This window comes from Sphingobium sp. (assembly GCF_003248505.1).
Classification (GTDB): domain Bacteria; phylum Pseudomonadota; class Alphaproteobacteria; order Sphingomonadales; family Sphingomonadaceae; genus Sphingobium.
This window is the reverse complement of sequence record NZ_QFOA01000014.1, coordinates 1-56866: the sequence shown is the minus strand read 5'-3', so window position 1 is coordinate 56866 and position 56866 is coordinate 1. Positions and strand designations below refer to the sequence as shown.

At 63.8% G+C, this 56866-nt stretch carries 54 protein-coding genes (1 of these 54 cut by a window edge); 8 read left to right on the top strand and 46 right to left on the bottom strand.

Translation table 11 applies throughout. The annotated features are described in order from the left end of the window. The 4 genes from DI606_RS07780 to DI606_RS07765 all read left to right on the top strand — a co-directional run. Nucleotides 1-380 carry the end of a prolyl oligopeptidase family serine peptidase gene (locus DI606_RS07780; RefSeq protein WP_293981207.1) on the top strand. Its footprint begins 1792 nt before the window's first position, so the window shows 380 of its 2172 coding nt (coding positions 1793-2172); its start codon lies off the left edge, out of view; the stop codon is at nt 378-380. Nucleotides 381-445: 65 nt separating this feature from the next. Beyond that, the gene (locus DI606_RS07775) at nt 446-1696 is read left to right on the top strand and encodes a TCR/Tet family MFS transporter (RefSeq protein ID WP_293981205.1); all 1251 of its coding nucleotides are present in this window, start codon (nt 446-448) and stop codon (nt 1694-1696) included. Nucleotides 1697-1737: 41 nt separating this feature from the next. Further along, entirely contained in the window at nt 1738-3297 is a 1560-nt protein-coding gene (gene guaA, locus DI606_RS07770; RefSeq protein WP_293981203.1) for a glutamine-hydrolyzing GMP synthase, read from the top strand. Nucleotides 3298-3615: 318 nt separating this feature from the next. Then, the gene (locus DI606_RS07765; RefSeq protein WP_160985201.1) at nt 3616-4872 is read left to right on the top strand and encodes a tyrosine-type recombinase/integrase; all 1257 of its coding nucleotides are present in this window, start codon (nt 3616-3618) and stop codon (nt 4870-4872) included. Here the strand turns inward: DI606_RS07765 and DI606_RS07760 are convergent. Together DI606_RS07760 and DI606_RS07755 are read right to left on the bottom strand one after the other, a co-directional pair. Beyond that, on the bottom strand, nt 4850-5134 hold the full coding sequence (locus DI606_RS07760) for an AlpA family transcriptional regulator (RefSeq protein ID WP_160985200.1): 285 nt from the start codon (nt 5132-5134) through the stop codon (nt 4850-4852). The genes DI606_RS07765 and DI606_RS07760 overlap by 23 nt on opposite strands. 156 nt (nt 5135-5290) lie before the next feature. Beyond that, nucleotides 5291-5920, bottom strand: coding sequence for a hypothetical protein (locus DI606_RS07755; RefSeq protein WP_160985199.1), 630 nt, complete (start codon nt 5918-5920; stop codon nt 5291-5293). A 116-nt stretch (nt 5921-6036) separates the two neighbouring features. Here DI606_RS07755 and DI606_RS07750 point away from each other — a divergent pair, with 116 nt between their 5' ends. The 3 genes from DI606_RS07750 to DI606_RS07740 are packed head-to-tail and all read left to right on the top strand — an operon-like array spanning nt 6037 to nt 9438. Then, entirely contained in the window at nt 6037-7605 is a 1569-nt protein-coding gene (locus DI606_RS07750; protein WP_272916654.1) for a recombinase family protein, read from the top strand. Beyond that, a complete protein-coding gene (locus tag DI606_RS07745; RefSeq protein ID WP_160985198.1) occupies nt 7605-8510 on the top strand; it encodes a plasmid partitioning protein RepB C-terminal domain-containing protein in 906 nt (301 codons plus the stop codon). The genes DI606_RS07750 and DI606_RS07745 overlap by 1 nt, the downstream gene beginning before the upstream one ends. Continuing rightward, nucleotides 8503-9438, top strand: a complete 936-nt coding sequence (locus DI606_RS07740) for a plasmid partitioning protein RepB C-terminal domain-containing protein (RefSeq protein ID WP_160985197.1) — start codon at nt 8503-8505, stop codon at nt 9436-9438. Before DI606_RS07745 ends, DI606_RS07740 begins: the two co-directional genes overlap by 8 nt. 237 nt (nt 9439-9675) lie before the next feature. Here DI606_RS07740 and drmC read toward each other — a convergent pair whose 3' ends face one another. From drmC to DI606_RS07690, 10 genes are all read right to left on the bottom strand, one after another. Further along, nucleotides 9676-10437, bottom strand: a complete 762-nt coding sequence (gene drmC, locus DI606_RS07735) for a DISARM system phospholipase D-like protein DrmC (RefSeq protein ID WP_160985196.1) — start codon at nt 10435-10437, stop codon at nt 9676-9678. Beyond that, complete coding sequence (gene drmB, locus DI606_RS07730; RefSeq protein WP_160985195.1) at nt 10437-12278, bottom strand: DUF1998 domain-containing protein; 1842 nt, start codon at nt 12276-12278, stop codon at nt 10437-10439. Before drmB ends, drmC begins: the two co-directional genes overlap by 1 nt. Continuing rightward, nucleotides 12275-16177 carry a DISARM system helicase DrmA gene (gene drmA, locus DI606_RS07725; RefSeq protein WP_293981180.1) on the bottom strand — a complete coding sequence of 1301 codons (3903 nt, stop codon included), beginning with the start codon at nt 16175-16177 and terminating at the stop codon, nt 12275-12277. The genes drmB and drmA overlap by 4 nt, the downstream gene beginning before the upstream one ends. Before the next feature lie 99 nt (nt 16178-16276). Next, entirely contained in the window at nt 16277-17272 is a 996-nt protein-coding gene (locus DI606_RS07720; protein WP_160985193.1) for an O-methyltransferase, read from the bottom strand. Between the two features lie 3 nt (nt 17273-17275). Beyond that, complete coding sequence (locus DI606_RS07715; protein ID WP_160985192.1) at nt 17276-18691, bottom strand: ATP-binding protein; 1416 nt, start codon at nt 18689-18691, stop codon at nt 17276-17278. Between the two features lie 9 nt (nt 18692-18700). Beyond that, nucleotides 18701-22111 (bottom strand): hypothetical protein, encoded by a 3411-nt coding sequence (locus tag DI606_RS07710; protein WP_293981172.1) that lies wholly within the window; start codon nt 22109-22111, stop codon nt 18701-18703. Nucleotides 22112-22797: 686 nt separating this feature from the next. Then, nucleotides 22798-25920, bottom strand: a complete 3123-nt coding sequence (gene drmD, locus DI606_RS07705) for a DISARM system SNF2-like helicase DrmD (protein WP_293981169.1) — start codon at nt 25918-25920, stop codon at nt 22798-22800. Then, nucleotides 25917-26342: a very short patch repair endonuclease gene (locus DI606_RS07700; protein WP_202408390.1), complete on the bottom strand. Its 426-nt coding sequence runs from the start codon at nt 26340-26342 to the stop codon at nt 25917-25919. The genes drmD and DI606_RS07700 overlap by 4 nt, the downstream gene beginning before the upstream one ends. Next, entirely contained in the window at nt 26314-27408 is a 1095-nt protein-coding gene (locus DI606_RS07695; RefSeq protein ID WP_293981161.1) for a DNA cytosine methyltransferase, read from the bottom strand. The genes DI606_RS07700 and DI606_RS07695 overlap by 29 nt, the downstream gene beginning before the upstream one ends. Continuing rightward, a complete protein-coding gene (locus DI606_RS07690) occupies nt 27405-27632 on the bottom strand; it encodes a helix-turn-helix domain-containing protein (RefSeq protein WP_160987317.1) in 228 nt (75 codons plus the stop codon). The genes DI606_RS07695 and DI606_RS07690 overlap by 4 nt, the downstream gene beginning before the upstream one ends. 691 nt (nt 27633-28323) lie before the next feature. On the opposite strand from DI606_RS07690, the gene DI606_RS07685 reads away from it, so the two are divergent. Next, a complete protein-coding gene (locus DI606_RS07685; RefSeq protein ID WP_160987316.1) occupies nt 28324-29217 on the top strand; it encodes a LysR family transcriptional regulator in 894 nt (297 codons plus the stop codon). Here DI606_RS07685 and DI606_RS07680 read toward each other — a convergent pair. The 34 genes from DI606_RS07680 to DI606_RS07520 form a co-directional block, all read right to left on the bottom strand. After that, nucleotides 29212-29451 carry a DUF2274 domain-containing protein gene (locus tag DI606_RS07680; RefSeq protein WP_160987315.1) on the bottom strand — a complete coding sequence of 80 codons (240 nt, stop codon included), beginning with the start codon at nt 29449-29451 and terminating at the stop codon, nt 29212-29214. The two genes, DI606_RS07685 and DI606_RS07680, sit on opposite strands and share 6 nt — an antisense overlap. A 1-nt stretch (nt 29452) precedes the next feature. After that, nucleotides 29453-30565, bottom strand: a complete 1113-nt coding sequence (locus DI606_RS07675; protein ID WP_202408394.1) for a TrbI/VirB10 family protein — start codon at nt 30563-30565, stop codon at nt 29453-29455. Between the two features lie 68 nt (nt 30566-30633). Further along, nucleotides 30634-31614: a P-type conjugative transfer protein TrbG gene (gene trbG / locus DI606_RS07670; protein WP_160987313.1), complete on the bottom strand. Its 981-nt coding sequence runs from the start codon at nt 31612-31614 to the stop codon at nt 30634-30636. After that, the gene (trbF, locus tag DI606_RS07665) at nt 31611-32300 is read right to left on the bottom strand and encodes a conjugal transfer protein TrbF (protein ID WP_160987312.1); all 690 of its coding nucleotides are present in this window, start codon (nt 32298-32300) and stop codon (nt 31611-31613) included. The genes trbG and trbF overlap by 4 nt, the downstream gene beginning before the upstream one ends. Further along, nucleotides 32297-33658, bottom strand: a complete 1362-nt coding sequence (trbL, locus tag DI606_RS07660; RefSeq protein ID WP_160987311.1) for a P-type conjugative transfer protein TrbL — start codon at nt 33656-33658, stop codon at nt 32297-32299. Before trbL ends, trbF begins: the two co-directional genes overlap by 4 nt. 3 nt (nt 33659-33661) lie before the next feature. Then, nucleotides 33662-33946, bottom strand: coding sequence for a putative entry exclusion protein TrbK-alt (gene trbK-alt / locus DI606_RS07655; protein WP_160987310.1), 285 nt, complete (start codon nt 33944-33946; stop codon nt 33662-33664). A gap of 10 nt (nt 33947-33956) precedes the next feature. Then, the gene (gene trbJ, locus DI606_RS07650) at nt 33957-34736 is read right to left on the bottom strand and encodes a P-type conjugative transfer protein TrbJ (RefSeq protein WP_160987323.1); all 780 of its coding nucleotides are present in this window, start codon (nt 34734-34736) and stop codon (nt 33957-33959) included. A gap of 5 nt (nt 34737-34741) precedes the next feature. Continuing rightward, nucleotides 34742-37192, bottom strand: coding sequence for a conjugal transfer protein TrbE (gene trbE / locus DI606_RS07645; RefSeq protein ID WP_293981154.1), 2451 nt, complete (start codon nt 37190-37192; stop codon nt 34742-34744). 14 nt (nt 37193-37206) lie between these two features. Then, nucleotides 37207-37488 (bottom strand): VirB3 family type IV secretion system protein, encoded by a 282-nt coding sequence (locus DI606_RS07640; protein WP_160987308.1) that lies wholly within the window; start codon nt 37486-37488, stop codon nt 37207-37209. Further along, nucleotides 37488-37820, bottom strand: a complete 333-nt coding sequence (locus tag DI606_RS07635) for a TrbC/VirB2 family protein (protein ID WP_047167732.1) — start codon at nt 37818-37820, stop codon at nt 37488-37490. The genes DI606_RS07640 and DI606_RS07635 overlap by 1 nt, the downstream gene beginning before the upstream one ends. After that, a complete protein-coding gene (trbB, locus tag DI606_RS07630) occupies nt 37817-38800 on the bottom strand; it encodes a P-type conjugative transfer ATPase TrbB (RefSeq protein ID WP_160987307.1) in 984 nt (327 codons plus the stop codon). Before trbB ends, DI606_RS07635 begins: the two co-directional genes overlap by 4 nt. 167 nt (nt 38801-38967) lie before the next feature. Further along, nucleotides 38968-39417: a CopG family transcriptional regulator gene (locus DI606_RS07625; RefSeq protein ID WP_160987306.1), complete on the bottom strand. Its 450-nt coding sequence runs from the start codon at nt 39415-39417 to the stop codon at nt 38968-38970. Between the two features lie 4 nt (nt 39418-39421). Beyond that, nucleotides 39422-41413 (bottom strand): conjugal transfer protein TraG, encoded by a 1992-nt coding sequence (locus tag DI606_RS07620; RefSeq protein WP_160987305.1) that lies wholly within the window; start codon nt 41411-41413, stop codon nt 39422-39424. A gap of 26 nt (nt 41414-41439) precedes the next feature. After that, complete coding sequence (locus DI606_RS07615) at nt 41440-43179, bottom strand: VirD2 family relaxase/mobilization nuclease (RefSeq protein WP_293981145.1); 1740 nt, start codon at nt 43177-43179, stop codon at nt 41440-41442. Nucleotides 43180-43422: 243 nt separating this feature from the next. Beyond that, nucleotides 43423-44202, bottom strand: coding sequence for a lytic transglycosylase domain-containing protein (locus tag DI606_RS07610; protein WP_160987304.1), 780 nt, complete (start codon nt 44200-44202; stop codon nt 43423-43425). A 3-nt stretch (nt 44203-44205) separates the two neighbouring features. Further along, nucleotides 44206-44553, bottom strand: coding sequence for a DUF736 domain-containing protein (locus DI606_RS07605; protein ID WP_160987322.1), 348 nt, complete (start codon nt 44551-44553; stop codon nt 44206-44208). 68 nt (nt 44554-44621) lie between these two features. Then, nucleotides 44622-45140 (bottom strand): S26 family signal peptidase, encoded by a 519-nt coding sequence (locus DI606_RS07600; protein WP_202408392.1) that lies wholly within the window; start codon nt 45138-45140, stop codon nt 44622-44624. A gap of 23 nt (nt 45141-45163) precedes the next feature. After that, nucleotides 45164-45661, bottom strand: a complete 498-nt coding sequence (locus DI606_RS07595) for a DUF2840 domain-containing protein (protein WP_272916694.1) — start codon at nt 45659-45661, stop codon at nt 45164-45166. 20 nt (nt 45662-45681) lie between these two features. Continuing rightward, nucleotides 45682-45933: a hypothetical protein gene (locus DI606_RS07590; RefSeq protein ID WP_047820995.1), complete on the bottom strand. Its 252-nt coding sequence runs from the start codon at nt 45931-45933 to the stop codon at nt 45682-45684. Next, nucleotides 45930-46583 (bottom strand): ParA family partition ATPase, encoded by a 654-nt coding sequence (parA, locus tag DI606_RS07585; RefSeq protein WP_047820994.1) that lies wholly within the window; start codon nt 46581-46583, stop codon nt 45930-45932. The genes DI606_RS07590 and parA overlap by 4 nt, the downstream gene beginning before the upstream one ends. Then, complete coding sequence (locus DI606_RS07580) at nt 46580-47740, bottom strand: replication initiator protein A (RefSeq protein WP_293981136.1); 1161 nt, start codon at nt 47738-47740, stop codon at nt 46580-46582. Before DI606_RS07580 ends, parA begins: the two co-directional genes overlap by 4 nt. Nucleotides 47741-47758: 18 nt before the next feature. Then, nucleotides 47759-48040, bottom strand: coding sequence for a helix-turn-helix domain-containing protein (locus tag DI606_RS07575; RefSeq protein ID WP_012110094.1), 282 nt, complete (start codon nt 48038-48040; stop codon nt 47759-47761). 136 nt (nt 48041-48176) lie between these two features. Next, nucleotides 48177-48704, bottom strand: coding sequence for a DUF2285 domain-containing protein (locus DI606_RS07570; RefSeq protein WP_293981132.1), 528 nt, complete (start codon nt 48702-48704; stop codon nt 48177-48179). Next, on the bottom strand, nt 48598-48939 hold the full coding sequence (locus DI606_RS20325) for a DUF6499 domain-containing protein (RefSeq protein ID WP_367119461.1): 342 nt from the start codon (nt 48937-48939) through the stop codon (nt 48598-48600). Before DI606_RS20325 ends, DI606_RS07570 begins: the two co-directional genes overlap by 107 nt. Nucleotides 48940-49068: 129 nt before the next feature. Next, the gene (locus DI606_RS07565; protein WP_047820991.1) at nt 49069-49329 is read right to left on the bottom strand and encodes a DUF2285 domain-containing protein; all 261 of its coding nucleotides are present in this window, start codon (nt 49327-49329) and stop codon (nt 49069-49071) included. Between the two features lie 95 nt (nt 49330-49424). Continuing rightward, nucleotides 49425-49691, bottom strand: coding sequence for a helix-turn-helix transcriptional regulator (locus DI606_RS07560; protein ID WP_045811379.1), 267 nt, complete (start codon nt 49689-49691; stop codon nt 49425-49427). Nucleotides 49692-49997: 306 nt separating this feature from the next. Next, complete coding sequence (locus tag DI606_RS07555) at nt 49998-50324, bottom strand: DUF736 domain-containing protein (RefSeq protein WP_041535876.1); 327 nt, start codon at nt 50322-50324, stop codon at nt 49998-50000. 573 nt (nt 50325-50897) lie between these two features. Further along, a complete protein-coding gene (locus tag DI606_RS07550) occupies nt 50898-51338 on the bottom strand; it encodes a hypothetical protein (RefSeq protein WP_160987301.1) in 441 nt (146 codons plus the stop codon). Between the two features lie 137 nt (nt 51339-51475). After that, complete coding sequence (locus DI606_RS07545; RefSeq protein ID WP_182926515.1) at nt 51476-51640, bottom strand: hypothetical protein; 165 nt, start codon at nt 51638-51640, stop codon at nt 51476-51478. A 281-nt stretch (nt 51641-51921) separates the two neighbouring features. Then, entirely contained in the window at nt 51922-52344 is a 423-nt protein-coding gene (locus DI606_RS07540; RefSeq protein ID WP_160987300.1) for a type II toxin-antitoxin system VapC family toxin, read from the bottom strand. Next, nucleotides 52341-52595, bottom strand: a complete 255-nt coding sequence (locus DI606_RS07535) for a plasmid stabilization protein (protein ID WP_012110103.1) — start codon at nt 52593-52595, stop codon at nt 52341-52343. Before DI606_RS07535 ends, DI606_RS07540 begins: the two co-directional genes overlap by 4 nt. Nucleotides 52596-52680: 85 nt before the next feature. Beyond that, entirely contained in the window at nt 52681-53607 is a 927-nt protein-coding gene (locus tag DI606_RS07530) for a DUF2493 domain-containing protein (RefSeq protein ID WP_047820987.1), read from the bottom strand. Between the two features lie 347 nt (nt 53608-53954). Then, nucleotides 53955-54989 (bottom strand): toprim domain-containing protein, encoded by a 1035-nt coding sequence (locus DI606_RS07525; RefSeq protein WP_047820985.1) that lies wholly within the window; start codon nt 54987-54989, stop codon nt 53955-53957. Next, nucleotides 54989-56866, bottom strand: a 1878-nt coding sequence (locus DI606_RS07520) for a strawberry notch C-terminal domain-containing protein (RefSeq protein WP_293981105.1), incomplete at its 5' end; no start/stop codon positions are given. The genes DI606_RS07525 and DI606_RS07520, both read right to left, overlap by 1 nt.

Here is a 56866-nt window from a genome sequence, read left to right as displayed (position 1 = left end):
TAATGGACATGCTGCGCTTCAACCGCTTCACCGCCGGTCGCTACTGGATCGACGATTATGGCTCGCCCGATGATGCCAGGGATTTCCCGCTGCTCTACAGCTATTCCCCCTATCATAACATATTGGGCGGCCGGGATTACCCCGCCATCCTCGTGTCGACGGCGGATACCGACGACCGCGTCGTCCCCGCGCACAGCTTCAAATATGCCGCAGCGCTCCAGGCGGTCGATCTTGGCGCGCGCCCGCACCTGTTGCGCGTCGATACGCGCACGGGCCATGGCACCGGCAAGCCTGTGGACAAGCTGATCGACGAATATGCCGACAGCTATGCCTTCGCAGCCCGATTCACCGGCCTCACGCTGAAAGCACGGCCCGACTGATGCGGTGAGCGCCAAATCATGTGACCGCCCTTCCCAACCGCGTCGCGTGCGGATAGCTCCGATCCATGTCCGTCATCTCGTCCTCGCGCCGCAAGGCGGCTATCGCCTTCATTCTGGTGACGGCGCTGCTCGACGTCATGTCGATGGGGATCGTTATCCCGGTGCTGCCGCGCCTCATCGAGACATTATCGGGATCGGATGCTGCGGCGGGTCTTTGGAACGGGTTGTTCGTGGCGCTTTGGGCGGGGATGCAGTTTGTCTGTTCGCCAGTCATCGGCTCCCTTTCCGATCGGTTCGGGCGTCGGCCCGTCATCCTGCTGTCCGTGGCGGGTCTCGCGCTCGACTATGTGTTGATGGCACTTGCGCCCAGCCTCTGGTGGTTGGCGCTGGGGCGGCTGCTGGCGGGCGTCACATCCTCCAGCTTCACGTCGGCCTTCGCCTATATGGCCGACATCACCCCGCCCGACCGGCGGGCACGCGGCTACGGCCTGATCGGCGCGGCCTTCAGCGCCGGCTTCGTCGCCGGGCCGCTGATCGGTGGCGTGCTGGGCGAAATGTCGCTGCGCGCGCCCTTCTGGGCGGCAGCGGCCTTATCGGCTCTTGCCTTCGTCTACGGCTTCGCCGTGCTGCCCGAATCGCTCGCCGCCGACAAGCGCATGGCATTCAGCTGGCGGCGCGCCAATCCCTTCGGCGCGCTGAAACTGCTGCGCTCCCACCCGGAGCTTTCCAGCCTCGCGGTTGTCAATTTCCTCCTATATTTCGCGCACCACCTCTTTTCGGCTGTCTTCGTTCTCTATGCCGGTGACCGCTATGGCTGGGGAGCGTGGCAGGTGGGGACGCTGCTCGCCCTCGTCGGCCTGCTCGACATGGGGGTGCAAGGCGTGATGGTCGGCCCCGTGGCCAAGCGGCTCGGCGACCGCACGACCATGGTTATCGGCCTGTCCTTCGGGGCTTTGGGCGTCGCGGCCATGGGTCTTGCGCCAACCGGCTGGCTGTTCGTCGCCGCGATGCTGCCCAACGCGCTCTGGGGCCTTGCCATGCCGACGATCCAGTCGCTGATGACGCTGCGCGTATCCGAAAGCGAACAGGGGCAGCTTCAGGGGGCGAACAACAGTGTCGGCTCCATCGCGGGAATTGTGTCTCCGCTGTTCTTCGGCGCGGTCTATTCGCTGTCGGTCGGCCCGGCTCCCCGGCTGCCCTTCATAGGCAGCGCGTTCCTGATGGCGGCGCTGGTGCTGGCCGGGGCGGCGCTGCTCGGCTGGGCAGCAGGACGCGGGCGGGACGCTGCGCTGGACAAGGGCGCGACGGGCTACTAACCGGGCGCAAATTCCTTCCCTCTCCAGCCAAAGGCGATCCGATGACGCTGCCCCTTCAGGATAACATCCTCATCGTGGATTTCGGCAGCCAGGTGACGCAGCTCATCGCTCGCCGCGTGCGCGAATCGGGAGTCTATTCCGAAATCGCTCCCTTCAATGCAGCAGCCGAAGCCTTCGAACGCCTCAAGCCCAAGGGCGTGATCCTTTCAGGCGGCCCGGCATCGGTCATGTGGGACGACAGCCCGCGCGCGCCGCAGGGCATTTTCGAAGCGGGCATTCCGATCCTTGGCATCTGCTACGGCCAGCAAACGATGATGCAGCAGCTGGGCGGCAAGGTCGAGGGTGGCGAGAGCGGCGAATTCGGCCGCGCCTTCATCGAAGTGAAGAAGCGCTGCGCCCTGTTCGACGGTTTGTGGACCGAGGGGGAAAGGCATCAGGTCTGGATGAGCCACGGCGACAAGGTCACGCAACTGGCGCCCGGCTTCGAAGTCGTCGCTGTCAGCGAAGGCGCGCCCTACGCCATCACCGCGAACGAGGAAAAGCGCTTCTACGCCACGCAATTCCATCCCGAAGTCGTCCACACGCCGGACGGCGCGAAATTGCTCGCCAATTTCGTGCGTCATGTCTGCGGCCTAGCGGGCGACTGGACGATGGCAGAGTTCCGGGCAACCAAGATCGCGGAAATCCGCGAACAGGTCGGCGAAGGGCGCGTCATCTGCGGTCTTTCCGGCGGCGTCGATTCGGCGGTCGCGGCCGTTTTGATTCATGAGGCCATCGGAGATCAGCTGACCTGCGTTTTCGTCGACCATGGCCTGATGCGGCTCGGCGAAGCGGAACAGGTCGTCAGCCTTTTCCGCGAGCATTATGGCATCAAGCTCGTCCATGTGAACGCGGAGGATCGTTTCCTGGGTGGCCTCGCGGGTCTCACCGACCCTGAAAAGAAGCGCAAGTTCATCGGCGGCGAATTCATCGCCGTGTTCGAAGAGGAAGCGGCAAAGATCGGCGGCGCGGATTTCTTGGCGCAGGGAACGCTCTATCCCGACGTCATCGAAAGCGTCAGCTTCACCGGCGGGCCTTCGGTCACGATCAAGTCGCACCATAATGTCGGCGGCCTGCCAGAACGCATGAACATGAAGCTGGTCGAACCGCTGCGCGAACTGTTCAAGGACGAAGTGCGCGTGCTGGGCAAGGAACTGGGCCTCCCCGACATCTTCGTGGGCCGCCACCCCTTCCCCGGTCCGGGTCTCGCCATCCGCATCCCAGGCGAAGTCACCAAGGAGCGCTGCGACATCCTGCGCAAGGCGGACGCCATCTATCTGGAAGAGATCCGTAACGCAGGGCTTTACGACGCGATCTGGCAGGCGTTCGCGGTGCTGCTGCCCGTGCGCACCGTCGGCGTCATGGGGGATCACCGCACCTACGACAGCGTTTGCGCCGTCCGCGCCGTCACCTCGACCGACGGCATGACCGCCGACATCTACCCCTTCGACGCCGCATTCCTAAGCCGTGTCGCTACCCGGATCATCAACGAGGTAAAGGGCATCAATCGCGTCGTCTACGACTACACGTCGAAGCCCCCAGGCACGATCGAGTGGGAATAATTTTTGCCCATCCGGGCGTATCCAAACTCACGCTGCAATACGACATAAGACAATGAAAATGCTGAAAAAATCTCTCTGAGACTTACGGCGTCTATCGCCGGGTTAGCCTCCCGTTTGACGGTATGGCTGGCGGTATGGCGCGTCTTGTCTCAACCGAAAAACGCATATACCGTCAGGGGCAAGAGAGCTTCTGACGGTATATTTTTTGGCATAAATACTTGTAAATTCTGAATAAAAGCTATGTCAGGCGGCCCAGTTTTGGCCTGACGGTATAATTGGGTGCTCTCCTGCATTTTTTGACCGATCTGGAGGGTGCAGATGCTGACCGACACCGCCATCAAGGCACTGAAACCAAAAGATAAATTATACAAGATTGTGGATCGTGACGGTATGTACGTCGTGGTCCAACCTTCGGGTTCAATCGTGTTCCGCTTGGACTACCGGCTCAACGGCCGTCGGGAGACCTTGACGTTGGGTCGTTATGGCCCGGCGGGTCTGTCTCTGGCCCGGGCGCGTGAGAAGCTGATTGATGCCAAGCGCGCGATTTCCGAGGGTCGCTCGCCGGCGCAGGAAAAGCAGCGCGAGAAGCGGAGGATCAAGGAAGCCAAGAGCTTCGGCCAGTTCGGTGAGCGCTGGCTTCAGGAAGCGAGGATGGCGGACAGTACACGCGCGATGCGGCGGTCGATCTTCGAGCGCGACATCCTCCCGGCGTTTCGCAATCGACTGCTAACCGAGATCCTGCCGGAGGATCTGCGCGGGTTGTGCGCGAAGGTAAAGGAACGCGGGGCGCCGGCAACAGCGGTCCACGTCAGAGACATTGTGAAGTTGGTTTTCGCCTTCGCCATCCTGCACGGGGAGAAGGTCGCCAACCCGGCCGACGAGGTTGGCCCATCGTCGATCGCGACCTTCGTGCCGAAGGACAGGTCGCTATCTCCCGCGGAGATCCGCATCATGCTCGGACAGCTTGAGCATGTCCCGACGCTGCCGACGATCCGTCTCGGGATAAAGCTGATTCTGCTCTCGATGGTGCGAAAGAGCGAATTGCAGGATGCAGTCTGGGACGAGGTCGATTTTGAGAACGCCGTCTGGTCGATTCCCAAGGAGCGAATGAAGCGCTCGAAAGCGCACAACGTCTATCTATCGCAGCAAATGCTCGACATCTTCATCGCTCTCAAGACCTGCGCCGGTAACTCGAAATACGTCCTGCCGTCGCGCTACGACGCTGACGCGCCGATGTCGCGGGCCACGTTCAATCGGGTCACGACGGCGGTGGTGGTGCGGGCCAAGAAGGAAGGAATGCCGCTGGAGTCCTTTACGGTTCACGATCTCCGGCGCACCGGCTCGACTCTGCTGAACGAACTGGGCTTCAACAGCGACTGGATCGAGAAGTGCTTGGCGCACGAGGATGGCCGATCCTCACGGGGCATCTACAACAAGGCGGAATATGAGCATCAGCGCCGGCACATGATCCAGGAATGGTCCAACATCGTGGACGCTTGGGTCGTGGGGGAGAAATACACGCCGACCCTTTATCCGCCGACAATGGACCTGCTTACGCCCGAGCCGGATGTTTGATGGGGCGGGTCTTGCGAAGCTGGACATCGGGCATGGGTGCGCGTTTCACGGTTTTCGCGCGCGAGGCGCGGCGGCGCTCCTCGAGCCAGGCTTCGACTTCGGCGAGGTCCCAGACCACGCAGCGAGACGTAAGATAGAAGCGCTGCGGAAATTCACCGCGCTGCTCCATGTCGTAGATGGTCGTGTCGGCCAACGGGACGATTTGCCGAAGCTCATGGCGCCGGATGGTCCGTGTCACGGCGGGAGGTTCGTGTGATTTCATCAGAGGACTCCGTCAGCCATTGGGTTCAACGGATAGAAGTCGATAGACGACGTTGAAAGAAAGCCCGGATTGAGGGGCGTAGAACGGTATCGCGCTCTGGCGTGCATATCGGATAAGGCGCGGCCCTCGCCGCGCCCAGCCAGACCTCCAATCGGTTCATTTGGCTGATCGTCGATACCGGCCCTTCCGGCGTGAGCCGACGTAGCATATGAGACCAGCCACCTTGAGCGCGGCGATGTCCCGACGCGCGGTTTTCAGACTAACCGCCCACATTGCCACAATATCCCGTGCGTCACTTCGACCTGCCGCGACTCGGTCGAGAAACCAGTGCTGCCGCTCGTTGAGTTCGGCCCGATCAGGGACATTTATAGGGTCGCGTTCAGGGACACGTTCAGGGACATTTTTCCGCGCGCCCGTTGCCGATCGTCCCCCTGCGGCTTCCCCGGCAGCATAGGCTTCGCGCGCTCTGACCAGGGAAATGCGATCCACTGGCCCGGTCAGCGGGATGGCTGCCGGCCCATCAATCAGGCCGAGAACGAAGGCCCTGATGACTGGGGACGAGACCACCAGCCGCAGGAAATAGACGCTGTCTGGCCCGTGCTGGCCTGAGAGCCAGTGCTTGACGGTTCGCTCGCTTGCGTCCGTCTGGCGCATGAGCTGCTTAATCGCGCGGCGACTGTCGCCATGCTCTTTGCGTAGCAGCTCAGCGATGGTCCGCGCATAGACTTCGCGTCCGCCAAGAACACCTGTCCATAGGGGTAATTTCCTGCCCGTTTTCGGCAACATCTTCCGTTTTCTCCGCAGCTAAACTGTTCCCGTGCGGAGTGACGGCAGAGGCCCGTCATGCGCTGCGGCGGTAGGTCGCCCGGGCCGCCGCAGGCAAGTTCGTGAGGCGTAATGTGATGAGCCGGAGAGACTACGATAATGATCGGTCAGAGCAGCCCGAACGTCCTCTTCGGGCTGCCGAATACGTCCGCATGTCGACAGATCATCAGAAGTATTCGACGGAAAACCAAGCCGACGCGATCAAGCACTATGCCGAGGCGCGCGGAATCGAGATCGTCTGTACCTACGCCGACGAAGGAAAGAGCGGGCTCAGCGTCGATGGTCGTGATGCGTTCAAGCGGCTGATCGCGGACATCGTGGAAGGCCGCGCCGACTTTGAGATGATCCTCGTCTACGACGTGAGCCGCTGGGGGCGCTTCCAGGACACCGACGAAAGCGCCTACTACGAATATATCTGCAAGCGCGCCGGCGTTCGTGTCCAATACTGCGCCGAACAGTTCGAGAATGACGGAAGCCCGATCGCGGCCATCATCAAGGGCGTGAAGAGCGCCATGGCCGGGGAATATAGCCGTGAGCTTTCCGTCAAGGTTTTCGCCGGCCAGGGGCGCCTGATCGAGAAAGGGTATCGTCAGGGAGGCCCGGCGGGTTTTGGACTACGGCGAACGCTCATCGATGAGCACGGCGCTATCAAGGGGTGTCTTGAACGCGGCGAGCAGAAGAGTCTCCAGACTGACCGCGTGATTCTGACACTCGGCCCGGCCGAGGAAGTCGATCTGGTTCGCGAAATCTACCGGGCGTTCGTCCATCAAGGGTATAGCGAGAGCGAGATCGCGGCCGATCTCAACAGGCGGGGTATTTCCACCGACCTTGGGCGACCCTGGACCAGGGGAACCGTCCACCAGATTCTCATCAACGAGAAATATGTCGGCGACAACGTATGGAACCGCCGCTCTTTCAAGCTGAAGAAGAAGCGCGTCCGGAACGATCCCGGTATGTGGATCAGGGCGCAGGATGCGTTTGCGGCCGTCATCGAACGCGAACTGTTCGAGGCGGCCAGGACCATCATCGGTGTGCGCTCCTTCCGGCTGAGCGACGAAGAGATGCTGCAATCTCTGAGGGCGCTTTATCAGCAAAAAGGTTTGCTCTCCGGCATCGTCATCGACGAATCCGATGGGATGCCGTCCAGCAGCGCCTACAGCTCCCGCTTTGGCAGCCTGCTTCGCGCCTACGGTCTCGTGGGCTTCACGCCGGATCGCGATTACCGCTACGTTGAAATCAACCGCGAACTGCGAAAGCTCCATCCCGGTATTCTTCGTGAGGTGCTCGATGGATTGCGGGCAACGGGCAGCGATGCCTGGCAGGATCTCGAGGCCGACCGGATAGTCGTCAACGGTGAGTTCAGCGTCTCGTTGGTGATCGCGCGGTGCATCGAGACGCCGACCGGGCTCCTTCGGTGGAACCTGCACTTCGATACCTCGCTCGCGCCCGACATCACGATTGTCGCGCGGATGGATAGAGCCAATCGCGCGCCGTTCGACTTCTATCTGTTCCCCCGCATTGACATGCTCTCCGAAAAGCTGCGGCTAGGAGAGGAGAATGCGCTCGCGCTCGATGCCTACCGCTTCGACGACCTTGAGCTTCTCTATGACATCGCCGCGCCTGTTCCTCTTGGGGAGGCCGCCTGATGCCTGCTGTTCGACCGAACAAGATCGAAATGATCCCTATCTCCCGGATCACGGTTCTGAACCCTCGCGCACGCAACAAGCGCCAGCATCGGGAGATCGTGAACAACATCGAAGCCATCGGCTTGAAGAGGCCGATCACGGTGAGCCGCCGCGATGGCGCAGGCGGGCCGAGATATGATCTCGTCTGTGGTGAGGGCCGGTTGGAAGCCTTCCAGATGCTTGGTCAGACCGAGATTCCGGCCGTGGTGATCGAGGCCAGCGAAAGCGAGTGCCTCGTCATGAGCCTGGTCGAGAATATCGCCCGGCGCACGCCGCGGCCCATCGATCTCATGAAGGAGATCGGCGCGCTACGATCTCGCGGTTACAACGACGCTGCCATCGCGGAGAAGATCGGTGTCGGGGCATCCTGGGTGAACATGATCGCGTCGCTACTCGAGCGTGGCGAGGAACGGCTGGTGTCCGCCGTAGAGACCGGGCTCATTCCGATCACCTTGGCAATGGAGATTTCCAAAGCCGAAACGGAAGAGGCGCAGAACCTGCTCCTCGACGCTTACGAGACCGGCAAGCTTCGGGGCAAGAAACTCGCCGCGGTTCGACGTCTGCTGGAAATGCGGATGCGCAGCCAGCGCAAGGGTGGATTGCCTGTCGGGCGGTTGGGCCGAAAAGGCACCGGCGTCCGTCGGATGACGGCCGCCGATCTCATGCAGGTCTATCAGCGGGAGGCGGAAAAGCAGCGTCTGCTGGTCAAGAAGTCGGACTTCACGCAAACCCGGCTGCTGTTCGTCGTCGAGGCGCTGAAGGATCTGCTCGGCAATGACGGTTTCATCAATCTGTTGAGGGCGGAGGGGCTGGCGACCATGCCACGCGCGCTCAAGGTCCGTGTGTCGGGAGACGATCATGACTGAAGAACCGAAGGATCGGGATGACGGCCGTATCCATTTGGGCTTCGATCGCGATTTTCTGACGATCCCCGTAGCGGCGATCGTTCCGCTGAAGACGTTGCCGCCCGGCGCCAGGGAGAGCCGATCCTATTCGCAGGTGCTGAGTTCGATCAAAGCGATCGGCCTGATCGAAGCGCCCGTCGTCATGGCAGACGAAAAGAATGCCGGAACCTGGTTTCTCCTCGATGGTCATCTGCGGCTTGAGGCGCTCAAGGAACTCGAGATCTCTGAGGTCGAGTGCCTGCTTGCAGCTGACGACGACACCTACACCTACAACAAGCGCGTCAATCGCATCCCGCCGATCCAGGAGCATCGGATGATCGTGCGGGCAATGGACCGGGGCGTGTCATCGACCGACATTGCCACCGCATTGAACCTTCAGGTTGAGTCCGTGCTGCGGCGTTTCCGGCTCCTGGAAGGGATCAGCCCCGAGGCGGCCGAGATGCTGAAGGATACGCCCTGTTCGATGAAGGTGTTCGACATCCTGCGCCAGATGACATCGGTCAGGCAGATCGAAGCCGCAGATCTGATGATCGGCCAGAACAATTTCACGGTCATGTTTGCGCGTGCGCTGCGTGCGGCGACGTCCGAGAACCAACTCGCCGCCACCCGCAAAGGAAAAGGGGGAGGCAAGCCAACGCCCTCGGGCCAGCAGATCGCCCGCATGGAACGCGAGTTGGCGGCGCTCCAGACCCAGGTGAAGTCGGTCGAGGAAACCTACGGCATCGACAATCTGCATCTGACCGTCGCCCGCGGCTATGTCGCCAAGCTGCTGGCGAACAACCGGGTGGTTCGCTGGCTGGCGACCCATCAACAGGACTATCTCAGCGAGTTTCAGAAGATCGCCGAGATCGACAGGCTCGGTCCGATCGCGGAAACGCCGGGCGCCTGAGTCAGATATGGGGACCCGGACCCGATAAGCGCGGGGACCATGGGAGAAGCCGCACCGTGGGGCGGATCAAGCATGGTGGTGGGAATGGCGGCGAACCCGCATGAAGCCCACCAGGCTGGCCGACATATAGCCAGCCGCATGAGGCCTGCTTGGCTCTCATGAACAAGACGGGCGGGCGTGTCGGCGGGCAGGCCGACACGCCCGCCATTTGTGGCAAGCAGTCACGCCTGCGGCGATTCAGGCTGGGTGGATGATCTTCGTTTCGATCAAGGCATGCAGGTGGTCCCGCAAGCGAGACGGGATATGGCCGCCAACGACGAGGACGCCCGCTTCCATATTCTTTTCAAGCGCATGGCCGGTCAGATTCGCGCTCGTCACGAAGGCCGTTACGTCGTCGGCAACGGCGACCTTCGCGTGAACCCGGCCGTTCGTGAAGGGATCCGGGCGATCTGTCCAAGCATACAATTTTGCTGCTGGAACGGCGCTTCTCATCGTCGCGACCGGATTGATGAGCAGGCTACCGCCCTGGGTCACGGCAGCCTCAACGAGAATCCTTACCTCCACCCCTCGAAGGGTCGCTGCGTTGACCGCAGCTATGACCGAGGGGATGTCATAGGCAACGAAGCTCACGATGAAGAGTTCTTTCGTGGCCTGCTGGATGACGTCCAGAAGTACCTGTTCTGTACGGCGCGGCGCAACGAATGGTGTCGTCGGCCCGGTCCAGACCAATTCGACGGCGCAGTCTCGTTGCGTGCGTTCCCGCGCATAGGCCGCGCCCATCAGCATCCCGGCGACGAGTTCCCCTGATGACTTCGTTGTCCGCCAAGCGTCGGTAAGGGAGGCCATAGCTGCCCGTGCCGCCGGCGTGCCGACGACTTGCTGAAGGTCTTGCTCTCGCCCCGGTGGCAGACCGTCGCGTAGCCGCGACGCTATCGCTTCGATTTTCGACGGCGGCAGCAAAGTCACGAGTTCGGTCACGGCATCCAGGAGCGCTTCCATCAGCTCCCCCGGAAGAACGCAGCGTTTGAATTCTCGAGTGTCGGAACCACCAACGCACGGTCCAAATGCCGATTGCCCCGTTCGCATGAGGTTTCCGACACGAAGGAGCAAGCATGGCAAGCCGCTCCATGCAGCGATTGATCTTTACTGGGGTCGTGTTCGGAGCACAGGGGGTCGGAGGCGCAGACATGCGCTCGATCCAACGCCTGACGAAGCAGCCTTCCGAGATTTTCGGGCTTGCCCAATTCGACCAGTCCCCCGAGCGTTCCATCGGAATCGGCGGCTGCCGTGTAGATCAGGAAGCCAGCCTGGTCCTTCGCGCCATCCACCTCCGCGTATATGCGTTCCCGGATGCTGGCGGCATTGTATCCACATTCGAGGGCCAACTCCCTGACCAGCATGTGCGCCAGGGTATGGAGCATGACGTAGCGCGCTCCGGGATAACCCTCTCGCGGATCGAGATTCCGCTTTTGGCGCCATCCGTGATGGCCGACACGCAAACGTGCATCGACCTCTTTGACTGCATCCTCATCGGCCCAGGCTTTCAGAGCTTCGGTGTCGAAGCGGATGAAGATGCCTTCGCCGTGAACCTGCGTCGCCGGGACCCAATCGGAAGCCGAACGCCCCAACGGAGCGCGAGGTGCCGCATCGTCACCCGATCCCTCATCTGGGGACTCGACGCGGGTGAAACCGAGCAATGCGTTTACCTCGCGCAGCCGCTCCAGCAGCAGGACGCGCGTGATCGCGGCTTCGAAGCCTTTCGGAATCCCGACCTTTTTGCTCATGAAGTGCGGGTAGTCGGTCGGCGGATCGTCGGCCGTCAGGACTTGCCATTCCGGCTCCTTGAGGTCGCTCGGGCCGATGTCCGCGCCTCCGTTCCGGTGGGCTTCGACGGCGGCCCAAATTTGTTCGCTGGTGAACTGCTCGATGCCGGGGAGCTGAGCCGTTTTCTTCAGCGTCTTGACTACGAAGCCAACTTCATCAGCCGAGGAAACATCCTCGAAGAAGGTCCAACCATCGCCGACGAGCTGCACCAAGGGGCTGCCCGTTTGAGGTATGGCGAGGACCGACAACGTGACCGGGAACCAGCCGTTGGTCGCGCCGAGCAGGATCGCCCGCGGATCTTCGGAGCAGTCGTCATCAAAACGGTCGATATGGGGATGCCGTCCACGACATGCAGGCAGGTTGTCTCTGCCGGCCTGACCGAAGGCTTGGGCCATGTTCTTCGAGGCGCCGCAAGCATCGCATTTGACCCAGAGATTCTCGGTTTGCAGCGATGCGCCGCTCTCGAAGAATCTCAGCGTCCCACGGCAATCGGATGGGCCGCCATGGACGAACCAATGCCACGAGAAATCATCGAGGTGCCCAGCACGGCAGGCCATCAGGAAGCGAGCCGGCACGGCGTCGGCGTCTCGGGCTTTCTGATCGTTGTTCGATCCGCGACATCCCTCATGGACGAAGCGCGTCAATTCCGGTCGGTAGCGGTTTTCTTTCAGCTTGAACAAGCCGGCGTCGAATGGCGACAACAGCCCACATTTCACGCAACGCAGCCATCGGGGAAACGGCTTCACCGGAACGCCGATCAGCGCCGCGGGTGAGAACGGATCGACGACATCGCGGTCGCCGAGCGGTGGCATACGCAGCGATTCCACTTGGGGACCGAGAACGCTTCGGACGTTCGCCAGCAGCCGGGCCTCCTGGATGGGCTGGCATCTGTCCCTTTCCCAACGGTCGATCCCCATGGTGACTACCGAGAGATTGGGCAGGTCGATCAGAGCGCCGGGGCCGTAAGTCCACAGAAGCTGGCTCGGACGGATTTCACCAACGGGCGTCTTGCTCATGCGTCGCCCCCATCGGCCGGAGCGACGCGGGCTCGCCAGGTCGGATCACTCGTCGAGCGCGAGTCTTCCATCACCAGCCTCACGCCGGGCTCTACCTCTCGCATCGACATCGGGACGGTCCAATCCGTCCAGGGCTTCACGCCCGGAGTTTCCAGAAGAGGGTATGCCGTCGGGCCGGCCCCATATTTCTGATAGACGAGTGTGCGACCTCCGAGGCTCGCCTCCTTCGCCCAATCGTCGGCGCGATGCTTCAGTTCCTGTTCGGTCAGCGCCTTCTTTGCTGAGTCTTCCGTGACCTCCCAGGTTCGTTCCGACACGACGCGGATCGTCGCCGTCATCTCTGGTCGGCTCGGACTGTTCATCGCACCCGCACCCATATTCGGTGCGAAAGGATCGTAGCTGTTCCGCATGATCGACAGCATCGCGCCCGTGAGGCCGCGATCCAGCGCCCGCGGGGAGAACGGCGTCACGGATTGAGCCTCGACATGCTGATAGAAGGTCGCGTGGTAGTGCTCGAACGTCTCGTAGTGGGAAAGGTCGCGCGGCCGCGCCCAGGTGAGCACAGTGGCGACCAGGCCAGGCGGCGAGCGGCCGACGCGGCTGGTCGCCTGGATATACTCCGCCGTTCCTTTCGGCTGGCCATTGACGACCATCACACCGAGACGGTTCACGTCCACACCGACCGACAGCATGTTGGTGGCCAGAACGACGTCGATCGGACGCGGATCGCCGGGAGCCCGGTTCTCGGCCCATTCGCCCGTCTTGGGATCAAGCGCCCCATTGAACGGTATTTCGAGTTGATCGAGATAGCGCGGGATGTCCTGGCTGGAGACGCGGGAGGTAAGTTCCCGAACGTCATCGACGCGACGTTGTGACAGCCCCGGACGATCGACCAAGCTCATGTTCACACGGAAGGAACGCGTCTGCACGTCGTCCTCGGCGAGACGCTTCATCCCGCCCAACTCGCGCAGCGAATTGAAATAGCCGACGAGCGTCATGTAGGGATCGGCGACCGGGCCGAAGCGATCGAAGAGGGCTTGTGCGGCGGTGAGGAAGGCCGTGTAGGTTCGGATCAGAACGGCGGGCCGGGAACTGCCGGGCGCGCAGATGCCCATGTAGCGGCGTCCGGGCTTCTCGCCGATGGGGCGCTGAACCGAAAAGAAATTGTCCTCCACGTCGAGGCCGGTGGGTGGAAAGACCGAGATCCGCCGCATGAATACGTTGCGCACTTGATCTTCGGCACGCCGAACGGTAGCGGTCGAAGCCACGACTTTCGGCCGGACCTTCGTGTCGCCGAGAGGCCAGGAACTCAGCTCGTCGACTGCGCTTTCATAGAGACCGACCATCGTGCCGAGCGGCCCGCTGATGAGGTGAAACTCGTCCTGGATGATGAGATCGGGAGGCCGGACAGCGGCGCGCATAGGCTTCACTCTCGCGGCGGGATGAGCACCCCGCGCGCGATGCCCAGTGCCGCAGTCGTGCCCCGGCCATAGCAAGCCGTGACGCTCGCATTCTTCATCGACCCGGCCGAAAAGGGTTCGCACCTCCGGCCGCCAGGCCATCATGGCGAATTTGTCGACGGTGGCGATCATCATGGTCGGCGGACGATGATAGATTTCCTCGTCGACCACTTTTACGGGCAGGCCGCGATGCGGGCGGCCGCTGGAGCCGGCCCGAGAAAATTCGCAGGCGCCGAGTTTGTCGCTGCAATGGATGAGGGTTCGGCCGGCTATCCGGTCGACCTCGATGTCGCGGCCCGCAGCGATTTCGGAACCGCACCAGGGGCAGCTCGTCAATTGCGCCGGCGAAGCGATACCAGACTTGTTGCGGTCGCCGTTGCGCAGCGCTTCAATCGCCTGGTGGGCGTCATCGGTTCGCCCCGGCGTCACCTGATTACCGACCCATAGCCCTAGAGAGAACGGTTCCTTGCCCCACAGCTTCTCGTCGGCGAGGCGGATCACCTCCATCGCGCACAAGAGAGCTGTAGCGCGCTGGAACTGTTGCAGGGTCAGCAGGCGCAGCGTGTATCGCATGATGACGGCCAGGCCGCGAGACGCATCAAGGCCGCCAAGATCAACTTTCAAGCGGCGCATCGCCATGGCGAAGGCGGCCACGCCCAGATAGGCTTCGGTCTTGCCGCCGCCGGTCGGGAACCAGAGGAGATCGGCGAAGGCTTCCGCAGGCTTCGTCCGGTCGGGGTGCGCCGGATCGGCGAGGGACGGCACCGACAGCAGGAGGAAGGCCAACTGGAACGGACGCCAGGACCGATTCTTCGGGATGTCGAGTTGCACGAGGTCGGCCGTCTCACCGCGCCTGCGTTTGAGAGCATAGAGGCTCCGCACACGCTGGAGCGCCATCGACTTGTTGGCGAAGCGGAACGCCGATAGCGCCGCAGGGTCGGAAAAGAGCGTGTCCATACCCTCGCGCAGGCGGCGCAGGGTCTCTTCGCAGCGGGCGATCACGTCCTTCCCTGGTTCGTCGAAGCCCGTGATCTCGGCTGTCAGCCGCGTCCTCTGTTCTCCGATCCACACTGCATAGTCATCGACCAGACACGACAAGGCCTCACGCAGTTGATGCGGCTCCATCTCTGCGAGGCGGCCCATGTCGAGCCATCCCTCATCAACCATCCGGCGCATGGCCGGGCGGTCGTCCGGGTCGAGGCCCGGCGTTTCTGTGACGCCGACCTCATAGCTTGGGATGATTTCCGTGCGCAGGTGCGAAGCCTTCGCGGCGTCGCCCGGCGTCGTATCGGCATGGACGGAGACACCGTGGCCCACGGCAAACTCCAGCCGGTTACGATAGATCAGGGCGAGGCGATCGCGTTCCGGGTCATCGACGATGATTTCGTTGGAGGGCCGCCGCCTGAAGATCGATGGATCTGCGGCGCTTTCCGGCGCGACCACCGAGATTTCCGGCTGGAACAGCCACGCGCGGTCCTTGTTATCGTCGGGCTCCAGTTGGCCGTTCACGAGGAACAGGGTGACGAGGCGCTCCCCTTGGGCGTTCGTGCGGATCGTCCCTTGGAGCCGGACTTCGGGCTGGTCACGGTCCGGCGTCGCCGGCCGCATCGGCCCATCTTTCAACGGCAGGGGAACCACACCGCCGCAGGGGATCCGTCGCCACACCCTGACCTTCGTTTCCTCTTCCCGGCCGGTCGCCCGGTTTCGACGGGTCTTGACGACGTCGTGCTCGTCGCCCGGGACGCGCTCATAGCGGCCCCACCGGACCTCAGCGTCCAGCGCTTCCACGCCCGGCGCGACGCAGAAGGTGAGTCCCATGCTCGACGGCACGAGCGACTGATTGTTCGTGGTGTCGATTTCGTCGAGGGCGTCGTCCTCCGGCTCCACGCGACCGGAGACGCTGGCGAACTCGGCGCCGGGTTCGTGGATGGGCGCCGCCCGTTCGTCCTCGACGTCGCGGATTTCGTCGGCACCGGCCGCCGGCTCGACGGCGACGGTATCGGTGTCGTTCGGCCGTCGAGGCGCGAGCTTGCCGACCAGATAGCGGTCACGGACGCTCATGTCCTTGATGAGTTCGTGCGGCCCGCCGGCCGGGCCGAGAAGGTCGTCGCGGACGGCTATTTCGAGAAGATCGCGCACATAGGCGACGTTCTGGATCAGCGGAACATCGGCGATCGAAATCCCGTCGCTACCGAAAATGCTTATCAGGTCTTCCGGCCGGAGGCGTGCGATCGGGCCGGTAGGCAACGTCAACGCCAGGCCGGACACCGTTCCCGACGTGCGGAACCTATGCACATAGTCGAAATAGATCGTCGTGCTGTCTAGGTCGCCGCGGATGCGCAAAACCCGCCCGGCCCGTGTCAACGTGCCATCGGCTTCGGCCGCGACGATCCAATGCCCTTCATCGACCGCCGAATAAGCCGAACGCTCGCCGCTCAATCGAGCTATGCACGGGCCGAGCCAAATCGGTTCCTTGGCAAGCCAACTCTGCACGTCTGGATCAGTAGTCAAGGTCATGCGTCGCCCCCAAATAAATCTCTACAGCTCGACGCGCGAGAAGTGCGGATAGATGCGATAGAATTTCCTGAAGACCGTGACGGGATCTTCGCCCATGTCGGATTTTGGTAGTTTGAAGGCCATCTTCGCCGCAACTTCGTCAGTCGACTCCATCGTCAATCGCTCCAGCGTCGAAAGGGCGGGCATATCAAGGCGGTGGGGGGCATCCGGCGTGCAATTGAATTCCCACCCCTTCACGAGGTCTGCAACAGCGGCATCATCAGCAGCGCAAACTACGAGCGCCGCCGTCACCATTGCCTGACCGTCTTTATAGTGCGTGGCCAGTGCCCACACGATATGCCGATCGAGGAAGTTGAGCGCCTCTTTTTCGACCGCCAATTTGAGAACGCGGAGCACGCTAAAGCCGAAGTGCTTCTGCGTCATACCCTCAGCGGACAAACCGCTCGGGAAGAGCTGCCCAACCCGCTCCTTGAAACGAGCAAGTCGCCATTCCTGTACGGTTGGCTTTTCTTTGCGATCGCCCGAGGCCGCACCGTCGATCTCGACAGAGACTTCATTGGCATCCGGCTTCCCGAGGGACTCCGGGTTCGCGTTGAGCGTCACCCGAAGTACGCTCCCGATGGGAACACTGCCGATCGTCCGCGCGAAGCGTTCGATCTGCGTGGTGATACCCTTCGGCTCGGTATAATCGAACCATATGATCGCCGGCGTCTCGAAATCGATTCCGTCCAAGTAATCTTCAAGTGTCTCATGGACGCATTCGATCGACGCGACTGGACGATTGAAGAGCTGACGCTTGTGGACTTCCTCCTCGGTCTCCACGCAGGTCATCCGCGCGAGGCCGAGCCGAGCATGGACCAGCCTGAAATCTTCGAGAAATGGGCCGCCAAGGCCGACATAATGGTATTTCTCCAGCGCCAATGCGGGAGCCAACCGCATCAGCAGCGAGAGGAATAATTCCCGGTCGACGGCCTTGTTGGGCCTCAGCCGGTAGGGAAGCGAAGATCCGGCGCTCATATCTCAGCCGTCCTGCTTCTTGGCCCTGGCGAGCGTCAGCTCGAAGCATTTCTCGCCGACAATCCCCGGCTTCTCGTCGTCGGTGTCGTACAGCATCTTCGAGACTAGCCGGATTTCCTCGATCGGTCGCGAGAACACGATCTTCCGCGACGAGGGGGTCTTGCCCGGAGGTTCGGGCAGAACCTTTGCCTTTTGCGGATTGAACTCGATCTGGCTGTCGCTCTTTTTTATGTCACTTCGCAGAGCAACGGCCGCAATGGTCTTACCCAACGACAAGGGTTTTGCATCTTCCCAGTAGTCCGACTGGTCAGCGCGCGGATGGTTCTTCCACTGGTTGGTGTAGGAAATCCAGACCCGCATACCCTCCTTCATCTTCACCAGAGACTCGAGCCAGACGTTCGACGACGTGTCGAGCGCGCGTTTGGTCGTCGTCACCGGCAACTTGTCCGCGCGCTTGGAGCGGAACTCGATGATGCCGGTGATGATTGCGAACTGCGGGTGGTAGAGGGGAATGCCGTCACCCCAGCCGGTGAGGCGGCTCTTGTCGCCGACGATTACCGCGCGATCGTTGCAAAGGACCGTCCAGCCAGCGGTCGCTGACGAGCGATCACGCTCGAAGCCGGAATCGTCCTCATCGTCGTTGCCGAGAGTGCGCCCAGTGTTCAAGCCGACCGTGATCGAGACCAGCACGTCGTCGATGGTCTTCTGAAAAACGAACGGCGCTGGACCATCGGCGCGATCCGAAACGAGCACTTCGACGAGTACCGGCTCAACGGGCTTGCCGTTGAGTTCGACCTTCAGGCCCCACTGAAGGAACATCGTAAAATGTTCAGCGATGGCCGTACGGACTTCGTTCTCGAATGCCTCGTTGGCGAAGTGCCGGGAGACGCCTTCGTATAATTCGTCGACGCGGATCACCGTGCCGGGCTCTGCGAGTTTCTCGTTCGCTTCCGTCGGCTCGTTGATCGGTAGTGGGTCCCATCCCTTGGCTTCAAGCCAGGCAGAGGTGATGGGCACCTCGAAGGTGTCGTTGCCATAGCGGGTGCGCACCAGCGCTTCGCGTCCCATCTTGAAGATGGCGCGCTTCATGCCGACGCCATACATGCCGATCGTCTCGGTGTCGGAGTCACGGTCGTCGTCGGGCTCGCGGCCCATCTTGAAGGCGTAGTTCTTGGCGACCTCGCGTGGGATGCCGCCGCAATTGTCTTCGATCGAGAAGTGATCGGCGGCGAGTTCGATCTTCACGAAATGCTGCGCGTAGTCGACGTTGTCGCCGTCCGCGAGCCGGAGCGCACCATCGAGACAGTTGTCGAGGAGGTCGAGGATTGCGTCGGCGAGATTGATGTCGCGCGTCAGCATCGACACGAAGAACCGTTTGGTCGGGCTGGCCTGCGCTTGATCGTTGGTGGGTTTCGTCATCGGCTGGCCTCAATATGTTACTGGTTCAGAGGGACGGGCGCGGGCCGATGTCTCATCTGTTCCGGCATCTTCAAAAAGCAATCCAGCGTCTGAAGATGATCGACGTCTGCCCCTCCCGGATTTTGGGCGTTCTTTACCAGCGCCGGAAACTGGCACCGTCGCTTCATAGAGCTGGCGATTCAGCTCAATGAGCTTGGCAAGCACGAGATCGCGCGTTTGCTCATCCAGACCGTGATGGCTGGAGCTTGCATCTCCATCATCGGTATCATCTTGAAAGCCATGAGCGAGGTCCAGATCACTCCAGCCGTAGGCATCCGCCACGCCGGCGTCGATGCGTTCGAGAAGATTGCGCATCGCGACGATTTCAACGTCTTGGGAAGCAGATGAATGAACGGCGTTCATCGCGTCCGTCATGCCAGCCGAGTTTCGACGGCTCCATGAAACGAGAGTGTCCTGAAAATCTCTGGCTGCGGCGATGGCATCTTCAGGCACATCCCCTTTTGGGAATGGGAACGTCCCAAGCGCTTCACTGACGGAGAGTGTCAGCGTATTGTTGTCCCCTCCGAGGCTGCGAACAGAATAATTGCGCAGCCAAATTTGGAACATGGAACTCAAGCATATCGGGTGGACGTTTTCGTTGGCCTTTTCCACGAGCACGACTTTGTTCGTGTATATCCACTCCGTTGGCGCCAGAACGCAGATCGGATACTTTGCGGCCTTCGCAAACGCTATGAACTGGGGGCGGGCACGAAGCTGACGCATTTGCGCAGCGCGATGGTTCCAGAACTGCCACCACCGATCGACGAGACCCTTGTAACTTTTAAGGTCTTTCGTGGTTCGTGTGGGCAATACGATTTCGATGAGAAACCGATAGGCGATCGGCCACTCGCTCTCGATCGTTTCCAGCGGCAGGTCGGCGATGTCGAGAGCCCAACGCTCAACGCGAGTGAGTGAAGTGCTCGTGATGTCGTTGCCGGTAATGTAGGGGCGCAGCAGAGAGCCGGTTTCAGAGCGAAGGCGATCGAACCAGGGATGTTCCTCGGCGAGGACGAACGCTAACCCCTTGCTATTATCGACCCCAGCAAAGGCGAACAGGGTGTCGGTGAGCGCCTTCGGTTCCCATCCTCCGCCGATCTCGGGTTGGAGTCGGGGACCGATTTTCTCACATGCAATGCCATCGCAGTTCCGAAGCCCGATCCATCCTCCCTTCCGAAAACACGCCATGGCGATCACGGTGGAGGCCGCCCCTGGCCACGGCATACCCTTGCGGGAGAAGTAGAAGTCTCCTTCGGCGGCTATACGTTCCAGCCCAACGGAAACAGCGCTGCCTTCGGCGATGTTGTTCGCCGCCAACAATCCATAGGTTCCACCATGTCTCAGAAGCGTGGCCGCCCGACGATGGAAGACGACCGAGAGGTCGATCTTTCCGGGCGCCACCTCCAAGATCATCTGCACGACACGCTGGTAGGCAGCTCCGTAGGTTCCCTTCCACAATCTATTGCCAAGGAACGGCGGATTCCCGACGAAAGCGTCGAAACCACCATCGGCGCGGAGGAAAACCTCGGGAAATTCCAGCGGCCAATGAAAAGGACGTCCACGCTGTTCGGCGACAAAGTCACTCATGAGGTCGGACTGGGCCTGCGCCGCAAGAGACCGGCAAGCGTCGGCCCCACCATCTGAAGCTCGGTCGGCCGCCGTGGAGAGGGCAGCGAGACGCTTTTCCAAGTCTCCGCCATTTCCGGTCGCGATTACGAGGCCGATGAAGGCGTCCGCGACTAGCTCCGACGTCGCAAGCGTTGCACTCGATTGAGCGTCGAGCGCTGCCATAGCCTCGACATCGCCGATGTCGCGGATGGGGATCGAACGAAGCTGGCTGCGAAGCGCGAGCGCCTTGTCGACGGCCGACCGGATCGTCCGGCCGAAAAGGCGAAGCTGCGCCTTGCCCTTTGGCTTCATTTCCAGCTCAATGAGTTGGCCGAGATCGTGGATGCCGAGCAGGCTATCGCCGCTGCGCAGGTTGTGATCCAGGAAGCCGAAAGGTCGCCCTTTGGCGAGCGTCGTCAGCCATAGCGACAGCTTGGCGAGTTCGACCGCGAGCGGGTTTTTGTCGACGCCGTATAGGCAGCGTTCGGCGATCAGGCGGCGCGCGAGGATGGCGCGCTCCTCGGTGTCGCGCGACAGCGGCTCGAAACCGGCCGTGTCATCCACAGGACGGATGCGGCCTTCGTCGTCGATCCGCCCGCCCGCCGCTTCCATGTTGGACCAGGCTTCGACAAGTCGGTCGGCGAGCCAGCGGCAAGCCTGCACGAGGAACGCGCCCGATCCCATCGCGGGATCGCAGACCTTGAGGTCGAGGAGTTCGTCGGCGCTCTTGAGCTTCCAATCCTCGCGCGCCGCGCCTTCGGCCGGACCGCGATAGACGATCGGCGTCAGCGTTTCTTCGACGATCTTCTCGGTCAGGCTCTTGGGTGTGTAGTGTGTCCCGCTCTCGCGCCGGTCGGCGCCGAGGACGACGACGAAAGCGCCGGCGTGATGGACCAGAGGGTATCCCCACGGGTCCGTCCGCAAGAGTTCGGCAAAGGGTAGGATGCGGTCGCGCAGGGCCACATCACCACGGCAGACGGTGAGTAACCGTGCCGCCACGCGCTCGTCCGGTTCCCGGCCGATGGCGTTGCGAATGGCGGGCTCGGAACGCTCGCTCCGCTCCTTCAGGAGATCGACGATCCTGGCGGCGCCGTCGAGGCGTGCGGACTCGATCTCACCGAGCGCGACGCGCGCATTCTTGGCCTTGGCCGATCCGTCGAGTTCGAGCGTCACGTCATCAATGCGCTGGACCGTGCGTTCGAGGAGTCCCTCATAGACGTGACCGATCTGTTCAACGTCGAGCGCGCGGTAGGACAGCGTGCGGCCCTCGAAGGTCTGGATCGCTTCCAGCAGGAGCAAGACCGTCCGGTCGTCGATCGGCAGGGGCTCGGCGGGATCGCTCCGCCAGTTCGTGCCCCTCTTGCGGCCTTCGAGGAAAGGATAGCGATCCGGGTCGAAGAGCGAGCCGCCCATCGCCGGCAGTCGCAGCAGCGGATGGTCGATACCGCCATAGACGCCACGGAACAGGGCGAGCAGCCGCGACCATGCCGAGCGGCGGCGTTCGAGTATCTCCTCGGTGTCGGCGCGCAACTGCATCCGCAGGCTGGAGAGCGCGTAGAAGGCGTCGTAGCGGGGATCGCCGAGAAGGAGCAGGCCGCGCTCTTCCGCCGCCAGCAGGAAGACGAGCCGCATCATGACCGTGAGGCCGGCCTCGTAGAGTTCCTTAGGATCGACGTCGTGCAGCAGGTCCCGGTTGCGGTCCTGGTCGGCGCGGTCGAGGGATTGGACCAGCACTTCCACCGCGCGACGGACCTGTTCGCCGAGCGCGTCGGTCACGTCATCCTGATGCTTCAGCGACCGCTCGAACAGCGCCGGCAGCCTTTCGGCTTCGGGGCCGAAGAAGCGACGAACCCCGAGCAGGCTGACGAAGGCGCGGAGCGTTTCGGGCTCTTGGCCCCAGAGGCGGGCGTACCAACTGGCGAAGCTCGCGACCGCGCCGGCTGGCGCATGAACGAGCATCCAGCGTTCGCCGTTGGTTACGAGACCGATCGGGCATCCGACGGCGCGAAGCAGCGACACCATGCGGTCGCCCGGAGTCGTCGCCAGCCCGTCATAATTCCGGGTGGAGTCGAGATCGGTGTCGGGATCGTAGAGCTGGACGAGCAACAGCGGGGCGTCGTCTTGGGTTGGATTGACGATCGCGAGGTCGGGCGCGATCGTGACGCCGTGCTCGGGCAGCGACACCTTCAGCCGCTCCGGCAAAGTCGCTGCCTGGCGCAAAACCTGATCGTCGACCTCCAGGGCGCTCTGGAGAACCTCGTCGATCCACGCCGAATGGATCGCCGTCAGGTCAGCATCGACCGCATCGACCGCATCGCGCCATTCGTCATAGGCGGCGCGCAGCCGCTGCGGGCGGCCGGAAATCAGGGCTTCCAATCCCTGGGGAAGCACGTCGCGCAGCACGGGCATCGCGAGGAACGGTCCCGACACCTCGATGAGGTTGAGCCAGTCGTGGTTGGTGCTCATCGAGGCTGCCCCTTCGTCAAGGACTCTGGCACGAGCAGGATGACCGCGACGGGAAAAGTGTGGTCCCGGACATTGGAATACCTGTTCTCGATGGCGCGCACCTCTTGCTCCCGTTCCAGCGGAATACGGGCGAGTCGCGCCTCGAGGGCGGCGTGATCGCGTCGGAGTTGGGTGCGCTCGTCCTCGGAGAAGAGCGAGAGCTGTTGCGGCTCGCGGTCGGCAACGAGTTCGGTCCGCAGGGCCTTGTCGAGATCGTCGAGCACCTGCCGGATATCGTCGCTCTCCCGTTCCTTACGGGTGTCGATCGAATTGGACAGGAAGCGCAGGCGGTCCTTGGAGCGTGCATCGACCGATCCCAACACTGAGTCACGCTGCTTATCGAAGCGCGTGCGCAGCGCCGCGAAGGTCGTATCAGGCAAGACGGCGGGGGAGGAATCCTGGAGCCATCGACGCACCTCTGTCACGCGGTCTTCGCGGCGGAAGCCGGTGTCACGCAGATAACCGCCGGCCTCGGTGAGTTCCTCGTGCAGGCGATGATGGCTGCCGCCGGTGATGACCAATCGAGAAACCACGATGACGGCGGGGCCTTCGAGCTGTCCATCGGGCAAGGACCGGGCGGAGACGCGGTGGATCTTCTTCACGTCGTCCCGCGCCCAGATTTCGGCGCGCAACAGGCGCAGGCTCATCTGGACGAGAGGGTGATTGAGATGCACCAGGACGACGTCATCGCGCCCCTTCGCCACATCATGGTCGAACGTGATGGGGCGGACCTTCGTCGTATAGGGATGCTCCAGACCTTCCAGGCACCGCGTCCATGAACCGGACAGCGCCGGCATGGTGAAGACGGTTCCTTCTGGAGCACCGAACAGAGACGTGGCCCCGAGGTCCGGTTTGTCCGAAAGGCGCAGAGCCGCTCTCACCGCCCTCTCGATGTGATCGGGGGTGAGGTTTTGCTCGCGCTTGGTCTCGGCGAGGCGTTCGTGCAGCTTTGCGACCCGATCCCGGAGATCGCGTTCGGCTCTGACGAAGCGACGCGACTTTTCCATGCGTACTTCGGCCAGTCGTGTATCCAGGTCGCGCCGCCGTCCCTCGATCAGGTCCGGGAGCTGCGGGGCGATGACCGGATTGACGCTCCCCATGTCGGCCCGCATGGCGTCGAGCTTCCGAAGCGCCCGCAGGATGTCTTGCCCGTGATCGCCTTCGTCATCGACCGGATGCCAGATGACCACTTCGCTGGAGCGCTGGCCGTGGCGGTCGATGCGCCCGTTCCGCTGCTCCATCACGTTGGGATTGTATGGAATTTCCAGATGGATCATCAGGTGGCAGTGGTTCTGAAGGTCGATGCCTTCGGATGCCGCGTCGGTCGCCAACAGGATTCTGACCGGCGACTCCGAAGGGCTGGCTTGGAACGCCGCCTTCACAGCCTCGCGTTCGTCGTGATCCATGCCGCCATAAATCAGCGCGAGCCGGTCGCCGCCGAAGCCGTGCGACACGAGCGTCTCCTGCATCCACTGCTGCGTCGTCCGGTATTCGGTGAAGAGAATGACCCGCTCATTCGTCCATTCGCCACCCTCCTGAAGGTTCTCGGCCAGCCACTCCAATATCGCGCGCGCCTTGGAGTCTGCCCTGCGCGATGCTTGCTGCGCCCAGGAGCGCAGGCGTTCCAGCATCCGCCGCTCTTGCTCACTGGGCGGCCGGATGTGTTTGGCGGCTTCGCCTAGCGCATCGTCTTCCGCCGCCTCGCGCAATGCGTCGTCGGCATAGTCTTCTTCGGCCTTCGATATGGCACGGCGAAGGATGCGATCATCCAGCTTACGCCGGGTCTGGTCGGCCGACGAACGGCCTTCGATCGTGGCTATGTGCTTTTCCAGCGTCGCCGCGAACGCGGCGGGTGACGACGCAAGACGCTTGTGCAGTAATTGGTGGACGAAGCGATCGACCGCTCGTGCGCCACCCTCGCCATTCTCGCGTGACGATATGTAATCGCCGAGAAGGCGCCGGATCTGCCTCTCGTCATCGTCATACTTGATGGGGAGAGCTTCGAGACGCCGCACCGGGTAAAGCAGTTTGCCGTTCGCATCCACCAAGTCGCTCTTCAGCCGCCGCACCATGACGCGAGCGCGCTGGGGCTCACTCGGCAGGACGTTTCGCGCGAAGCGCTGGTCATCGAGCAGTTCGAGCAGAGCGGTGAACGACTCGGTGTAGCCGTCATGGGGTGTGGCGGTGAGAAACAGCTTGTGCTGGAAATGCGGCGCGAGCAGTCGCACCAGCCGGGTTCGGAGGCTCTCGACTGCGTAGTGTCCGACCGTGGGCGTGATGTTGTGCGCTTCGTCGATGACCAAGAGATCGAATTTTCGAGGATGGGTAACGGTAGGCGGCAGCGCATCTCGGAACAGGCGCAGTCCTTCGCCTTGTTTGACCCAATCCATCGACGTGATGAGCAGAGGAAACGAAGTCCAGGGATTGGCGTGCAGGCCACGTTCACGACGCAGGCGCTTGACGAACTCTGTATCGACGATGCGGAAGTCGAGACCGAATTTCTCCTGCATCTCCGTGCGCCACTTCTCCTGAAGGGACGCTGGGCACAGCACCAACACGGTGCGGGCGCGATGGCGCAGGAGCATTTCCTGGACCACGAGACCGGCTTCGATCGTCTTGCCGAGGCCAACATCATCCGCGATGAGCAGGCTGGTGCGGGCCATGTCGATGGCTCGCACCAATGGATCGAGCTGAAAATCCTCGATGCTGACACCGCTGCGGAAAGGAGCCTGGAGATAGGCCCTGTCGGCGTTGGTGGCGGCACCCCATCGGACGGCATCAAGAAAAGCTTCTAGGGATGCCGGATCATCCAAGCCCGTTATGCGCGGCAGGCCAGCTCGCTCAATGACGTGAGCGCCGGGCTCCAACTCCCATAGGACTTCGATTTCCTCGCCTAGGGCATCTTCGTCGATCGACGTCAATCGGATGAGATGGCGTTTGGGAAGGCTCGGCGCCGTCGATCCACTATCGACATCCGACACGATCCATTGCCGCCGACGTGCTTCGACCAACTGGCCGGGTTCCGGGATCGTGTGGTGCGCGATCTGTGCCGCTGCGCTACTCGCATCTCCGACGATCATTGCAACCCACTCCCGCCTCGAACGACGTTTTCGATGCGTTCGGCCGCTTCGCCGGCGCGCTCATGCGCCCATACGCGGATGACACGCCAGCCCGAAGCGTTGAGGCGTTGATCGGTATCCGTGTCTCGGGCGCGATTGGTTTCGATTTTGTCACGCCAAAATTGCGCGTTGCTCTTCGGCCAGGAGGCATGCGCCGGGCAACCATGCCAAAAACACCCATCGACGAAGACGGCGACTTTGGCGCGGGGAAACACGATGTCGGCGACGCGCCTCGGCTTGGTCAGAAGCGGGACTTGCAAACGGTAGCGCAACCCTCTCGCGTGCAACTCCTTGCGCAACGAGAGTTCGGCGTCGGTGCCCTTCTGCCGCACCCGAGCCATGCGGAGGCTCGCCTCATGCGACGAGGGGCTTACGCGCGACATCCGCGGTGCCTCCCTTCTTCGCCTGATCCGTCCGCGCATCAACACCGAGATGGGTCACGATGCTTTGCCCGATCGCTTTGCCGAGGGCCACTGGGACGGCATTGCCGATCATTCGACCCAATGCCTTGAAATGTGCTGGGCTACCCTTTTCGACGAAGGCGTATTTTTTGGGGAACCCTTGCAGGATGGCGCCTTCCCGCAGGGAGATGGCTCGATCATGCTCCGGATGACCGAAGCGACCGTTGCCGAAGCCGTAGAATTGCGTGGTGATCGTCGGAGACGGATCGTCCCATGCCATGCGTCCATAAACGCCAGGGTAGGTGCGGCCAGTTTCTCGCCGGTGGCAATCAGCTACGAGCCGCTCGGGCCAATCACGCCAGGTGCCGCCCGGATGGGACGCGCGAATGCGCTCAAGGTTCAAATCGGAAAGCCTGGACGAGACGTGGAAAGCATCATTCTCATGAACACTCCCCGCCGCAATGGCGGGTAATTTCCCGATGGCGTCCTTGACCGACTTCGCCTTTTTATGGGTTGGCGAGATCAGCTCAATGGGGCCGATCAAACTCGCCAGAATGACCATGCGGCGTCGCGTCTGAGGCAGGCCATATTGCGTGCAGTCCACGACATTTTGCCAAACCTTGTAGCCAAGCCGCTGAAGAGTGGCGACGAAGTCGTCGAAGACGGCATGCTTTTGGACCAGGGGTACGTTTTCCATGGTCACGATGTCGGGACGGACAGATTTCACGAGACGGGCGAACTGATACAGCAGCGGCCAACGAGGGCTGGTGAGGGTGTCGTAGCGCTGGGAGTAGGTCGAGAACGGTTGGCAGGGCGCGCAGCCGGCGAGGACCCGGATTTTGGCGTTGCCGTATAGCTTGTTCAGCTCCGCCGGGCTTACGTTCTGGATGTCCTTGACGAGGAATTGCGCGCCGTTGTTGACTTCGTAGGGGAGACGACAGGCTGTATCGACGTCAATGCCGGCGACGACTGGAACACCGGCTTGAATCAAGCCGTGCGTCAAACCTCCGGCACCGCAGAACAGGTCGATACACGCCACCTCGCTCATTTCTTCTCCCCCGAAGCGCGGCGTTCCGGTTCTCGCGCATCCCTTACTGACGGTTCATTGCTCTCGTCGGAGGCCTTTCCCGCTCGCACCCATGAATCGACTTCTTCTGACTTAAACTTCCAAAGTCTTCCGACTTTGTGAGCAGGCATTTCTCTTTTTGCTATCCAACCATAGACGGTATCTTTGCTTACCCCTAGGTAAGCAGCGATTTCTTCGACGGACATCCAGCGATCAGACACAAGCCGCCCTTTCTCCGGTCGAAGCGGATGTGGAACTATTCCACCGATATAGAGGCGAGTAAAGCAGATTTAAGCCGATTTGGCATGATCTTGTCCGATTTGGATCGGTTATTGCGAGAAGCAAGGTGTTCCATCGATTCCCGGTCCCTGGAGGATGGTGTGGAGAAGCGTACCTTCCGATGACTGACCGACTGCACGGGGCGTGTTTTTCGAAGCTGGACGACGGATATGGGCACGCGCTGGACGATCTTGGCTCGCGAGGTTTGGAGGCAAACATCAAGCCTGCCTCGACCTCGGTGAGTTCCCACACGACGCAGCGGGCCGACAGGTAAAAGCGCTGAGGAAACTCGCCTCACTGTTCCATGTCGTAGATGGTCGTATCGGCCAGAGGCGCTATTTCCCGGAGCTGACGACGCCTGATGGTGCGCCTCAAGAGGGTTTCAACTCCGTAATTAATTGAAAAATATCCTTCATTCGTCCGTGAAGGCGGATAGAAGGCGATAGATCATGCGGAACGAAAGCCCGATTTGATGGGTGTAGAGCTACGCCGTGTTCTGGCGTGCAAATCAGATACGACACAGAACATGTGGCGCGAGCGCAGCCCCCAGTCGCCGGCAGCCTCCAGCACCTTCTCAAGCAATCAGCAAAGGACCCAAAACAATCGTTAGGTAACAACATGAATTTTCGACATCTGCGGTATTTCGTGGCGGCTTCCGAGCATGGGAGTTTCCGCAAGGCGGGCGTAGCGTTGGGCGTACAGGAGTCCACGATCAGCCGCCGGATTCGCGACCTGGAAGACGGGCTCGGCTCTGCGCTGTTTCACCGTCACAGCGGCGGTGTATGCCTGACCGTTGCCGGACAGCGGCTTTTGTCGAAAGCCCAAAAGGTTCTTCGATACATCAATGAAGGCGCGGAGATCGTGGACGCGGTGGGGCGCGGCACAGAAGGTCAATTGCGCGTGGGCATCTTCTCGTCCCTGGCTTCGGGGTTCCTGCAAGATCTTCTCCGGACCTTCGCCGCAGAGCACCCTGGCGTGTATGTCGAGGTTGTCGACGGCAATCCCGCGGAGCATGTCGCCGCGATCCGGCAGTTCCGGCTGGACATCGCCTTTCTGACAGGGACGTTGGAGTGGCCTCAATGCGAGACCACCTATCTCTGGTCTGAACGTGTTTTCGTGGTGCTGCCGGAAGCACATGCCCTTGCCCGGAAAGAGGAGGTGAAGTGGCATGATCTGGCGCACGAGACCTTCATCGTCAGCGATGTACCGCCGGGCCAGGAGGTCCATGACTATCTGGTCCAGCGGGTCGCCGATCTCGGCCATCACCCGAAGATTCAGGCGCAGTTTGTCGGGCGCGACAATCTGCTGACGCTCGTCGCGATCGGCAGCGGACTGACGGTCACGAGCGAAGCGACGACAGCCGCCCATGTGCCGGGCATCTGCTATCGGCCGATCATTGGTGAGGTCCTTCCCTTCAACGGCGTGTGGTCGCCAAAGCACGACAATCCGGCGCTCAGGCGCTTTGTCAGCATGGCGAAGATGATGGCGCGTCGTCAGGGCGTGGATTTATGAACTGGCATCGCCCGCGGGCTTCGCGCGCCGGGCCTTGGCGAACCCGCGATCGGTGGCGATGAAGCGCTCCAGCATCGGTACAATCAGCTGGATGGGATCGCGCACAGGCTGGCCGGTCTGCCTTCCCAGCAGCTCGGCATATGCCGCGAGATCCCGGTGAAGCGATGCGGGCAGTTCCAGCGTCGCCTTCACTGGCCTTTCCTCGGTGATCGGGCCGAGCTTCAATTTCGTCATGTCAGCCTCCGTAAGGTTCGAGGACGAGATCGCGGGTGACGATCACGCGGACAGGGAAGCCTGGCCGGATCGTCAGCGTCGGCGCGACGTTGAGCTGGCGCCGAACGATCTGCTGACCAGCGTCATTGATCGTGTCCTGGCCGCCATTGCGGATGGCGCGCAGAAGCCGGTCCTGGTCATCGATGGCAAGCTCGGACCCGACTGACAGAAGCGTCGAGAGCCCCGCCGCTTTGGCGAGATCCCACCAATGGTAATCGACGCCGTCCTCCAGACCGGCATAGCCCTGGGTATCGGCTCCGGGCTGGCGTTCTAGCACAATGGACCGGCCGTTCGGGAGGATGAGCCTGTTCCAGACGAGAAGCACGCGGCTCTGCCCGTATTGGACGCTATTGTCGTACTGGCCGATGATCCGGGTGCCCTGTGGGATGACGAGGATGCGGCCGGTCGGGCTATCGTAGATGTTCTCCGTCACCTGCGCGGTGATTTGTCCAGGCAGATCGGAGCGGATGCCGGTGATGAGGGCGGCCGAGATGACCGCGCCCGCCTGGAGAACATAGGGCGATGCTGGCGCCATGATGCGGTCGGCTGCAATGGTGCGGCGGTCGACGGGAGCATTGAGGAACGCGAGTTGTCGATCTTGAGGCGTCTCGGCACCTGGTTGTGTGCCAGCTCCCACGCCGGCAAATCCCGGGACATTCGGGCCAGCGGTCGCCGACGTTGCGGCCGGACCGGCCTGGAAAAACACGCGGCTGGTGCGGGCGGCCTCCGATTCGGCGAGGCGACGTTGTTCCTCGGGATCAGGCCCCGGTGCCGCCATGGCGGGCGGCACGACAGGATGCCCCTGATTTTGCGCGCTGACGATCGGGCGGCCGAGGTCTCCAGGCAGCGCCGGGCCGAGGACCGGGCCGGTGTAATCGCGGGGCAGGCCGGCCAGGCCGTCGGCCGTGGTGCGGTTGTCGGTCGAATAGAGTTCGTCGGCGCTCTTGCCGGGATCACGGGTCTGGAGCGCGTAGATGAGAGAGCCGCCGATACCGACGAGGGCAACCGCGGCGACGCCGGCGAGCACTTTGCGCGACAGCCGGGTGACACGCGGAGGTTCCGCCCGCAGGCGCATGGACGATGAGGTATCGACGACGGGAGTCGATTGATCCAGCGGTTCGGCATTGTCGTGGTCGGTGTCGCTCATGATGCAGGTTTCCCATCGGTTCGCACGATCCTGACGGTCTGCTGTTGCTTGCCGCTGCCGAGACGCAGTTCGGCGGCTCCGAAGATGCGGTCAACGATCAGGATGTTTTGGTAGATGCGGCTGTTGACGAGCTGCGGCTCGCCGTCGTTGCCGAGGACGAAGATCGGCGGCATCTCGCCTTGAGCGATGCCGCGTGGAAATTCGACATACACACGCCTGCCGTCGTCATAGACGGCGACCGGCCGCCAGGGCGGCGTGTCGCCGGTCAGGCCGTAGCGGTAGTGACGCGCGGCGGCAGCGGGAATGATAGGCGTCGCAGGGACGGTTCCGCGCTGCGATGCCGGTAGCGCGGGATAAGCCCACGCAACGGCCGGCATATAGGGTTTCGCCTCCGCCCTCAGCTCGAGCATGTAGATGCGGCGGTCGGTCGTGATGACCAGGTTCGTGGTGATGTCAGGGCGCGTCGGTTTGACGAGGATGTGGACGCGGCGCGATAGGCCGGAACCGCTTTCGGTGTCACCGATGATCCAGCGGGCGGTGTCACCGGCGGCGATTGGACCTGCGCCGGTCAGGCTTTCGCCCGGCTCGAGCGCGATGTTGGTGATCTGGCCGGGCGCGGCATAGACTTGGTAAAGCGCGCCTTCGCTCCAGGGATAAATCTGGATGGCGTTATAATAGCCCTCGCGTCGCGGCTCGACACGCGCCGCAGCATTGGCGTTTTCCACGCGGCCGCTCGGCGTATTCGCGACGGTTCCACCATGCGCGACCGTCCAGGCGGGAGGCGTGTGCAGCGGACGCGGCGGCTGTTCCGTGACCGGCGCCGGCACGGCTGGGAGCGGCGGCACGTCACTGTCGTAGCTGATGGTGGGGGGTTTGAAGGTCGCGCAGCCCGCCAGCATCGTTGCCGAGAGCAGCATCATCGCCAAAGCGGATGTACGGAAAGCCGGAGAGCCGGACATGCGCAGAGACGTGCTCATTGGGACATCTCCCGCGACCAGTTGATGGCGTTGATGTAGATGCCGAGCGGATTGGCGCGCAGCCGGTCGGCGTCGCGCGGCGTCTGGATGACGATGGTGAGGATCGCGGTCCATCGCTCCGTGCCCGCGAGCTGGCCATTCTCGTACCGTTTCTCGGTCCAGGCCACGCGGAAGGAATCCGCCGATGCGCGGATCACGCTCGAAACCTCGACGGCGATCTGCTGTTTACCGACCTTGGTGAAGGGATCGTTGGTGCGGGCATAGTCGTTGAGCGCGCCGGCGCCGCGATCCGTGGTCCAGTCATAGGCGCGCAGCCAGTTCTGGCGCACGATGATCGGATCGGCCGGGATGCTTCTGACCTGCTCGATGAAGCGGGCAAGATGCCAGGCCACCTGGGGATCGGTCGGGCGGTAGTCGGCCGACGCCGGTGCAACGGACTGCGCCTGGCCGAGCCGATCGACCTGCACGACCCAGGGAACGACGGTGCCGCGCGCCGACTGCCAGACCAGCGCGGCGGCGAAGCTGGCCGACAGGAACAGCGAGCCGAAGGCCATGATGCGCCAGTTCCTGGCCTGGACGCGAGCCGAACCGATGCGATCGTCCCAGACCTGCGCGGCGCGCTGATACGGCGTTTCGGGTTCGGGCGATTTCCCATAGTGGGCGGCGGGTCGTTTGAAGAGGCTCATGAGCGGTTACTTTCGGAGAGGTTGACGGAAGAGCCGCCGCCGTGGCTGTCGCCGGATTTGACGGCGTGCGCTGCGAGGGTGGCTCCGTGGCTGAGGGACTGATGGCGCTTCATGCGCTTGGCCCAGTCGGGCGGACCGTCGCGGGGCGCTGCGGCGCCGGCTTCGCCTGTGGAGCCTGAGCCGGGTATCGTGCCCATGGTCGAGGAGCCGCCCGTTGCGCCGAAGCCTGCCTTCGCACCTTCGGAGAAGCTGGACTTGACGCCTTCGGCGGCGCGCGACGTCGCGCGTTTCAGGGGTGACACAGTGGCCGCGCCGGCCGCGCGGGCGACACCGCCGAGACCAGAGGCGACACCGGCTGCGCCGGACTGGCCGAGCGAGCCGACACTGTAGGCCGCGGCGGCTCCGCCTGCCGCTGCCGCACCGCCCCGCACGGCGGCAGCGCCGCCAGACATCGCAGCCGCTCCTCCCTTCAGGGCAAGGCCTGCCGCGCCACCAGCTGCGAGCCCGGCACCGCCGACGGCAAGCCCGGTGCCAACCGCCGCACCGGCGCCGAGTTGTGGTCCGCCGCTGACCAGGCCGGCAGCAATGCCGGGGCCGAAGATGCCGAGCCCGAGCAGCGATAGCGCGGCAAGAACAATCGCCATGGCGTCGTCGATTGTGGGCGTTGCGCCGCCGAAGCCGGCCGTAAACTGGCTGAACAGCGTTGAGCCGATGCCGATGATGACGGCGAGCACCAGCACCTTGATGCCGGATGAGACGACATTGCCCAGCACGCGCTCGGCCATGAAGGCGGTCTTGCCGAACAGGCCGAACGGGATGAGGACGAAGCCCGCCAGCGTCGTCAACTTGAATTCGATCAGGGTAACGAAGAGCTGGATCGCGAGGATGAAGAAGGCGAGCAGCACCAGCGCCCAGGCGAACAGCAGGCAGGCGATCTGGATGAAGTTCTCGAAGAACGCGATCCAGCCCATCAGGTCGGAGATGGATTCGAGCAAGGGGCGCGCGGCGTCGAGCCCGGTCTGCGCGACCTTGCCGGGTCGCATCAGATCCTGCGCGGTGAAGCTGGTGCCGGAAGCCTTGAGGCCGAGGCCCGCGAACGAGTCGAAGACGATCTTGGCGAGGTTGTTCCAGTTGCCGATGAGATAGGCGAAGACGCCGACGAAGAGCGTCTTTTTCACCAGCCGGGCGATGATGTCGTCTTCCGCGCCCCAGCTCCAGAACAGGGCGGCAAGCGTCACATCGATGACGATCAGCGTTGTGGCGATGAACGCGACCTCGCCGCCGAGCACTCCGAACCCGCTGTTGATGTAGGAGGTGAAGACCCCGAGGAAATTGTCGATGACACCTGCGCCGCCCATGGTTCACCGTCCTTCTGTTGTCGGGACGGCAGGCGCCGGGGGGCGGCCGAGGAAGCGATCGCGGCTCTCGGCCCAGATACGCATGCAGTCGGTATCGCTCGCCGCTGCCTGGCCAAGCTGCTGGCACCGGCGCTGCCCTTCGCGGAGCGCATCGCGCTTGGGTTCGACAGCGTGGACGCGCTCCGTTTCAGGGGCCGCGTCCTTCCGGGCCATCTCGATCGCCGTCGCCGTGATGGCGAACGATACGAAAACGATGGCGCCCAGCCGGGCCAGCATCTTGCCGTCCATGGCCGCGACCTCAGTTGCCGTTGCCGAACATCTGCGCGTTGCCGGGCTGATAGCCCGCGCCCGGCGTGAGGAAGCGGCGGCGCTGCTCCCGGCCTTGATCAGCCGCCGCCGCGCGCTCCGCGTCAGTCAGCGCCGTGGCCCGGCCGTTGGCGGAGATCAGCGCAATCAGGTCGGAGAGCTGCTGCGATTGCAGCGCGAGAAGCTGATTGCCGGCCTGTGTCGCCTGCAACGCACCCTGCGAGCCTTGACTCTGGCTGACGAGGTTCGACATCTGCGTGCGATTGCTGTCGATATTGCCGACGACACCGGCCTGAATGCGCATGGCGTCCTGCAAGCCGCCGACGGTGTTCTGCCAGCGCGAGCGAGCGTCGGTGATGAGCTTGGCGTCCGACGACGACAGTGAGACGCTGCCATATTGCTGCTGGAACATCCGATCGACGTTCTGGACGTCGAAGGCGATGTTCTGCGCCTGGCCGAGGAGCTGCTGGGTGCGCTGGACGTTCTGTTGAATCTGCTGGAGCGCCGAGTACGGCAGGTTCGCCAGATTCTTGGCCTGGTTGATGAGGCTCTGCGCCTCGTTCTGAAGCGAGCGGATCTGGTTGTTGATCTGCTCGAGGGACCGCGCCGCCGTCAGGACGTTCTGGGCGTAGTTGGTAGGGTCATAGACGATACCGCCGAAGCCGAATTGCGCGTGCGCTGGCGCGGTCAGCACCGGCGATGCGGCGAGCGGTATCGCCAGGATGAAGGCCGCGAGCGACATCGCGCGCGGGCGTGAACGAAGCGTATTCATGGTCATTACTCCTTCTCGGACTGCTGAGGGGTGAGGTTCGTGAGGTCAGGGATGAGGTCTGCGGCCCACTCGGCGCCGCGCAGGCGCAGCCAGGCGGCGAGAAAGCCCTCGCGGCCATGCTCGGCGACTGTGCGCGCGATCTCGGACTGGTCGGTCTTGGAGGAGGTGGCGGCGAGCGCGAGGCCGACTTCGGAAAGACCCAGCTCGAACAGGCGATTGCCGCGCCGCGACTGGCAGTAATAGTCGCGCTTGGGCGTGGCCCGCGCGAGGATTTCGATCTGGCGGTCGTTGAGACCGAAGCGCCGATAGATCTCCGTGATCTGCGGCTCGATCGCGCGTTCGTTCGGCAGGAGCAGCCTTGTCGGGCAGCTCTCGATGATGGCCGGGGCGATGTTGCTGTTGTCGATGTCGGACAGCGACTGCGTGGCGAAGATGACGCTGGCGTTTTTCTTGCGCAGCGTCTTCAGCCATTCGCGCAATTGCCCGGAAAAGGCATCGTCATCGAGTGCGAGCCAGCCCTCGTCGATGATGAGCAGCGTCGGCGAGCCGTCGAGACGGTCGCCGATGCGATGGAAGAGATAGGCGAGGACGGCGGGTGCCGCGCCAGTCCCGACCAGTCCCTCGATCTCGAACGCCTGCACCGATGCCGAGCCGAGATGTTCGGCCTCGGCGTCGAGTAGCCGCCCATAGGGGCCGCCCACGCAATACGGTCGCAGCGCCTGCTTCAGGTCGTTCGATTGGAGCAACACCGTGAGGCCGGTGATCGTGCGTTCCTCGACCGGCGCCGATGCCAGCGAGGTCAGCGCCGACCAAAGGTGCTCCTTCACCTCGGGAGTGATCGCGATGCCTTCGCGGATCAGGATGGCGACGATCCAGTCGGCCGCCCAGGCGCGTTCGGGCGTGTCGTGAATGCGCGCGAGCGGTTGGAGCGCGACCGAGGAGTCCACGCCCTCGGTGAGATCGCCGCCGAGATCGTGCCAATCACCGCCCATGGCGAGCGCGGCGGCGCGGATCGAACCGCCGAAGTCGAAGGCGAAGATCTGGGCACCGGCGTAGCGCCGGAACTGCAAGGCCATGACGGCGAGGAGCACCGATTTGCCGGCGCCGGTCGGGCCGACGACGAGCGTGTGACCGACATCGCCGACATGGAGAGAAAACCGAAACGGGGTCGAGCCCTCGGTCTTGCCGAACAGCAAGGGGGGCGCTCCGAAATGCTCGTCCCGTTCCGGCCCCGCCCACACCGCCGAGAGCGGGATCATGTGGGCGAGATTCAGCGTGGAGATCGGGGGCTGGCGCACGTTGGCGTAAACATGTCCCGGCAATGAGCCCAGCCAGGCATCGACGGCATTGATCGTTTCAGTCATGGCCGTGAAGTCGCGGCCCTGGATGACTTTCTCGGCGAGGCGAAGCTTCTCGTCGGCAATTCGGGGATCGTTGTCCCATACCGCGATCGTCGCGGTGACATAGGATTGGCCGGCGTAGTCAGCGCCGAGTTCCTGAAGGGCGAGATCGGCGTCCGCCGCCTTGTTCGAGGCGTCGGTATCGACCAGCGCGGACGCCTCGTTGGTCAGCACCTCTTTCAGGATCGCGGCGATGCTTTTGCGCTTCGCGAACCATTGGCGGCGGATTTTGGTCAGCAGCTTGGTCGCGTCGGTCTTGTCGAGCAGGATGGCGCGCGTCGACCAGCGATAGGGGAAGGCGAGCCGATTGAGATCGTCGAGGATGCCGGGTGTGGTCGCGGTTGGGAAACCGACAATGGTGAGAACGCGCAGATGCGCCGTTCCGAGACGCGGCTCCAGGCCGCCGGTGAGCGGTTGGTCGGCGAGCAGCGCGTCGAGATAGACCGGCGTTTCGGGCACACGGACGCGGTGCCGTTTGGTCGAGACGGTCGAATGGAGATAGGTCAGCGTCTCGTTGCTATCGAGCCACTGGCATTCCGGCATAAAGCCGTCGAGCAGCGCCAGCACGCGATCGGTGCGGTCGACAAAGGTGTTCAGGATTTCCTTCGGATCGATGCCAGCGCGTTCGCGGCCCTCATAGAGCCAGGCTTCGGTGCGCGCGGCGTCCTCGGCCGGCGGCAGATAGGTGATGGTGAGATAGTAGCCGGAGACGTAATGCGCGCCGGCTTCCTCGAAATCGGCTTTGCGCTCGGCATCGAGGAGCGCTGCGGCTGCGTCGGGAAACAGGTCTGCCGGATAGATCGACGCCTCGTGCCGCTGCGCCTCGACGAAGATGGCCCAACCCGATCCGAGACGGCGGAAAGCGTTGTTGAGCCGCCCGGCGACGGCGACCAGTTCGGCAGCGACCGCGGAGTCCAGATCAGGGCCGCGGAAACGGGCCGTGCGCTGAAAGCTGCCATCCTTGTTAAGCACGACGCCCTCGGCGACGAGCGCGACCCAGGGCAGATAGTCAGCGAGGCGGGTTGCGGTGCGGCGATATTCGGCAAGATTCATCATGGCGATGCGCCTCCTCAGACGGACAGATGAGCGGGGATGCGCAGGTGGCGGCGGCCGACCTCGACGAAGAGCGGATCGCGCTTTGCAGCCCACACGGCCGCGATATGGCCAACGACCCAGATCAGCAGACCCACGAGCCAGAGGCGCAGGCCGAGGCCCACGGCTCCGGCCAGCGTGCCGTTCAGGATGGCGAGCGCGCGCGGTGCGCCGCCGAGCAGAATGTGCTCGGTCAGCGCCCGGTGAACCGGGACGGTGAAACCCGGCACCGCGTCGAGTTGTTCGAACGCCGCCGCCATCAGACGAGCGCCCCGCCGCCGAATGAGAAGAACGACAGGAAGAAGCTCGACGCCGCAAACGCGATGCTGAGGCCGAAGACGATCTGGATCAGCTTCCGGAAGCCGCCGGACGTGTCACCGAACGCCAGCGCCAGGCCAGTGGCGATAATGATGATGACGGCGACGATCTTGGCGACCGGCCCTTCGATGGATTCGAGAATTTTCTGGAGCGGTGCTTCCCACGGCATGGACGAGCCGGAGGCATGGGCGGCGGGAACGAGGACGAGGTTGATGTAGGTGAAGGCGGCGGCCGTCGCGGCATAGCGGCGAACGCGCATCGTGGTGCGGATCATGTTGGGGCTCCTGTGCGGTCAAGGGTTGCGGGGGTGATGGCGTAGTCGCCGTCCGGGCCGAGCCCTTCGACACGGGCGAGTTCGGCGAGCCGGCGCGCGGAGCCGCGGCCGGAGAGGACGGCAACAAGATCGATGGTCTCTGCGATCAGGGCGCGCGGGACCGTGACGACGGCCTCCTGGATGAGTTGCTCAAGGCGGCGCAGCGCGCCGATGCCGCTCCCGGCGTGGATCGTGCCGATGCCGCCGGGGTGGCCGGTTCCCCATGCTTTCAGGAGATCGAGAGCCTCGGAACCGCGCACCTCGCCGATCGGAATGCGATCGGGGCGCAGGCGTAGCGAAGAGCGGACCAGCTCCGAGAGCGTCGCCACCCCATCCTTGGTCCGCATGGCGACAAGATTGGGCGCGGCGCACTGAAGCTCGCGGGTGTCCTCGATGATGACGACGCGATCCGCCGTCTTGGCGACCTCGGCCAGAAGCGCATTGGTCAGCGTGGTTTTGCCGGTGGAGGTGCCGCCCGCGACAAGGATATTGGCGCGCGCCATCACCGCAGCGCGTAGCGTCGCGGCCTGGTCGGCGACCATGATGCCGGCGGCCACGTAATCGTCGAGCGTGAAGATTGCGACGGCGGGCTTGCGGATGGCGAAGGCCGGTGCGGCGACAACTGGCGGCAGCAAGCCCTCGAACCGCTCTCCCGTCTCAGGAAGCTCGGCGGAGACTCGCGGGCTGCGTGGATGCACCTCAACACCGACATGGTGAGCGACCAGCCGCACAATGCGTTCGCCATCGGCGGGCGACAGCGTCTCACCCGTATCGGCCAGCCCTTCGGAGAGGCGATCTACCCAGAGACGGCCGTCCGGGTTCAGCATGATTTCGACGACGGCCGGGTCTTCGAGAAGATGGGTGATGGTCGAGCCGAGCGCGGTGCGAAGCATGCGCGCACCGCGCGCGAACGCCTCCGGCTTCTGGCTGATATTGGTCATTTTTGCCCCGCTTCCTGACGGGGCAAAACAGATGATCCCCGGATCGGGGTGATTAAAAGAGCCGCGAATTGAGCCGATTCAACAAGTATCGACCGTCGTAGCAGCGTGGCGTGCAAATACAGGAGAACGGCGGTCGGGCGATGCTATTGATCCACGCGCGCTGACGCCTATGGATCGCTCTCTGTCGCGTTCGGCGGCGACTCGCCGACATCTTCAACGATCTCCTGCCGAAGTTTCGGTCCCTGGGCCAAGCGCCGTCCAAGGGCCGCGATGAACGCCTCGTAGCGCTTCCCGACCATGGCGCGCGCGGCCTGGGCTGCGGGCTCGGGGAGCGCCGGCGTCGTGTTGAGCCAGAACCGGATGAATACGGCCATGGTCTCGACGGAGATCCCGATGTCGCGCTCCATGCGGTTGAGACGGCGATCGATCTGGTCGAGGCGTTTGGCGACCACGGCTTCACGCCGCTCCGCGTCGTCCGGCGACAGGAAGGACGCGATGGCGGCCTCTGCGATCAGGGAGAGCGGTTGTTCGCGTCGGCCTGCATAGTCCGATAGTGTCGCCATGATGTCGGGGTCGAGATAGACGGAAATCGGCACCTTCTTCTTGCGTCCGGGCATGGTGCTACAGCTCCATGCCGTCATTGGGATCGAGCGAGACCTGGCGGGCAACGCCGCGCATGACGCGGGTCAGCCGCTGGTTGCGCGCGGCGTCGTCCTCTGTGTCGTCAGGCAAATCGATCTCAAACTCATTGTCGATCGGCGCCTTCTTTTCGATGGGGTTCACCCGGTTGAGTTCGGGCTGATGCCGACGTTCGGACTCGGTGGAATCCTCTTCGTTGTCACCGCTCGTCGTTGGCGCAGCGTTTTCGGTCATGTCCGGGCGCGCGGGGATCGGCAGCTTGCTCCAATCGTCGGGCCGACCTTCAGCAGGCCGCGCCAGCCCCGGCGGTGACATGATGCGTTCCTTGAAGCGGGCATCTTCATAGTAGCGCGCCTTCTTCGCCCGGATCGGCGGCGTCCCGGCGACCATGACGATCTCGTCGGTCGGCGGGAGCTGCATGATTTCGCCTGGTGTCAGGAGCTGACGCGCGGTCTCCGAGCGCGACACCATCAAATGGCCGAGCCAGGGCGAGAGCCGATGCCCGGCGTAGTTCTTCATCGCCTTCATCTCGGTCGCGGTTCCGAGCGCGTCGCTGACCCGCTTCGCGGTCCTTTCGTCGTTCGTCGCAAAGGAAACGCGCACATGGCAGTTGTCGAGGATCGAATTGTTCGGGCCGTAGGCCTTCTCGATCTGGTTCAGCGATTGCGCGATCAGAAAGCTCTTGAGGCCGTAGCCCGCCATGAAAGCCAGCGCGGACTCGAAGAAATCGAGGCGGCCGAGGGCGGGAAACTCGTCGAGCATGAGCAGCAGGCGATGCCGCCCGGCCTTTGCTTGCAGATCCTCGGTGAGACGGCGGCCGACCTGATTGAGGATCAGGCGTATCAGCGGCTTGGTGCGGTTGATGTCGGACGGCGGCACGACAAGGTAGAGCGTGGTCGGGAGCTTGCCGCCCACCATGTCGCTGATCCGCCAGTCGCAGCGCCGCGTCACCTCGGCCACGACAGGATCGCGGTAGAGGCCGAGAAACGACATGGCGGTGGAGAGCACGCCCGAGCGTTCGTTGTCCGATTTGTTGAGCAGCTCGCGCGCTGCGCTGGCGATGACGGGGTGCGGCCCTGCCTCGCCGAGGTGGCTGGTCTTCATCATTGCGGCAAGCGTCGACTCGATCGGGCGCTTTGGATCGGACAGGAAAGCGGCGACGCCGGCCAATGTCTTGTCGTCTTCGGCGTAGAGGACATGCAGGATGGCGCCGACCAGCAGGGCATGACTGGTCTTCTCCCAATGGTTCCGCTTTTCGAGCGAGCCTTCGGGATCGACCAGGATGTCGGCGATGTTCTGGACGTCGCGGACTTCCCATTCGCCGCGGCGCACCTCGAGCAGCGGATTGTAGGCCGACGATTTGGGGTTGGTCGGGTCGAACAGCAGAACGCGGCCATGCTGGGCGCGAAAACCGGCGGTGAGCTGCCAGTTTTCCCCTTTGATGTCGTGGACGATGGCCGAGCCCGGCCAGGTCAACAGGGACGGCACAACTAGGCCGACGCCCTTGCCCGAACGGGTCGGGGCGAAGCAAAGCACATGCTCGGGGCCGTCGTGACGGAGATAGTCGCGATCATAGCGGCCGAGCACGACACCGTCGGGACTGAGCAGGCCCGCGGCTTTCACCTCGTCCTTTTCGGCCCAGCGGGCGGAGCCGTAGGTCGCTGCGCTTTTTGCTTCGCGGGCGCGCCAGACCGACATGCCGATGGCGACGGCTATGGCGATGAAGCCGCCCGACGCCGAGATCATCCCGCCCTTGGCGAAGACCTCCGGCGCGTAAGCGTCGTAGAAATACCACCACCAGAAGAACGCCGGCGGATAGTAGATCGGCAGACCGAAGAGGTAAAACCAGGGCGCGCCGAGCTGCGCCTGAAAGCCGAGACTCCATGCGACATATTGCGTCGCCGCCCAGGTGGTGAGCAGCACGATGAGGAAAACGACGGCGATCTGGCCCCACAGGATTTTGGTCGCGGACATTGCTGCGGTCCTTTCTTCTTAGGTGATTAGAGGCCGAGCCCCCGCTTGCGGCCGAAGCTCCAGTCAACACCGCCGTCGCCGCGAGCGACCCCGGAGACGTGCTTGCCGAGCTGGCTCTCGAGGGACGGCGACCAGGGCACGAGCTGGAAGCCGAGGCCGTCATCGATCATCGCGAAGCGGCCGGATGCGAGCGTCATGCGCTGGCGATAGGTGCCGGCGACATATTCGCCATTACCGGCCGCTTTGAACGGCTGGCCTGTCTCCTTCGCAAGCCGGTCGGCAACGGCATCCACCTCGCGGCGACGAAGCGTCTCGATGAGGTTGCGGCTGAAGATGACGCGGCGGCCTTGCTGCTCGGCGAAACCTTCGTGGACCAGATGCTCCGCCCGTTGCCGCATCGCGTGCCGCACCTCGGCGCCGAAGCCGCCCTCCGACATGGCGACGGGTTCGCGGGCGATGGACTGCCGGTCGAGCCAGGTCGCGCCCGAGGCGTTCACCTGATGCTGGAGATCGAGATCGGAGCGGACGGCGAGCGCGACGCGGCGTTCGCCTCTCGCATCTTCATAGGTGCGCAGCTCGACGATCGAGCCTGGCGCGCTGTCCCCCGCCGCATCGAGATGCGGCAGACGAATATGATGGGTCCGGCCATCGACGCCGTCGACCACGGCGTAGGCCGTTCCCTTCAGCTCGTCATCGAGGCCGCGCTCGACCAGACGGCCGATGACCGGCACATCGAGGCTTTCCCCAGCCAGTACGTAGTTGCCCGAGGCGCGGTCGATACCGCGTTCGGTGAGTGCGCGGTGCATGCGCTTGATGATGTCGCCGCGTTCGCCGAGCTGGCGCAGCGTCACCTCAGCCTGATCGTCGATCATCCACTGGCCCGGTCCGACTTCACTGGCGAGGCCGAGGGCTGCGAGTTTGCGCAGGCGGCCCACCTTCTCGACGGCGTAGGCGTCGGGCTGGCGGCCGACCTCCGGAGCGACATCGATGACGCCGGTCTTTCCAGCGTCGCGGACAAGCTGCCGATCAAGCTGCGTCCAGCGCTCCGCCCCGATCTGGCGTTCGAGCGTGCGGCGAATATCGAGAACCGTGCGCGGGCCAAGCTCCTGTGTGATGAGGTCACGCGCGCGATCGCGCATGCCCTCCTTGATGTAGTCGCGCGAGATCACGAGGTCCTGGCCGTCGTCGCGGACGCCGCGCACGATCAGATGGACGTGAGGATGCTCGGTGTTCCAGTGATCGACCGCGACCCAATCGAGCCGCGTGTCCAGATCCTTTTCCATCTGGCCGACAAGATCGCGGGTGAAGGACTTGAGGTCCGACATCTCCACGGCGTCGTCCGGTGAAACGATGAAGCGGAAATGGTGGCGATCGTCCTCGCATCGCCCGGCGAAGGCGCGGCCATCAGCTTCCTCCGTTCCCGGCCCAAACAGCCGGGCCTTTTCTCCATCACGGGTCACGCCGTCGCGGCGGAGATAGTCGAGATGCGTGCCGAGCGGCGCGGTGCGGCCGGAGTGCCGCACGACGCGGGCCTTGATGACTGCGCCGCGCGTGCGCGCGGTGATGAGGCGGTTCGCCTGGATGCTGGCGCGCTGGCCGCGGCCGAAGCGCGAGCGATTGGCGGCAACGACGCGCCCGGAGCGCGAGACGCCGCCGCCCGCCTTCTTCGCCGCCGCCAGCGCCTGCGCGATGAAGGGCCGAGCTGACTGCGCGCGGGTCGATCGGATGCGCCCAGGGCGAACACGAAACTCGTGGTCATCGGCCATGACGCGAGCCCGCAATGTGCGAAAAATCGCGCTGATACAGATAGTTGGGCGTCAGGCACACATTGCCGATGAGCACGGCAATGTGCGGAGCGCGCCAAAATATCCTGCAAATACAACCGCCCGACCGACGCGCAATGTGCGGCCTTTTATCCTGCCATCGTGCGGTTGTTGTGCCTGCCTCTCCCCCTTGTGCCCTCCATGTCACGCCGGAATGCGACAGAGTGCGAAGGATACTTCCGCAGCTCATCGGGGCGCTCCACCGTCAGAGCGAGCGACCACGATAGGGGCGTTCGAGTCTTCGGCGGTATCGGGAACGCGCGCCGCGACGGAGGAGCGGCTGTCGTTCGACCGCGCGCTTTCCGATGTCGATGTTGCCGAACGAGCGTCGGCGGAACGCACGACGAAGAGCGGCGCTTCCCGCCAATCCGGCGGCGGTGGCGGCGCAACCGATGGCGCGCTCGACGGCGATGGTGCGCCTAGCTGCGGAGCCAGCAGCGCGATGTAGGCCCGAGTTTCGGCGGGCAGGGCGCGGCCGGTCTGGACGTATTCGTCGTAGCGGCCAGGCCCCGCATTGTAGGCGCCGAGCATTGCGGGGATCGTGCGATAGCGGTCGAACATTTCGCGCAGGTAAGCAGCGCCTGCGAGGATGTTGTCGCGCGGGTCGTAGGGGTCACGCCCGAGCCCATAGCGAATGCGAAGCGCGGCCCAGGTATCGGGCATGACCTGCATCAGCCCCAGCGCGCCGGCCGACGATATAGCGCGCACATCGCCGGCGCTTTCGGCGCGTTTGACGGCGACGATCCAGTGTTCGGGAATGCCGAAGCGCTGCGAGGCTTCGGTGACGAAGGTGGCGTGTGGATCGCCAGCGACCGTGCGCGCAGCCGACACGGACTGGGCAAGAGCGGCGTCTGTTGCGCCCGCTGCGAGGGCCAGGCCGGAAAGGAGAAGGAAGGCCATGCGCCGGACGGCGCGATGCCGCCCGCGCGCATCCCGATGGCTCATCGTTGGACGGGGACCGGACATCGGTCAGTCCTTCCCGGCGCGGTCGCGCGGGCGCGACCAGTGCAGCGACCAGGCATTCCCGGCGTCATCTTCGCGGAACAGATTGGCGCGGATCGGCTGCGGCAGCGCAGGGTCGTCGATCAGTACGGCAACGTATTCGCCCGCGCGCTCGCCGGTGCGTTTCCAGCCCGCGCCGATTTCCGGACCGGCTTCGGCTTTGCGATCGTCGCTGGCGTGGACACGGTAATCCGGCGCGTTCTCGGCATCGGAGGGATCTGCCGGAACGATGACGACATAGCGGAAGAGGGTGAACGTCTCCAGCTTGCCGGTGAAGCCCGTGTCCTGGCGCGTGAATTGACCAATCTGAGGCATGACTGCTTCCTTTGCGGCGGCGTTGGGAAAGCCATCGGCGAACACCGCTTCCGCCGATGGCGAGGGGTTCATCGTGTCGGCGCGCGCCATTCGAAGCGGCCCGTTCCGTCTTCGTCGGTCCACAAGGGGACAGCGCGGCCGATAATCTGATCGGTGGGCGTCAGGCCGAAGTAGCGACCGTCCAGGCTGTCGCGGACCTGCCAGTTCATCAGGAAGACTTCGCCGGTCGGGATGCGGCGGCAGCCCTGCCAGATCGGTAGGTCGCGCCCGGCGCGATCACGCGGCAGCGCATCGCCCATCTCGACGCCATCGATCGCGATGGAGGCGTTCGAACGGCAAACGGTCTGCCCGGAGACGCCGAGGATGCGCTTCAGCAGCGGAACGCCTTTGGGCAGATAGCCGCGCTCGGCCATGAAGGTCGCGAGCGGCTCGGGCGCGTCGACGGCAACGAGATCGGTGACGTCGAACGGGCCGTCGACGTCGATCGTGTAGAAGCCGATGGGGGCGCTCGCCGATGCGTTCCACAGGAGCTTGATCGGCATCGGGGTGAGCGCCGGATAGCTGATCCCCGCGGTCGCGAGAGTCATGACGAGGAAGAGACCGGCTCGCGTCACGACTGCGTCCTCCGGCGCAGGAGGAAGGCGCGATGCTGGTCGTGCGTATAGGCGCGCGGCTGATGTCCAGCCGCCATCCGGTTGTGGACGTGACGCCAGTGTTCCGGCGAAACGGCGTCCGCCTCGATGCCGATGGCTTCAATGGCATCGACGTGGCGCAGCACGTCTTCGACCTTCGGCCATCCGTCGATCCTGAGCAGGATTTCGCCGCCCGGCCGGACAAAGGGCAGCGTCTGGTAGGGCTCTCCGGGCTCGACTGCGCGCACGATATCGATGCGCGAGACGATCGTGCCGAAATCGTTGGCCGCCCATCGCACGAACGCGAATACGGTGTTCGGACGGAAGAAGATGACACGCCGGCGGCGGTCGAGGATCTGTTCATGCGCCTCACGGCCGAACCTGATCCAGTATTCGATCTTCTTCTCGATCCACGTCAGTTCGACGTGGGTCATGCTGCCATGGGGGGGCGCTGACGGCAGCGGGCCGCCGCGCATGCGGGGAGCCGCAGTGCCGGTCATGTAGGGTCTCCTGGTGTCGAGGGGAATTCACGCGCGAGCAGCTCACGCAGCATGTCGGCGACGGTGACGCCGCGCCCGAACGCGGCGATCTTGATCCGGCCGCGCAGTTCGGGGGTCACATCGATGGTGAGCCTGGCGGTGAACGCGGCAACGTCAGCGGCGCGTGGTGCGTTGTCCGCAGCCTTGATCCATTGGTCGGGATCGGCGGGGCGCGAGGCGAAGCCACGACGGGGGGATCGTTCGTTCATTGTGCGCCCCCGTCGATCCGCAGACGCAGGAGTTCATCGGCGAAGGCCGCGATCTCGCGCGCGGCCGATGTCGCATCGGCGAGTTCGGCGACCAGGCGGCCGGTCTGCGCGGCGGCGGCGAAGGCGACACGTTGGCCGATGGTGGTGGCGAGCAACGGTGGATCGTGATCGGCCAGGGTCTCGGCTGTCTCGCGGGCCAGGATGGTGCGCGCACCGCAACGATTGAGCACGAAGCGGGCGACCAGTTCCGGGCGATAGACGCGGGCTTCGCGGAGCAGCGCCAGCATCTCGGCCGATGCCCAGCCGTCGAGCGGCGACGGCTGCACCGGGATCAGCACGAGGTCGGCGGCGAGCAGCGCCGAGCGCATGAGCGCTGCGACACGCGGCGGGCCGTCGATGACGACGTGGTCGACATCGCGGGCCAGCGCCGGCGCTTCGCGGTGGAGCGTGTCGCGCGCCAGGCCGACGACGCCGAACCGGCGCGGCAGGCCCTCATGGCTGCGCTGCTCAGACCAGTCGAGGGCCGATCCCTGTGGGTCCGCATCGATCAGGGTGACGCGCTGACCGCGCCCAGCGAGTTCGCCCGCGAGGTTGAGCGCCAGCGTCGTCTTGCCGACACCGCCTTTCTGGTTGAGGAACGCGACGATCATCGCGCACCTCCAGGCCGATCGAGGAGCGGAAGCTGATCGGGGGAAGCCGGTTCGCTCTCTTTCCGGCCCGTCTGAGCGGCTGGAGCACCCTTGCGCGGTGATTTGCCGGCGGCGCGGAGGCTCGCTGCGGCGGTGCGGATGAGGTTTTCCACATCGCGCGCGCGCTCTTCAAAGTTAGATTCTTGGTTAGACTCTAAGTTAAGGGCGCGAATCCGCCCACGATTTCCAGACGTTAAGGCCGGCTTGGGTTCCTGATGGCACGAGCCTCGGGTTCCCGATGGCACGATAGGTCGGGTTCCCGATAGCACGAGGCCGTCCACAGGTTTTCCACAGGCGGCCAGTGGCTCGAAAGCCAACAGCGTGCGCCCGCCGATTTCCACTTCGAGCGACAGGAGGTAGCCGGGCAGTGGTTGGCGTCGCACGATGTCGCGCAGTTCGAAGGCGAAGCGCTTGAACGGCGACAGGCTGCCGGATTTGAGGTGGAGGTGGCGTAGGTCGAAACGCCAGCCGCCGCGCTGACGGCCTCCGTGTTTGCGCACGATGCGGTAGAGCCAGCGATCGAGGCCGCCGGTGAGATCGAAATAGGCCGGATCGATGGTGAGGATGAGCGCGTCATCGAGGACGGCCTTGTAGAACCAGTCGGGGACGATCAGCTCGATGCCATCCGGTCGTCCCTGGTGATCCGTGCGCTCCTGCCACTCGTTTATCCACGAGAAGCGGTGACGGCGGCCTTCGGCGGGCTGGCGGATCGACGTCGAGATGGTGGTCGATTGCAGCCGGTCGAGCGCGGCCTTGAGCCGCTGATAATCGCGCTTGGATGTGCCGCGCCCGACATAGGTGAGGATCTCATAGGGTGTCGCCGCCATCAGACGCGAGGTGCGCAGGCCCGCGTCGCGGGCCTCGACGATCTGGCTGGCGGCCCAGATCAGGATGTCGGCGTCCCAGATCGTGGCCATGCCATGATCGGGAACGGCCTCTACCCGGATGGAGACACCGCCCGCCGAAAAGTCGATCGGCGCTATGCGGTGCGATTTCGAGAGGGAGAAGAAGGGATAGGCCATGAGATCCTGCGCGTCTCGTGGCGCGAAGTCGCCGGGAAGCGCGCGAAACAGGTCGAGCTGCCCACGCTCCGAAGGGTCACGACGACGCACCACCATGAAAGAGACCGGCCACAATCAGCGTGCGTATCGGCCGGCGATCTGGCCGGTCGGCAGCGTCTGGCGCTTTGCGGGAAGCACGGAGCCGCGCGGATCGGACGTCGAGGTTACGGCGCCGCGCTCGGCCCAGGTCTCCAGATCGTCGACCGAATAGACGACGCGCCCGCCGAGTTTGTGATAGGCCGGACCAGTTCCGTAGGTGCGGTGTTTTTCGAGGGTGCGCGCAGACAGGCTGAGAAATTCAGCGGCTTCCTTGGTCCGCAGGTAGCGTGGCGGGAGCGCGGCGGTATCGGGTCGCATGGGGCGGGCCTCCGTGGGGTTACTGGGGGCCGCTGGCGATCAGCGGCTGACAGCGACAACGGTGGCGGAGAACCTCCGGCGGGACGGATGGGGGACTTGGGATGGCTAAATTCCCCACCCCTGTCGGTGGCGCAGGCTAGGTGCGCCGACGATGCCGAAGCAGGTGCAGATAGCCGCCATCGATGAGGGCCAATCCGGCTTCGGCGAAGGCGATCACGGCATCCCGCAGCGGCGAGGTCTTCCACGGGTCGGCATCGATGCGCACCGCGCCATAGATTGCGATGGCGATGTCGCGATAGGTCGCGCCGTTCATGCGGCCGTCAGCAGCACGAAGTTTGAGGCGAAAGCGGCGGCGCTGCTCGGCGGTCATGCGCGTGTCGCGCAATGGCGGACGTTGGAGCCAGGCGCGCGCGAGGCGTGTCAGCGCATCGATGCGATCGAGGATGTCGTCATCGATGGGGACGACCGCTGCAAGCTGGTCGTGTGCGGATATGCCGGGTTGGAAGAGTAGCTGGAGGTCGTGCTCGGGAAGACCGGTATAGGCTCCTTCAGGACCATCACGTCCCGCACCGAACCTGTCGGCGAGGCGGTTTGAGCTGGACGGCAGAAAGTTCGGCCGCGCTGTCAGAAAGAGGACGGCGGGATCGCTCTGCGGCGACCACACCACCTGTTGCTGTAGGGCAGAACGACCTGGTCTTGCAGGGAAATCGCAACCCCCAGCGCTGCTGCCTGTCGTCCGGCAGCGGCTGAGTCTCGTCGCCAGCATCGACCAGTCTGGCGTAATCGTCCTGATAAGGGCGGTATCTGCGAAGGCACTCCCAGGCGAGACCTTCGATCGGCAGTGTATCGAAGAAATCGTAGCTGCGGTCGTCTCGCCAGTTCGATGTATCGGGCCTCATCGCATCAACTCTCCCGCGTGGTGCGCGTAAGTCGAGCGTGTGATTTTTCGGGGTGCCACGAGGGTGTTGGAAGCCCGGAGGAGGGCATTGCGTGATGTCGAAAGGGCATCACGCAGGTTCGCAAGCCTCTCAGCGGTGAGCCTGTCGCAGGAGATGCCGATAGCCGGTGTGTGTCATCCAGCGGGCGCGTTCGAGATGGCTGTCATGGATGCGTCGGCAGCGTTCGGGTTCACGGGCGGGATCAAGGTCGAACAGTACCCGCACGGCTTCCTCCCAATGCGCGCCGTCAGCGGCCGCATCCAGCAAGCGCATGTATAGTTTGGCGTGCGACTTGTCGTAATCGGTGAGATCTTGCCCCGATGGCGCGAGGTCCTGGAATGGTGCGGTCATGGTGCAGACTCGGCGAATATGCGGTGCCGTCTATTAACCATGTTTGATCCGAAATAGAGGCAGTGCGAGTGATGAGGAAGCTGGCTGCCCACAGGTCAGCGTAAGCCTGTAGATCGGTTCGGCTTGTTTCCGCGATCATCGACCAGCAGCACTCCTTGCCCTCGGTCGGTCGACAGGAAGACGATGCCGGCAGCTTCCAAGGCCCTGCGTGCCTGATCGCGCGTCGTCTCGTACACATCGAGCCCGCTTTCGGATTCGAGGCGCTTGAGCGCGGTCAGCGATAGGCGGGCCTTGTCAGCGAGCGTCTCCTGTGTCCAACCCAGCAACGCGCGTGCGGCCCGTGATTGTCGGGCGGTGATCATGCATGATCACCTCCCATCGCAACCGGCGCGCGCTCCAGAACTACGGCTATTTTAGTCGTATTGGCCCGCTTCTGCCAGCTCAAAGCGGTTGCCGAAGGGCCGTGTCGTGCTGGCGCCGATTTGCTGATTCGGGCAAACGAGGCGCTGTCGTCAGTGAAGCGAAGGTTCTGCGGGCTGGCTTTTGCAGCAAAGCTGGAGCGCGCGCCTTCGGTGTGACCCGACTATTTGGGGCACGCATCTGCGATCGGGTGCGATTTGAGCAGGAAGGCGGCCCCGACCTTTCGGCCGGGGCCTCGTGACGCCGCCTCAGTCTGCGCGGCGGCCGTTGGGGCGGGACCAGATCAGTGAGTAACCTTCGCCGTCTTCGTCATCGAAGAGGTTGGCGTAGATCGGAGCGTTGAAGCTCGGATCGTCGAGCTTGAGGCCCAGATAGTCGCGGCCCTCGTTGGAGCGCTTGGACCAGGCGGCGCCGATCTCGGCGCGGCCGACCAGGACCCGGTGGCTGGGGGCGTTCTCGCCGCTGGCGCGCAGGTCGGGGACGATGCGCACGCCCTTGGCCTGGACGCTGAGGGTGACGATTTCGCCGCCGAATTCGTTCGAGCCGGTCTTCTTGAAGGTGCCGATGGTCGCCATTGTAAGTCTCCGTTTTCCGTTTCGAGCCCGCACCATTGCGGCCTCGATGGCGATCGACCGGACGGAGGCGAGCGACGACACATCGCTTGCGACCGCAGCAAAGCGGAGGATGGCGCAGGCGCGACTTTGTTGTTTCGCGAGGAATGACGGCGCAGCCGGCAGGGGGAGAAAGTCGGGGCCAGCCGTTGTGGCTTAGGCGCTCGAGGCAAAGCCGTCCTTCGGCCAGATCAGGCCATTGAAGAGGCCGTTCTGGCGCGGGTGCTGGACGGATCGACGGCGGAGACGGCGGCGACCTTCGCATTGGCCCGGGAAGTCCGACCGGCGATCACAGGCGTAAACCTCCTTCGAACAGGCCTGCGCTGCGCATTTCGCCATTCCGCCAGCTCTGACGAAGCACCTCGACGCTGAGGATCTGCCGGCCACGATGTCGTTGCCGCCCCGACGCGCTCCATCGTTCCGTGACAGGTGGGCGCAGCCGATGCTTCGCGATGCCGCTTCCCCATCGGGCGGCCAGATGACGTGGGGGACAAAGGCTATGTGCCGCTGGATCCCGCCGCGATGGGCGCTGCGGGTTTAGGCGTGGGACACATGCCCGCCAGACGGGCCGGAGGCCGCCATTCCAGTGATGCGCACGAAGGCGGCGATGCCGACCGCGATCGCTCCGATGACCGAGAACACGGTCTGCCATGTATCCGACGGCATGGTGTGTTTCACGATGCCATGGGTGGCATGGAATCCCGCGACGACGGCCGGGGCGACGAAGGCTGCGGCGATGAGCAGGCGTGCCCAGGTCGGACGGACGGTGGCGAGCAGGAATTGGCCGATGCCGAAGGTCAGGCCCGCGGCGACAAAGCCGACGACAATCGCGCCGAGCCAGCCCGCGCCGGTGCCGTAGGCCCATGTGCCGGCAGTCACGCCCGCGAAGAACGGAAGAGCGAACACCGCAAGCGTGAAGAGGAGCCAGCAGAGGAAGCCGATGGCGGCGATGCTGAGGAAAATGCCGATGAAGATCATGGTGGTGTCTTTCGTCAAATGTCAGACGGACGCGCCTCCACCACCACCACGGCGCACATGCGAGGTTAGCAGAATTCGAGCCGCGGGGGGAGCAGAAGCGTGAAGCGTCCGCCGACGGCGCGACCCGGTTCGCCCCATCAGGCGAAGGGGTCGATTTCGCCGACGATGGCGTTTTCATCGCCATCATATTCCGAGGCCGGGGTGACGGAGAGCGTGCCGTCTCCGGCGCGATAGATGACGATGGCCGCCATCAGGGTGGTAGCGAGGCTGAAGGCGAAGGCGTGAGCGGTTTGGAAGGACATCGACCTGGCTCCTGTTTGAGCGGAGGTCCATCCCCCGCTGACAGGCGCCCGAAGAGTTCGGCCGGTGGCCGCAATCACCGCGTAGGCGAAGCCGGAGCGGCGGCACGCTATGCGTAGTCCGACCCTTTACGGGTTGATGGCGTCAGGCCATCGGCTGAACCCAAGGATCAGCGTCTTGAAGCGGGGGTGGTCGTCCGATCAGGAGACCGGATTGTCTGCATGCCGCGACAACTGTTGCCGCCGGCTCGGCTGACCTCTCCTGCGCTGCCGGTGGCCGGATGTCAGCGCCCGGCCTTCCAGGGATCGATCACCGTGACATTCGCGGCCTCGAATGCGCTGCTGTCGCGCGTGGCGACGGCAAACCCCTTGGCGGCTGCGATCGCCGCGATGTAGCCGTCGGGAGTAGGGAAGCCTTTCCCGGCCGCTCGGGCTTTGACGGCGAGATCCGCATAGCGGCGCGCAGCATCGACATCGAACGGGAGGACGCGGTCTGCGAACAGTTCCATCACCCCATCCAGGGCTTCGGTGAGACGCTCCTTGCGCTTGCCGGCGGGGAGCGCGCCGATGCCGAACATCAGTTCGGCGATGGTGACGCTGGAGAGAAAGAGTGTTTCCGCCGCCTGCTCGTCGAGCCATGCGCGCACGGCCTCGTCGGGAGCGGGCTTCATCGCCTCCGATACGACATTGGTGTCGAGGAGGATCATTCGAAGCTCATCGGCTTGGCGGGCGCCTTGTCACGAGCCTGGTCGAGGGCCTCGACATCCTCATTGGTCAAGCCGAGGCGGCGGCTGCGTTCCGCGAGCGCCGTGCCGAGCCGGAGGCGCGTATCGGGGCGGACAGCCATTTCGAGAATGTCGCGCATTTCCGCTTCGGCGCTGCGGCCGTGCTGCGCCGCCCGCACCTTGAGGGCGCGATGCGTCGCGTCGGACAGATTCCTGATCGTAACTGCGGGCATGATAGCGCCTCCTGCAAGTTTGATAGCGGTGATAGCATAATATAAAAATTGCCATCATTTTCAAGGCGGCCGGTCCCGGCGGCGCTTACGCGCCGCCCGAGCCGAACCGATAGACCGGGATGCCCATCTTGCGGGCCTTGTCGGCCAGGTTGTCCTGAATGCCCGTGCCGGGGAAGATCACGACCCCGATCGGCACGATGCTGAGCATCTGGTCATTGCGTTTGAACGGTGCGGCCTTGGCGTGCTTCGTCCAGTCCGGCTTGAAGGCGACCTGCGGCACCTTGCGGCTGTCGGCCCAGCGGGAAGCGATCTTTTCGGCGCCTTTCGGCGAGCCGCCATGCAGCAGCACCATGTCGGGGTGCTTGGTATGGATCTGATCGAGCTTGGCCCAGATCTGCTTGTGGTCGGCGGTGTCGCCGCCCGAGAAGGCGATCTTCGGGCCGGCGGGTACGAGTACATCGGTATCCGCACGCCTCCTGGCGGCGAGGAAATCCCGGCTGTCGATCAGCGACGCGGTGAGGTGGCGATGGTTGACCCGTGATCCGGTGCGTTGCGACCAGGGTGAGCCGGTGGCGACGAGGTAGCGGCCAGCGGCGGCTTCGCGGAAGGTTTCCATGCCGTCGCGGCGGTCGATCAGGTTCATGCCGATGTCTATGAGGCGCTCGAGCTGAAGGGACTTCACCTCGGAGCCATCCTGTTCGCGCTGAAGCTGCCTTTGCGCCTGCTCGTTGTCGTCGAGCTTCTGTTCGATGCGGTCCACGGCGCGGTGGAACATATTGACGGTCGACCAGAGGAGATCGGGGAGATCGAAGTCGAGGCTGGTGTCGGTGATCGTGGCGACCAGGGCGTCGAAGATGTCGGCGACGGCGCCTTCGATGATGCGGTCTTCCGGTGGCGGGCGCTGGTCCAACTCGTCTTCGGAGGGACGGTAGCCGTGGAGCTGCAAGTCCTGGATCAGATGGTCGGTCGGGGATGACTCGTGGTGCGGTTCGTAGTCGTCGTGCTCGCTCATGGGATGCTCCGTCGGCAAGGACCGCGACCGTCGCGGCCTTCATGGCGACGAAGCCGTCGGGCGGGACGGACCTGCACCCGGAGCGAAGCGTAGGGCCGAAGCGCCAGCGGAGGATGGCAAAGGCCGGCGATTTTGTTTCGCGATGGAAAGGCGCGGGTTCGGGGTCCCCGCGCGGCCTGCCGCGTGGGGTGGACATGCGCCGCCGGAAAATCGTCGGCCGCAGCCATTGCTGATCCGGCACGGCTGATGGCCGATCGCCCTCTCGAAGGCCGAGGCGCGGTCTTTTTGTCGTCACTGGCGCATCGTTGCGGCATGGGGGCTGCGCGCCACCTGTCAGCCCCTTCCGGCTAAGCGGCAAGGTCGATGAAGCGTGCGACGTCCTCTGGAGCGAGCTGCACTCGAACGCCTGCCCGAAGCGCTTCGATACCGAGCCGCCGGAGATCCTCGTTGAAGTCCCCGAATGCCGGCGACAATGGGATGGCCTCGATTCCCTCGGCGTTCGCCCGTTCGATCAGTATGTCCCACGCGCCGTCACCGGCCGGATCGTCGTCTCGGACGATATAGAGCCGCCGCAAAGTCGCGGGGAACAGGATGGCGGCCAGATGCGCTGCCGAAAGCGCCGGCGCCATCGCCATATCGGGCAGGACCTGCCGGAGCGACAGCATGGTCTCGATACCTTCGCCTGCCGCCATCACGCTGCCGGGCGCACCGATGCGGACGGCATTGCCGAGGAGATCGCCCATCGCCTTGCGCGGTGTGTCGATGGGGGCTTTGTCGGAGCCGTCAGGCGCAAGCCAGGTGCGGTGCGCGCCGGTGATCTTGCCAGCGAGGTCGGTGACGGCGGCGATCATGGCGGGCCAGGTCTCGGTCGGGCCATCGTCGGGCTTGTAGTAGCAGCGAGGGTGGAAGCGCAGGTTTCCGGTTCCGTGCAAAAGCACAATGCCGCGTCTGCGCAGATAGGTCTGCACGATGGTCCCGGTGATCGGTTGCGTCATGGCGATGAGACGGCGTGCCGCCTCGGGCGACCCCGATGGCGCTGGCGCCAGTCCGCGGCGTGATGCCGGCTCGGGTTCGGGATGCGGCAGGCTGAGGAAGGTGCGCGCCTCTTGAGCAACGTCTGCGAAGTCGATGAGGCCGAGCGATTCCCGGATGATGTCGAGAAGGTCGCCATGTTCGCCGGTGGCGGCGTCGGTCCATTTGCCCGCTGGTCCCTTCGGGGTGTCGCGCAGGCGCACGAACATGGAGCGGCCTGCGACATTGCGAGCATCGCCAACCCGCCAGTAGTTGCCCTGCCGGTGGCCGTTGGAGAGATAGTGGCGGCAGACCGCCTCGGCCTGTCGGCCGAGACTGTGTGCCAGTTCAGAAGCGTCCTGCCGAGCCATCACGCTGCCTCACGCTCGCTGATCCGCTCGACCGGATAGGTGGCGAGCAGCTTGCCGATGATGGCGGGACCAGAGGCATCGACCGGAACGAAGAAGCGCAGCTTCCACGAGATGATCTCGCTGAAGAGGCCATAGGCGCGCAGGCGATCCCGCATGGTGTCGGTGAAGCCGGACAGTTCGATCCGGTTCGCGCCCATGACGCGCGCGCGGCGAAGCTGGAGCCCGCTGGCCAAGTCGAGTATGGTGCGACCATCCACCAGAGCGGCATAGGCATCATCGCTGCTGAGGTTGGCCGTTCCCGTCGAGGCGGCATTCATGGCCCAAGCAGGCGAAACCCGCCGCCCGATGATGCGTTCGCCATCATCGGTCTGGAGCCGATAGACGCGCGTCGACTCGTTCGGCAGGCGTTTCCACACCGGCAGGAGCAAACCGCTGACCATGTGGATGGCACCGTCGGTATAGGCTGGCACTTCGGCGACTTCACGTTGCCAGACCGCTGCAAAGCTGTCGCGAGCGGCTTCCTGCCAATGGCTGTCTTCCATCATGGCGAGGCTTGCGTGGTGCTGCTCCATCGGCCGGATCAGGCGGACGCGACGTTCGATCTCGCCATCGTCGAGCATGATGGACGGCGCCGGCACCTGGACAGCAGCGTGTCCCGACCGCGCGTTGATGAGCAGCCGGGCATGCGGATCGTCGAGCCAGTCGAGCGCCGTATCGAGCGTGGTTGGCTGGTTTCGGCGGCGCTCGGTGATGGTGAGCAGCCGCGTCTGCGCGCCCGTTGCCGGATGGGTGTAGATGGTCGTGCGCTCAGCGACGACGAAACTTTCCGCCGTCAGCGTTTCCAGCCCGACATCATAAACGCCGCTGGCGATGGCTCCGGACACCTTGGCGTCGAGTAATTGCTCGAAGGCGGTGAAGAGTATGCCCTGAAGCTCGATGGTCAGCGCCAGCAGGCGGTTGAGGAACGTGGTGATCGGCGGCAACTCGTCCTTGATGCCGTTGTCATCGGTCAACTTCAGGCCGGTCGCGGACTCGAAGCGACCCAGCGAGCAACCCTCGACCTTGCCGCGCACGATCAGGAGGTAGAGCTGGCGCAGCGCATCGCGGGCGTAGCTCGATTCCAGATTGTCCTCGGGCCGGAACAGGCCCTGGCCGCCGGTCTGGCGCTGACCGCGCGTGATCGCGCCCAGCGTATCGAGCCGGCGCGCGATCGTGGACAGGAAGCGTTTCTCGGCTTTGACGTTCGTGGCGATCGGGCGGAACAGCGGCGGCTGCGCCTGGTTGGTGCGATTGGTGCGGCCCAGACCCTGGATGGCGGCGTCGGCCTTCCATCCGGGTTCGAGCAGATAATGCACGCGCAGACGCCGGTTCTTCGCCGACAGTTCTGCGTGATAGCTGCGGCCGGTGCCGCCGGCGTCGCTGAACACGAGAACGCGCTTCAGATCGTCCATGAACGCGGCCGTCTCGGCAAGGTTGGCGGATGGCGCGCGGTTTTCGACGGCGAAGCGTTCCCCCTTGCGGACGATGCGCCGGGAGCGGCCCGTCACCTCGGAGACCATATCTGTGCCGAAGCGCTGTACGATCTGGTCGAGCGCCCCCGGGACGGGTGGTAAAGACGCAAGACGTTCGATCAGCTCGTCCCGGCGCGCGACAGCTTCGCGGCTCTCGACGGGGTGGCCATCGCGATAGACCGGGCGCGAGGACAGATTGCCCTCGCCATCCGTGAACGGCTCGTAGAGTTGGACCGGAAAGGAATGGGCCAGATAGTCCAGAACATATTCTTTGCAGTCGCAGTTTATGTCGAGCGTGGCGGCGGGAGGCGCAGGTTTCCTTCGGTTTTCCATGATTTCACTCCAGATAACTACGGTTCCGTCGAC

Coding starts and splice junctions, on each gene's coding strand:
- DI606_RS07775 (WP_293981205.1), top strand. CDS start 446: ATGTCCGTCATCTCGTCCTCGCGCCGCAAGGCGGCTATCGCCTTCATT.
- guaA (WP_293981203.1), top strand. CDS start 1,738: ATGACGCTGCCCCTTCAGGATAACATCCTCATCGTGGATTTCGGCAGC.
- DI606_RS07765 (WP_160985201.1), top strand. CDS start 3,616: ATGCTGACCGACACCGCCATCAAGGCACTGAAACCAAAAGATAAATTA.
- DI606_RS07760 (WP_160985200.1), bottom strand. CDS start 5,134: ATGAAATCACACGAACCTCCCGCCGTGACACGGACCATCCGGCGCCAT.
- DI606_RS07755 (WP_160985199.1), bottom strand. CDS start 5,920: ATGTTGCCGAAAACGGGCAGGAAATTACCCCTATGGACAGGTGTTCTT.
- DI606_RS07750 (WP_272916654.1), top strand. CDS start 6,037: ATGAGCCGGAGAGACTACGATAATGATCGGTCAGAGCAGCCCGAACGT.
- DI606_RS07745 (WP_160985198.1), top strand. CDS start 7,605: ATGCCTGCTGTTCGACCGAACAAGATCGAAATGATCCCTATCTCCCGG.
- DI606_RS07740 (WP_160985197.1), top strand. CDS start 8,503: ATGACTGAAGAACCGAAGGATCGGGATGACGGCCGTATCCATTTGGGC.
- drmC (WP_160985196.1), bottom strand. CDS start 10,437: ATGGAAGCGCTCCTGGATGCCGTGACCGAACTCGTGACTTTGCTGCCG.
- drmB (WP_160985195.1), bottom strand. CDS start 12,278: ATGAGCAAGACGCCCGTTGGTGAAATCCGTCCGAGCCAGCTTCTGTGG.
- DI606_RS07720 (WP_160985193.1), bottom strand. CDS start 17,272: ATGAGCGCCGGATCTTCGCTTCCCTACCGGCTGAGGCCCAACAAGGCC.
- DI606_RS07715 (WP_160985192.1), bottom strand. CDS start 18,691: ATGACGAAACCCACCAACGATCAAGCGCAGGCCAGCCCGACCAAACGG.
- drmD (WP_293981169.1), bottom strand. CDS start 25,920: ATGATCGTCGGAGATGCGAGTAGCGCAGCGGCACAGATCGCGCACCAC.
- DI606_RS07700 (WP_202408390.1), bottom strand. CDS start 26,342: ATGTCGCGCGTAAGCCCCTCGTCGCATGAGGCGAGCCTCCGCATGGCT.
- DI606_RS07695 (WP_293981161.1), bottom strand. CDS start 27,408: ATGAGCGAGGTGGCGTGTATCGACCTGTTCTGCGGTGCCGGAGGTTTG.
- DI606_RS07690 (WP_160987317.1), bottom strand. CDS start 27,632: ATGTCCGTCGAAGAAATCGCTGCTTACCTAGGGGTAAGCAAAGATACC.
- DI606_RS07685 (WP_160987316.1), top strand. CDS start 28,324: ATGAATTTTCGACATCTGCGGTATTTCGTGGCGGCTTCCGAGCATGGG.
- DI606_RS07680 (WP_160987315.1), bottom strand. CDS start 29,451: ATGACGAAATTGAAGCTCGGCCCGATCACCGAGGAAAGGCCAGTGAAG.
- DI606_RS07675 (WP_202408394.1), bottom strand. CDS start 30,565: ATGCGCCTGCGGGCGGAACCTCCGCGTGTCACCCGGCTGTCGCGCAAA.
- trbG (WP_160987313.1), bottom strand. CDS start 31,614: ATGAGCACGTCTCTGCGCATGTCCGGCTCTCCGGCTTTCCGTACATCC.
- trbF (WP_160987312.1), bottom strand. CDS start 32,300: ATGAGCCTCTTCAAACGACCCGCCGCCCACTATGGGAAATCGCCCGAA.
- trbL (WP_160987311.1), bottom strand. CDS start 33,658: ATGGGCGGCGCAGGTGTCATCGACAATTTCCTCGGGGTCTTCACCTCC.
- trbK-alt (WP_160987310.1), bottom strand. CDS start 33,946: ATGGACGGCAAGATGCTGGCCCGGCTGGGCGCCATCGTTTTCGTATCG.
- trbJ (WP_160987323.1), bottom strand. CDS start 34,736: ATGAATACGCTTCGTTCACGCCCGCGCGCGATGTCGCTCGCGGCCTTC.
- trbE (WP_293981154.1), bottom strand. CDS start 37,192: ATGATGAATCTTGCCGAATATCGCCGCACCGCAACCCGCCTCGCTGAC.
- DI606_RS07640 (WP_160987308.1), bottom strand. CDS start 37,488: ATGGCGGCGGCGTTCGAACAACTCGACGCGGTGCCGGGTTTCACCGTC.
- DI606_RS07635 (WP_047167732.1), bottom strand. CDS start 37,820: ATGATCCGCACCACGATGCGCGTTCGCCGCTATGCCGCGACGGCCGCC.
- trbB (WP_160987307.1), bottom strand. CDS start 38,800: ATGACCAATATCAGCCAGAAGCCGGAGGCGTTCGCGCGCGGTGCGCGC.
- DI606_RS07625 (WP_160987306.1), bottom strand. CDS start 39,417: ATGCCCGGACGCAAGAAGAAGGTGCCGATTTCCGTCTATCTCGACCCC.
- DI606_RS07620 (WP_160987305.1), bottom strand. CDS start 41,413: ATGTCCGCGACCAAAATCCTGTGGGGCCAGATCGCCGTCGTTTTCCTC.
- DI606_RS07615 (WP_293981145.1), bottom strand. CDS start 43,179: ATGGCCGATGACCACGAGTTTCGTGTTCGCCCTGGGCGCATCCGATCG.
- DI606_RS07610 (WP_160987304.1), bottom strand. CDS start 44,202: ATGTCCGGTCCCCGTCCAACGATGAGCCATCGGGATGCGCGCGGGCGG.
- DI606_RS07605 (WP_160987322.1), bottom strand. CDS start 44,553: ATGCCTCAGATTGGTCAATTCACGCGCCAGGACACGGGCTTCACCGGC.
- DI606_RS07600 (WP_202408392.1), bottom strand. CDS start 45,140: ATGACTCTCGCGACCGCGGGGATCAGCTATCCGGCGCTCACCCCGATG.
- DI606_RS07595 (WP_272916694.1), bottom strand. CDS start 45,661: ATGCGCGGCGGCCCGCTGCCGTCAGCGCCCCCCCATGGCAGCATGACC.
- DI606_RS07590 (WP_047820995.1), bottom strand. CDS start 45,933: ATGAACGAACGATCCCCCCGTCGTGGCTTCGCCTCGCGCCCCGCCGAT.
- parA (WP_047820994.1), bottom strand. CDS start 46,583: ATGATCGTCGCGTTCCTCAACCAGAAAGGCGGTGTCGGCAAGACGACG.
- DI606_RS07580 (WP_293981136.1), bottom strand. CDS start 47,740: ATGGTGGTGCGTCGTCGTGACCCTTCGGAGCGTGGGCAGCTCGACCTG.
- DI606_RS07575 (WP_012110094.1), bottom strand. CDS start 48,040: ATGCGACCCGATACCGCCGCGCTCCCGCCACGCTACCTGCGGACCAAG.
- DI606_RS20325 (WP_367119461.1), bottom strand. CDS start 48,939: ATGAGGCCCGATACATCGAACTGGCGAGACGACCGCAGCTACGATTTC.
- DI606_RS07565 (WP_047820991.1), bottom strand. CDS start 49,329: ATGACCGCACCATTCCAGGACCTCGCGCCATCGGGGCAAGATCTCACC.
- DI606_RS07560 (WP_045811379.1), bottom strand. CDS start 49,691: ATGATCACCGCCCGACAATCACGGGCCGCACGCGCGTTGCTGGGTTGG.
- DI606_RS07555 (WP_041535876.1), bottom strand. CDS start 50,324: ATGGCGACCATCGGCACCTTCAAGAAGACCGGCTCGAACGAATTCGGC.
- DI606_RS07550 (WP_160987301.1), bottom strand. CDS start 51,338: ATGATCTTCATCGGCATTTTCCTCAGCATCGCCGCCATCGGCTTCCTC.
- DI606_RS07545 (WP_182926515.1), bottom strand. CDS start 51,640: ATGTCCTTCCAAACCGCTCACGCCTTCGCCTTCAGCCTCGCTACCACC.
- DI606_RS07540 (WP_160987300.1), bottom strand. CDS start 52,344: ATGATCCTCCTCGACACCAATGTCGTATCGGAGGCGATGAAGCCCGCT.
- DI606_RS07535 (WP_012110103.1), bottom strand. CDS start 52,595: ATGCCCGCAGTTACGATCAGGAATCTGTCCGACGCGACGCATCGCGCC.
- DI606_RS07530 (WP_047820987.1), bottom strand. CDS start 53,607: ATGAGCGAGCACGACGACTACGAACCGCACCACGAGTCATCCCCGACC.
- DI606_RS07525 (WP_047820985.1), bottom strand. CDS start 54,989: ATGGCTCGGCAGGACGCTTCTGAACTGGCACACAGTCTCGGCCGACAG.